Origin of the sequence: Streptomyces sp. NPDC049627 (assembly GCF_044465645.1) — a bacterium.
Taxonomy (GTDB): Bacteria; Actinomycetota; Actinomycetes; order Streptomycetales; family Streptomycetaceae; genus Streptomyces.
The window spans coordinates 261,332-303,809 of the sequence record NZ_JBITLW010000014.1; the positions used below are offsets into that span (position 1 = coordinate 261,332).

A 42,478-nucleotide genomic window follows, 5' to 3' on the forward strand; every position below is an offset into this window, starting at 1 on the left:
TTGGGGCCCCCCGGCGGGGGGGGGGGGGGGGGGGGCGGCGGGGGGGGGGTGGGGGGGGGGGGGGGGGGGGCCCCCGCCCGCCCCCCCCACCCCGCTGTCCGTCCGGCCACGCGCCCGTTGCGGCTCAGCCGAGTGCCGCCGCCATCCGCCGTACGGCTTCCGTGATCAGCTCGGGTGACGTGGCCAGGTTCAGCCGTACGTGCCCCTGTCCACCGCTGCCGAACGGGATCCCGGAGTTGAGCGCGACCCGGCCGTGCTCCAGGAAGACGTCCGCCGGGTCGACGCCGTCGCCGAGGCCCAGGGCGCGGCAGTCGAGCCAGGCGAGGTAGGTGGCCTCGCCCGGGCGGTAGGTGATCGCCGGGAGGTGCTCGGCCAGCAGGTCCGCGAGCAGGCGCCGGTTGTCGTCGAGGCCGGCGAGCAGGGCGTCGAGCCAGCCGGTGCCGTCGCGCAGGGCGGCGGTGTGGGCGATGACGCCGAGGTGGCTGGGACCGTGACTGACCTCCTCGGGCAGCCGGGCCAGGTCGGCGGCGGCCGAGGGTCCGGCGATGGCGAGGGCGGCCTTGAGGCCGGCCAGGTTCCAGGCCTTCGACGCCGACATCAGCGACAGCCCGCTCTCGCCGCCCGGCACGCTCAGGTACGGCACGAAGGTGACGCCGCCCGCGGTGAGCGGCGCGTGGATCTCGTCGGCGACCACGCGCACGCCGTGCCGGTCGGCGAGGGCGGCCACGGCGGACAGTTCCTCGGCGGTGTGCACGGTGCCGGTCGGGTTGTGCGGGCTGCACAGCAGGAAGGCGGCGCGACGGCCTGCGGCCGTCACCCGCCCAAAGGTCTCGTCCAGGGTGTCGAGGTCGATACGCAGGTCCACGCCCAGCGGAGCCTCCACCACCCGCCGGTCCATGTGCTCGACGAACTGGTAGAACGGCGGATACACGGGTGAGTTCACGACGACCGGATCGCCCGGCCCGGTGACCAGTTTGAGCATTTCGACCACACCGAGCATCACGTCCGGAACGATCGCCGTCCGCTCGACGGCGAGCCCGTCCCAGCCCCACCGCTTGTCGGCGAAGCCGGCCAGCGCCTCGGCGTACCCGGTGCCCGCCGGGTAGCCGGTGTCGCCGAGGGCGAGGGCGTCGGTGAGCGCGCGGACGATCGGTTCGGCGAGCGGCACGTCCATCTCGGCCACCCACAGCGGAAGGACGTCGTCGGGGTACGTGCGCCACTTCATGCTCGTACGACATCGCAGGCGGTCGAGGGTCAGGGCGCGAAAAGGATTTGGTTCACCGGACGTTTCGTGCGGGATCCTGGTCATGGGCACAAGATAGGGGGCTGTGCGGTGGCCGGGAACGGCGAGGACGGGGAGCAGGCAGTGACGGGCGGCGGATTCCTCGAAGTGGCCTGTGACGAGTCGGGGTCGGACGGTGAGAATCTCACCGGCGGGAACACCGATGTGTTCGCGCATGCCAGCGTGCGGCTGCCCGTGGAAACGGCCGCGGCCTATGTGCAGGAGATCCGGAACCGTATTCGTTCGCCCGCGGAGGAGTACAAGGCGAACCATCTGCTGCGGGAGAAACACCGGGCGGTGCTGGAATGGCTGCTTGCGCCCGCGGGACCGATCCATGGCCATGCCAAGGTGCATCTGATCGAGAAGGCGTACTTCGTCGTCGACCGGGCCGTCGACCTGCTGCTCGGCGACCGGACCGAGGCGCTCGGCCTGTACCGTGCGGGGCGCGGCGATTTCGGCGACGCGCTCTGGCGGGAATTCCTGGGAGCCGCCAACCAATTGCTCCGGGTGAGGAACGGGGGCGGGCCCGAGGAACCCGTCGAGGCGTTCTTCCGTGCCGTGAAGGCGCTGCGGGGCGCGGATTGCCGTACGGAAGTGGCCGAAACACTGGACCGGATTGCGGCCTCCCGGTCGCGCGCCGATTCCTATCGGGCGCGGCTGCTGGACGGGCCGCCCCTCGTTCCCGTCCTCAATCCCCTTCTGCCCGCCATCGTGAGAACGGCCGCGCACTGGAGTGCCCCGGGCCGGTCCGTGCGTCTCGTCCACGACCGGCAGAACATGCTGACGCCGGAACGCATCGCATGGATCGAGGAGACGGCCCGGCGGGCCGGGATCGGCTTCGCCGGGCTGCGGCTCGTGCACTCACGGCTCGACCCGCGGGTGCAGGTCGCCGACTTCCTCGCCGGGATCGCCCGCAAGATCGCCTCCGACGAGCTGAACGGACAGGGCGACCCGGCGCTCACCACGCTGCTGCGTCCGTACGTGGATTTGGCGTCCGTGTGGGGCGACGAGCGCAGCTGGACACTGCTCGGACAGGAGCCGGTGCAAGAACGATCACCTGTGCGGTGAACACGGGCGGCCCCGGCCACGTATGGAGAGAGGGTGCTCAACTCCGGGAGGGCCCCGCGGCGTTCACGCCGCGCTGTACTGGTTCGGGAGCCATGCATGAGGCACGCACGACGACGTCTCGTCCGGCGAGTGACACGGCTGGCGGCCGTCGGCGGACTCCTCCTCGGGGGAACGATGGTCACACGCGCCGTGGCGAGCGAACCTCCCGACGCCCCCGCCGTCCCGCGCACCTACGCCGCTTCGACGGCCGGCACCGGCAGCGATCTCGTCGCACGCCTGGGCACGTCCCGTACGGCGGGCAGCTGGATCGGTTCCGACGGGAAGCCGGTCGTCGCGGTCACCGACGCGGAGGCGGCCGCCGAAGTACGCAGGACCGGTGCCGAGGCGAAGATGGTCGACCACAGCATGGACGAGCTGAAGTCGGCCACGTCGACGCTGCGTTCGGCACCGCGGGTGCCCGGTACGGCGTGGGTCATGGACTACCGGTCCAACGAGGTGGTCGTACGGGGCGACAGCACCGTCTCGGCCGCCGACTGGTCCCGGATGACGCGGGTCGCGGACGGCATCGGCGGCTTCGTCCGCATGGAGCGCACCGAGGGCACGTTCACGACGCGGCTCAACGGCGCGCTGCCGCTGCTGTCGACCGCCGGGCGCTGTTCGGCCGGTTTCAACGTCACCGACGGCCGGCGCGACTTCATCCTCACGGCCGGGCACTGCGGGCCGAACGGTTCCGTGTGGTTCGCCGACAACCGAGGCACCCGGCAGATCGGCCAGACCGTTCAGCAGAGCTTTCCCGGCGGAGACTTCTCCCTGGTGGAGTACGCGAGCGGGGACGCGGGCGCCGGGGCCGACGTCGTGTCCATCGGGGACGGCAAGGGGGTGCGGATCACCGGTGTCGCGGATCCCGCCGTCGGCCAGCGGGTGTTCCGCAGCGGCAGCACGAGCGGGCTGCGCGACGGCGAGGTGACGGCGCTCAACGCCACGGTCAACTACCCCGAGGGCACGGTCACGGGGCTCATCGAGACGAACGTGTGCGCCGAACCCGGGGACAGCGGCGGTCCGATGTTCTCCGAGGGGATCGCGCTGGGCGTGACATCGGGCGGCAGCGGTGACTGCAGCGCGGGCGGGACGACGTTCTTCCAGCCCGTGTCCAAGGCGCTGGCCGCGCTCAACGTCAAGCTGCTCGTGGCGGCGCAGAACGGCTCGGGTCAGCAGGGCGCCGCCCCGTCCGCATCCGCCACCCAGAGCGCGATCGCGCCCGGCGACGCCTCGCCCGGTTCGTCGGCCCCGATCACGGGGGTGACCGCCTCGACGCTGCTGTCCCGGCTCGCGGATCCGAAGAACGTGGGCCCTGGTCTGCTGGTCATCGCGGGCAGCATGGTCGCGCTGGTGGCGGCCCGGTACATCCGCGCGGAGCAGGACCGCAAGGCGTACCGGCGCTACTACTCGGCGACGTGGGGCTGACCGGGCCCGGCTCGTCAGCCCCCGTCACCCCAGGGTCAGGAGCACGGTGGCCACCGCCGCGCCGGTCAGCCCGATGGCCCGGCGCCCGGTGAGGTGTTCGTGGAGGAGGACGAACCCCAGGACCACGGGCAGCGCCGGGTACAGGGAGGCGAGGACGACGGCGACCGCGAGCAACTGCCGCTGGGCGGCCAGCAGATAGAGGACGAGTCCGAGCGCCGCTCCCGCTCCGATCAGCAGCGCCTGCGCGTGGCGCCGCGTCGGCAGCCGTATCTCCCGTCGGTGCCGGACGGCGACCGGCAGCAGGACCACTACGGCGGCGACGCGGCCCGCCGCGACCGGCCACAGCCCGCTCGACGCCGCGGCCTGGCCGAGCGCGAGGTACTGCACGGCCACACCCGCACTGGCCAGCAGCCCGTCGGTCACACCGCCGACCGGCCCGGTCGGCCCGGTCGGCCCGGTCGGCCCTCCGCGGTCGTCCGCCACGAGCCAGAGCGCCGGCACCGTGACCGCAAAGCCGGCCCAAGCCGGCACCCCGGGCCGGTCACCGAGCAGGACCACCCCGCACAACACGGACAACGCGACGGAGGTGACGGCGCTCACAGGAACGACGGTGCTCATGGCACCCCGGCTCAGGCCCCGGTTGAGGAAGTGCATCGCCGCGCCGCTGCCGACGCCGGACAGCGCACCCCACAGCAGATCGGTGGGGCGCACGGATTCGGCGGGGACGAGGAGGGCGGCCGCGGTGGCGAGGAGCAGGCCGCCGAGCTGGCCGAGGAGGGTGACGGCGGCGAAATGGGCACGTCTGGAGAGCATCCCGCCGGTGAAGTCGACGATGCCGTAGACGACGGCCGAGGTCAGCGCGAGAAAGGCACCCATCGGGACAGGAGTGCCCCGGCAGGGTGTTCCGATGCACGGACAGGCGGGCCGAGGAAGATGCTCGGGCGGCCTTCGTCGAGCCTAGTGCTCAGGCCGCCTTCTCCTGCTGCGGGGCCGCGGCGGCCCACTCCAGGACGAGGCGCTGGTACTCCTCGCGCTGCTCGACGCTCAGTGTCCCGCCCGACCGGCGCCACAGCGCCCGGATCTCCTCGTTGACCTCGTCAGCCGAGCGATCGGAGGCGAATTCAACAGTGGTGGACATGCTGTGAAGCATACGGTTCCAGAGGTGAAGGCGCTGTGAGTAAGCACACCCAATGCGGACATATCGGACCGTGTTGCTGATCACGTCCATCTGTCCGCGGAGGTCGCCGAGTTCAGACGTCCGCCGCCCCCAGGACCAGCACCTGGATCGCCAGGACGGCGGCACCGCGGGCCCAGTCGTGAAAGTCGGACACCTTGGTCTCCAGGTCGATCGGCGCCGCCAGCGGGTGCCGGTGGGCCCGGACGGTCTCGGCCACGGTCTTGCCGGCGACGTCCATCAGCCCCACCCCCTCGCCGGCGAGCAGGATCTTCTGCGGGAGCACGAAGTTGCCGATCTGGGCCACCAGGATGCCGAGGGCCCGGGCCGCCTCCTCGACGACCCGGGCGGGCATCGGCTCCCCCGCCGCGGCGAGCTCCAGGATCTCCTCGTAGGTGCGGTCACGGCCCGTGGCAGCCTGCACCTGGTACCGGATGCTGGGGACGGTCAACAGGGAGACGGCACTGCCGCGCGCCCCGTCGGGGGTGAGCGGGCCGTTGGGGTTCACGATCCAGTGGCGGCCGAAGCCGCGGTCCTCCTCGGCGTACGGCACCCGCTTGCCGCCCAGGACCAGGCCGTACCCGATACCGGCACCGATGGTGAGCACCACGAAACGGTCGAGGCCACGGCCGGCGCCGAACCAGGCCTCGGCCTCGACGAGGGCGGCCACGTCGTTCTCCACGACGACCGGCAACCCGGTGCGCCCCTCGACGAGGCCGGCGAGCGGGACGTCGCTCCACTGCAGGAACGGGGACTCCGCGACCACGGCACGGTCCTCGACGAGACCGCCCACACCGATGCCGATGCCGGCCAGCCGGGGGTGGGCGCCGGCGAGTTCCTCGGCCATCTCCCCCAGCACGTCCACGACTTCGGCGGGGTCATGGGTGGCGAGGGGGCGGTCGTAACGGGCGACGATCTCGCTCCTGAGGGTGGTCACGACGCCGTAGACCATGTCCTCGGTGATCTTGAAGCCGGCGAAGGCGAGGGATTCGGCGACGACGTCCAGCGGCTGGGACGGACGGCCCTGACGCACCTCGGCCGGGGTGCCCGCTTCGGGGACCTCGACGAGGAGACCCGACTCGATCAGCGGCTTGGTCAGCCGGGTGAGGCTGCCCGCGGACAGGTTGAGCCGCCGGGCGAGTTCGGTGCGCGACAGGGGGCCACCGAGGAGCACCTCGATCGCCACGGAGCGCTCACCGGAACTGAGCGGAAGCCAGCTGGCGGCTACTGGGGTCATGGTCGACAGACTCCCACATCATTTTTTTTCAGCACAGAAACAACCAGGCCAGCATACGGCGATCAGGACCAGCTTCAGGAGATGTCCTCGCACCTCTTGACGCGGAGATTGTTTCGCATCAAAAGTAAATGCCGCCCGAGGACGAGCCGCCGCATGCGAGGGAGTCTCCCGATGACCATCGCCTCCAGCAGCCCTCCGTCGCGCCTGCCACTGAACGGCCCGACGGGGGCGAAGACCGAACCGAGGACACGTCGGAGCGCGGCCGGAGAGATGTCCAACGTCGTGGCAGGTGCAACTTCGCCGCCTCCGCGGGCTGGACCTACACCGACAAGAAGGGGTACATGGCGCCCTCCTCCAGGGCGGCGGCCGCGTTCGACGTGGCGGAAGGCCTCCAGGAACAAGGAGGGCGCCCGGAAGTGGGTGGAGTACCTGGCCTCGGACGCGTGCAGGACATCTACGACAACGGCAATCCCGTGACCAGCCTCAACGAGACCAACAAGCAGATCGACCTCGTCCTCGGCCAGTGAAAGGCACCCACTCCATGACGTTCTCCCTCGGCATCGTCGGCGCCGGCCAGTTCTCCGGCCAGTTCGCCACGCTGTTCCAGGCCCACCCCGGTGTCAGCGACGTGTACGTCACCGATCTGCTGCCCGAGCGGGCCGAGCAGCTCGCCGGTGCACAGGGACTGGCCGGTACCTTCCCGTCGTACGAGGCCATGCTGGAGTCGAAGGCCGTCGACGCGGTCGCGATCTTCACCCAGCGCTGGACCCACGGACCGCTGGTCCTCCAGGGCCTGAACGCGGGCAAGCACGTCTACTCCGCCGTCCCCATGGCGATCACCACGGAGGAGATCGCTGCGATCATCGACGCGGTCAAGGCGACCGGGCTGACGTACATGATGGGCGAGACCAGCCAGTACAACCCCGCGACCGTGCACGCCCGCAACCAGATCGCCGAGGGCGCCTTCGGGCGGCTCTTCTACGCCGAGGGCGACTACGTCCACGACATGGACCTCGGCTTCTACGAGGCGTACCAGTACAGCGGCGGCGAGAACTGGAAGGCGACCGCCAGCTATCCCCCGCTGCTGTACCCGACGCACGCGGTGGGCGGTGTGCTCGGTGCCTGGCGGACGCACGCGGTGAGCGTGTCCGCGATCGGCGTCGTGGACGGGCGGGGCGACGGTGTCTTCGACAAGGAGGTCAGCCAGTTCGGCAACGACTTCTCCAACGCCACCGCGCTGTTCGAGGTGGCCGGCGGCGGCTCGTTCCGTACGAACGAGTTCCGGCGGGTGGGCTATCCGTCCCACATACGGGAGTCCCGTTTCCGCTTCTTCGGCACCGAGGCGAGCATGGAGCAGCTCGCCACCGTGGCCCTGTGGCAGGACAAGAAGGGGGTCAAGGACATCAGCGAGCTCCTCGAACCCAAGCCGACGATGTCCCCCGACGACCCGTCCCTGCAGCACATCGCGCCGGAGCTGCGGGCCGCCTTCACCTCGGGTTCGGCGCCGGTGCACGACCGCGCCCGGCTGCCCCGGGAGTTCGACCACCTGCACAACGGCCACGAGGGCAGCCACCACTTCCTGGTGGACGACTTCGTGACCGCGGTGAACACCCGCACCCTGCCGTCGGTGAACGCCTGGGTCGCGGCCCGTTACACCCTGCCGGGCATCATCGCGCACGACTCGGCGCGGCAGGGCGGGGTCAGGCTGGAGATCCCGGACTTCGGGGACGCCCCCGAGGCGTGACGTTTCCCCGTGAGCCGGGTTCCTGCGCTGCGTCAGGTGCCCGGCTTACGGCCGTACACGAAGACGTCGTCGCCGGTCTTCAGCAGCGACCAGTACTTCTTCGCGACGGTCTTGGTCATGTTGACGCAGCCGTGCGAGCCGGGCGGGTTCCACATGCTGACGCCGACCGAGTGGAAGGCCTGGCCGCCGTCGAAGAACTGGCTGTAGGGCATCGGCACGTTGTAGATGTTCGAGACGTGGTCGATGTCCCGCCAGTAGATCTTCTTCAGGCCGGTGCGCGTCTCGTAGCCGTTGCGGCCGGTGCGGACCGGAACCGGGCCGTAGACGAGCCGGCTGCCGTCCTGGATCCAGCTCAGCTGGAGCGTGAGGTTCACGCAGGCGATGCGGCCCTTGTTCGTCGGGCACTTGCCGTCCTTGTTGGGGTTGTCGCCGACGGCCTTCTGCTTGTTCATCAGGTCCATCACGCCCCAGGTGACCGGGCCCGCGTAGCCGGCGTTCGGGGTGATGCCGTGCTTGGTCTGGAAGGCCTGGATGGCCTTGCAGTCGGCGGCGGACTGCTTGCCGTCGACCGGCCGGCCGAGGAACTTCTCCACCTGCTTCTGATACGGGCCGGCCTGGGTCGTACAGCTCGGGGCCGCCTGCGCCGGTGCGGCGGCGAGCGTGAGTGTGAGCGGTGCGACGAGTCCGCCGGTGATGCCGAGTGCGACGGCGCGCCGTCTGCGTATGTCCCCCATGGCCGGGCCCTTCCCTTGCGTGGTCGTGTGGACTTCTGCCAGGTAGACCCGTGTACGGGGGTGTCGGTTGTGGCCCGGACCGGGCTGTGACCGAACGGTGAAGTTTCGACGGGCGGCGGGCCGCGGGCTGCTGGGAGAGGGCGGGCGCCTCAGACGTCGCCGGAGGGCCGGACCGCGGCCCGGAAGCCGGTGTTGACCGCGGTGAGGCCGCCGTCGACGGTGAGGGTCGTGCCGGTGATCCAGGCCGCGTCACGGGAGGCCAGGAAGGCGACCGCGGCGGCGATGTCCTCGGGTTCGCCGACCCGGCCCAGGGGATAGAGCGGGCGGACCGCGTCGAGCTCCGCGTCCCGTCCCTCCCAGGCCGAGGTGCGCACCGTGCCCGGCGCCACCAGGTTGACGCGGACCCCGCGGGCGGCGGCGTGCCCGGCGAGGGTGCGGGTGAGGGAGCCGAGGCCGGCCTTGGCGGCGCTGTAGGCGTGGTTGCCGAAGTCCTGGAGGCCGTTGACGGAGCCGATGTTCACGATGGCGCCGCGCCCGGTGGCGGCCAGGTGGGGAAGAGCGGCACGGCAGCAGCGGTAGGGGCCGGTGAGGGTGATGTCGAGGTCGCGGGCCCACTCCTCGTCCGGGCCGTCCTCGAAGAGCGGGGTGTCGGGTGTGCAGGAGGCCGCGCTGTTGACCAGGACGTCGAGCGAGCCGAGGACGTCGACGGCGTGGGCGACGGCCGCCTCGACGGACGCGCGGTCGGCGACGTCACAGGCCGATGCCTCCGCCGCGAGCCCCAGGTCCCGCAGCTTCGACGCGGTCCTCTCGGCCTCGGGCCCGTCCCTGTCGGTCACCAGGACGCGCGCCCCTTCCTCGGCGAGGCGGCGTGCGGTGGCCGCGCCGATGCCGCGGGCCGCACCGGTGATCAGGACGCCGTGACCTGCGAAGCGCGTTGTGTCCGTCATGGACCGAACCGTAGTGCGGGGACGATCACTCCGGCAGATACCGTGCGTCCATGTCCGCGTTCATTCAGCAACTCCCCGCGCTCCTCGGTGTCGTGATCGGCGCGCTCGGTTCGTATGTGGTGGTCGTGCGGGGCGACCGGATGAGGTTTCGGCGCGAGCAGGCGGCGCGGTGGGAGGAGCGCCGGCTGACGGTGTACGCCGACTACGCACAGTCGGTGAAGAAGACGGTCACGGTCACGTACCGTGTCGCCGCCGCGGCCGGTGTCGATCCGCACCCGGATCCCCTGCCCCTCGCGGAAGCGCAGCCGCTGCTGGCCGAGGCGACCACCGGCCGGGACCCCTCGGGCGAAGCCCTGATCATGCTGGGCAGCCGCGCGGTGGTCGAGAAGGCCCGGGCCTGGGTCGTGGCGGCGATGGAGATGGAGCGGTTCGTGCGCGAGGGCCGGGACGACCGCGAGGCCTGGCAGGCCCTGCTGGAACGGCAGCGCGCCGGACGCGAGGCCTACTACGCCGCCGTACGCGACGACCTGGGTCTGCCGCCGGGCCATTCGGCACGCTGGCCGCTCCCGGCGGCGAACCCGGTGCCGCCTCAGCGGTAACCCGTCGTGTCCGCCGGCTTCCCCGCGTCCTGGACCTCGACGACGTACCGCCAGGCGTCGGGGCGGCTGCCGTCGAGGTCCGTGAAGCCGTAGACCTGCGCGAGCTGCCCGCTGGAGAGGGAGGCCCCGTTCCAGCGGGCCACGTCGGGGTCGGCGGCGAGGGCGGCGACGGCGCGGCCCACATAGCGCGGGGTCTCGGAGATGGCGAAGTGCGGGACCTGGGCGAGGGCGTCGCGCCAGTTGTCCTCCCGCACGCCGAAGCCGTCGAGCATCATCTCCGAGCGCAGCCAGCCCGGGGTCAGCGCGACGGCGGTGGCGCCGCGGGGTCCGAGTTCGTGGCCCAGGGCGAAGGCCATGCGCAGCACGGACGCCTTGGCGAGGTCGTAGAAGAAGGAGGAGCGGTAGTGGTCGCGGTTGTACTCCGCGGTGCCGTCGGTCATCTCGATCACCAGTCCGCCGGGGTGGCGCAGGAGCAGGGGCAGCGCGTGGTGGTTGGTGATCGCGTGGGTCTCGACCGCGAGGCGGAGCAGCCTGAGGCCGTCGTCGAGGTCGTGCTCCCAGACGGGGCTGTCCCAGGCGAAGAGCTTCTCGCCGCCCCAGATGTCGTTGACGAGAATGTCGAGACGGCCCTGTTCCTCCGCGATGCGGTCGACGAGCGCGCGGACCTGCGCCGGGTCGAGGTGGTCGGCGGGTACGGCGATGCCGTGGCCGCCGGCCTCGGTGACCAGGTCGGCGGTGTCCTCGATCGTCTCGGGGCGGTCGTACTCGGAGCGACGGCCGCGCGTGCTGCGTCCCGTGACGTAGACGGTGGCGCCGGCCGCGCCGAGTTCCACGGCGATGCCGCGTCCGGCTCCCCGTGTCGCCCCGGCGACGAGCGCGATCTTGTCCTTCAGCGGCTGTGACATGTCCGGCCTCCCGACCCTCTGCGAGCGATGTCGTGATCGAGGGTGCCGGGTAAGCCGGACATCTTCTGTCGTCTTTCTGTCGTCTCTTACGGGTCTTTCGGGCGGGTCACCCGGCCGGGCGCAGTTTCGCGTCGAGGTCGTCGTAGGTCGGCAGGAACCAGATGTGGCCGCCGTTGTTGGTCTCGTGGACGAAGTCGCGCAGGGCGGTGCTCTCGGCGATGTGCTGAGAGACGTCGCCGACGACGGCGAGGCGCAGCCGGTAGTTCACGAACTTCTGCATGACCGCCCCCGCGACACCCGACCGCAGCCGGAAGAACTCGTCGGCGACCCGCTCCACCGGCACCGCGACCAGCTCGGCGTCCTGCCCGAACGCGTCGCCGATCAGATCGAGCGCCGCGCGCTCGCCGTCCAGGGGCGGGCCGTCGGGGGCGCAGCGCAGGACGCGCACGTCATGCAGGGTCACGAGCGTGTTGGTGGTCATGGGGCGCGATCGTACGGCCGCGCCCCACGCCCGACCACGGGTTTTCCGGTCTCAGTGGCCGCGGGCGATCCAGTCCTCCAGGTGCGGCGCCTCGGCTCCGATGGTGGTCGGGTCGCCGTGGCCGGTGAGGACCTTGGTCTCGGGCGGGAGGGTGAGCAGGTGGGTGCGCAGGGAGTCGATGATCGTCGGGAAGTGGGAGTAGGAGCGTCCGGTGGCGCCGGGGCCGCCCTGAAAGAGGGTGTCGCCGGTGAAGACGACGCCCAGGCCGGGGTCGTGCAGGCACACCGCGCCCGGCGCGTGGCCCGGGGTGTGCAGGACCGTGAGGTCGGCGCCCGCGGCCTCGATGATCTGGCCGTCCACGAGATGGGCGTCGGGGTCGCGGTCCGGATGGGTCTGCTTCCACAGCGGCAGGTCGTCGGGGTGGAGCCAGATCGTGGCGCCGGTGCGGTCGGCGAGTTCGGGTGCGGCGTCGATGTGGTCGTTGTGGGCGTGGGTGCACACGATCGCGGTGAGGCGCCGGTCGCCGACGGCCTCGGCGATGGCGTCGGCGTCATGGGCGGCGTCGATGACGATCACTTCGTGGTCGTCGCCGACGAGCCACACGTTGTTGTCGACGTCCCAGGTGCCGCCGTCGAGGGTGAACTGCCCGGAGGTGACGAGGCGTTCGATGCGGGCGGCCATCAGAGCATCACCACCGAGCGCAGGACGTCGCCGTGGTGCATGCGCTCGAATGCCTTCTCCACGTCGGTGAGTTGGATGGTCTCGGTGACGAACGCCTCCAGGTCCAGGCGGCCCTGCAGATGCAGGTCGATCAGCATGGGGAAGTCGCGGGAGGGCAGGCAGTCGCCGTACCAGCTCGACTTGAGCGCGCCGCCGCGGCCGAAGACGTCCAGCAGGGGCAGTTCCAGCTTCATCTGAGGGGTCGGCACGCCGACCAGGACGACCGTGCCGGCGAGATCTCGGGCGTAGAAGGCCTGCTTGTACGTCTCCGGGCGGCCGACGGCCTCGATGACGACGTCGGCGCCGAAGCCGCCGGTCAGCTCGCGGATCGCCTCGACGGGGTCGGTCTCGCGGGAGTTGACCGTGTGGGTGGCGCCCATGGTGCGGGCCGTGGCCAGCTTGCGGTCGTCGATGTCCACGGCGATGATCCGCGCCGCCCCGGCCAGGCGTGACCCGGCGATCGCCGCGTCGCCGACGCCGCCGCAGCCGATGACCGCGACGGTGTCACCGCGGCCGACGTTGCCCGTGTTGATGGCCGCGCCGATCCCGGCCATCACCCCGCACCCCAGCAGACCCGCGACCTGCGGGGCCACCGAAGCGTCCACCTTGGTGCACTGTCCGGCCGCCACCAGGGTCTTCTCCGCGAACGCGCCGATTCCCAGTGCGGGCGACAGCTCCTGCCCGGTGGAGGCGAGGGTCATCTTCTGCCGGGCGTTGTGGGTGTCGAAGCAGTACCAGGGCCGCCCGCGCAGACAGGCCCGGCACTGACCGCACACCGCACGCCAGTTGAGGATCACGAAGTCCCCGGGGGCGACATCGGTGACCCCCTCCCCCACCGACTCCACGACACCCGCGGCCTCGTGCCCGAGGAGGAAGGGGAAGTCGTCGCTGATGCCGCCCTGCTTGTAGTGCAGGTCGGTGTGGCACACACCGCAGGCCTGCACCTTCACCACGGCCTCACCCGGCCCCGGATCGGGCACCACGATGGTCTCCACCCGCACCGGCTCGTCCTTGCCCGGTGCGATCACGCCGCGAACTTCCTGCGCCATGGTGCTCCACCCTTCCCTCGGCGGCTCTCGGTCCACTCCCGACCCTAGAGGTGACTGATCGGTAAAGGGCTGGGGCACCGCTCATGACCTCACCTTCCGGCCACCGTCCCGACCCATCCGGCCACGGCCGCCGAAACACTCCCGTAGATACCCCCAGGGGTACCTCTGCTATGTTTGCCATATACCCCCGGGGGTAATCCGCCGAGGGTTCACGAGGTGACCAGGAGAGGAGCACTGCCGTGTACTTCGTCGACACCATCGACGTGCCGGGGCTCGGGAACCGCAGCTATCTGGCGGGCGACGAACACAGCGCCGTGGTGGTCGATCCGCCCAGGGACATCGACCGGGTCATCGCGGCCGCCGCGCGGCGGGGTGTGCGCATCACCCATGTCGCCGAGACCCATGTGCACAACGACTATGTGACCGGCGGTCTGGAGCTGGCCCGGATCACCGGCGCCGCCTATCTCGTACCGGCCGCGGCGCGGGTCGGGTACGAGCGGGTCCCGGTCGCCGACGGGGACCGTACGCGGATCGCCGACCGTCTGGTGCTGCGCGCCCTGGCCACTCCCGGGCACACCCCGCACCACACGTCGTACGTGCTGGAGGACACCGGCCGCGCGGTGGCCGTCTTCACCGGTGGTTCCCTGCTGATCGGCACGGTCGGGCGGCCCGATCTGGTGGAGCCCCGGCTGACGGGGCGGCTGGCGCGGGCGCAGTACGACTCCGCGCACCGGCTGGCCGCCGAGCTGCCGGACGAGACGGCGGTGCTGCCGACGCACGGTTTCGGCAGCTTCTGCTCGGCGACCCGGGCGGCGGGCGGGGCGGCGACGACCATCGGGCATGAGCGTGCCGTCAACGAGGCCCTGGTGAAGGATGTCGACGCGTTCGTCGCCGACCTGCTCGCCGGGCTGGACGACGTGCCCGCGTACTACGCCCACATGGGCCCGGCGAACGCGCGGGGCCCGGCGCCGGTGGACCTGACCCCGCCGCGCCCCGCCGACGCCGAGGACATCGCGGCGCGGCTCGCCGCCGGGGAGTGGGTGGTGGATCTGCGCAACCGTGTCGCGTTCGCCGAGGGCCATGTCGCCGGCTCGCTGAACTTCGAGGCGGAGGGGCAGCTCGCCACGTATCTGGCCTGGCTGCTCCCGTGGGGCAAGCCGGTCACCCTGCTCGCCGAGACCCCGGCCCAACTGGCCGACGCCCAGCGGGAACTGGTCCGGGTCGGCATCGACCGGCCGGCCGCCGCGGCGACCGGTTCCCCCGCCGACTGGACACGTCAGGGCGAGCGGCCGCGCTCCTTCCCGCGCGGCACCTTCGCCGAACTGGCCGCGCAGGACGGCGTCGTGGTCCTGGACGTGCGGCGCGACTCCGAGCGCGTCGCCGGTCACATCAAGGGCTCGGTGCACATTCCGCTGCACCGGCTGCGCGACCGTCTCGGGGAGATACCGGACGGCACCGTGTGGGTGCACTGCGCCGGCGGCATGCGGGCCGCCATCGCCGCCTCGCTGCTCGACGCGGCAGGACGTGACGTCGTCGCCGTCGACGACGCCTTCGCGGCGGCACACGACGCCGGCCTCCCCATGGCGCGGATCAGCGCGGCCGAGGCCCATGAGCGGACGGGCACGGACGCCGTACTGGTGGACGTGCGGGAGCCCGGCGAATGGGCCACGGGGCACGCTCCGGGCGCCGTGCTCGCGCCCCTGTCGTCGCTGACGTCGGGTGAGCCGCTCCCGCCGGCCGCGCAGGGACGCCCGGTCGTCGCGATCTGCCGCTCCGGCAAGCGTTCCCGCGAGGCCGCCGCCCTGCTCTCGGCGCGCGGAACCGAAGTCGTGGACGTCATCGGCGGGATGCGGGCCTGGGCCGAGGCGGGGCTCCCGGTGGTCGCGGAGCCGGAGGCATCCTGCGGCACCCCCGGCCACCCCCGGTGAGCGCCCTGGTCCTCGGTCTGCTCGCCGGTGCCGCCACCGGGCTCGCGCTCGGGGCACTGGGAGGTGGCGGCAGTGTGCTGGCCGTGCCCGCGCTGATGTACCTGCTCGGCTTCACACCCGCCGCGGCCGCCACCGCGAGCCTGGTCGTCGTCACCGTCACCTCTGTGGCCGCGCTCGGCGTGCACGCCCGTGAGGGCACGGTGCGATGGCGCGCCGGGGCGCTGTTCGCGGCGGCGGGCCTGGTGCCCGCGGCGGTCGGCGGGGCCGTGTCCGGGCGGCTGCCTCCCGGGGTGCTCACGGGGGCGTTCGCGCTGATCGCCGCTGTCGCCGCGCTGCGCATGCTCCGGCCGTCGGCCGCCGTACGGCACGACGAGGTGCCGGTGCGTCCCGGCCGGGTCGTTCAGGCCGGAGCGGGCCTCGGTGCGGTGACCGGGCTGCTCGGGGTCGGCGGCGGCTTCCTCGCCGTACCCGCGCTGGTGAACGTGGTCGGGCTGCGCATGCGGGCCGCCGTCGGCACGAGCCTGCTGGTCATCACCGTCAACTCACTGGTCGCGCTGGCGGCCCGGGCGGGTTCGGCGGCGCCGGTCGACTGGGGACACGTCGCGCCGTTCGCGGCGGCCGCGGTGCTCGGCGCGTGGGACGGCAAGCGGCTCGCCGGGAAGGTCTCCGGAGGCACGCTTCAGCGGATCTTCGCGTACGTCCTGCTGGCGGTGGCCGTGTTCATGCTGGCCGACGCCGTCGTATGAACCGCAGGGACGTGACATCTACGCCCGTGGCCCGTACCCGTGGCACCTGTGCCGGCCAACCGCGGCACCTATGCCAACGACAGGAACAGCTTCTCCAGCCGTGCCTTCATCTGCTCCGTCGTCTCACCGTTGCGATCGCCCTTCTCGGCGTCGGTGAGGCACTGCTGGAGCCCGGTCGCGATGATCGCGAAGCCGGCCCGGTCGAGAGCCCGGGAGGCGGCGGCGAGCTGCGTGACGACGTCCTCGCAGTCGCGGCCCTCCTCGATCATCTTGATCACTCCGGAGATCTGACCCTGCGCCCGGCGCAGGCGGTTCAGCACCGACTTGAGGTCATCGCCCTCGAACTGCAGCTCCACGATCACTCCTCTGCATACCCTTGGGGGTATTTTACCTCCTTCCCCTCGAAAGGATCTCGCTTCCCGTGAACTCACCGCTCGAGCCCCCCGCCCTCGACGCCGACGAGGCCCGCACCCGCCTGCCCGGCCTGACCGTCATCGACGTGCGCACCCCGGGTGAGTACGCCGCCGGGCATCTGCCCGACGCCCTCAACATCCCCATGGACCGGCTCGACTCAGCCCTGCCCGCGCTGCGGCGGCTTCCCGGCGAGCTGCTGGTGGTCTGCGCCTCCGGCGCCCGCTCGGAGCGAGCCTGCCGCCTCCTCGCCGGGCACGGCATACCGGCCATGACCCTGTCAGGCGGCACCCAGGGCTGGGCAGGGCGCGGGCACGAACTGCGGCGGCCGGCGCCGGGCCGGCGCACCGTCTGGGCGATGGAGCGCCAGGTGCGTTTCACCGCGGGCGCGATCGTCCTGCTCGGACTGGCCCTCGGACTGCTGCACCCGGCCTGGCAGCTGCTCTCCGCGGGGATCGCGGCCGGGCTGGTGTTCTCGGCCCTCACCGACACCTGCGGCATGGCCGTCCTGCTGTCGAAGCTGCCGCACAACCGCCCGCGCCCCGCCGACCTCGAAGCGACCCTGGCCACTCTGGCCGAGCGAGGACGGTCCGCCGCCGGCTGAGGAACGTCCGGATCACCTCAGGAAGTCCCGGACGGCCCGGGCGAGGGCCGCCTCGTCCAGGCCGTCCGCACCGCCCAGGGCCAGCAGCCGGTGCGGTACGTGGACCAGCGTCTCGGCGACGTGCCGGGCCGACAGGCCGGGCTGTCCGGGCTCGACCAGCACCACGTCGGCGTGGTCGGCGGCCAGGACAGCGGTGCGCAGGCCGACCTGGTCGAAGGGGCGGACGGTGGCCGCATACAGCACGGTCAGGTCGAGGCCGGACGTGGCGCGCAGGACGGGGTCGAGGGTGGCGCCGACCGCGGCGACCACGCCGTCCAGCCCTTCACGGACGAGTTCGAAGCCCTCGCTCACGCCGCGCGGTTCGGCGTTGGAGTCGCCGGACACATGGACGTACGCCCGGTCGCCGCGCCGTACGGCGCGCTGGATCGCGCGGCGCACCTCGTCGGGGTGTCCGGGCGCGTGCACGGTCCAGCGGGAGTCGGCGGCGAGCCTGGTCAGTTCGTCGACCGCGCCGTAGCCGACGAGGACGGCGGCGGGCGCCGCGGGCACATCGGCGCGGGACCGGGGAAGGGCCTCGGCGGCGGCCAGCAGCATGTCGGAGTTCATGGGAAATCCTTCCGGGGGCGGGTTCATTACGGCACGTCAGGAATTCGTTAAGAAAACGCCCCGACACACCGTCACATGACCCTGAATTACCCGAAGTTATCGACTCCAGCGCGACCTTCTTGAAACTTTAACAAACCCACAGGAATGTGGCTGTCTCTTTGCCCGATCGGGGCATAACGCTGGGCCAGTACGCGGGTTCGGGTGCGTAGCTTGAAGGGAGTTCTTTCCCGCAGACCAAGCCGAGGGGGAGTCCCGTCATGGCCGACACCGCACCACCTCCCGTGACCCGCCCGCGCGTCCATCTGATCGCGGGGCCGACCGGAGTCGGCAAGAGCGCGGCGGCCACCGAGCTGGCCCGGGCCACCGGTGCCCCGATCGTCGTCGCGGACCGGCTTCAGTGCTTCACCGACCTGGCCACCGCCAGCGCCCGCGCCGGAGCCGACGTACCGGGCGTGCGCCGGCACTGGCTGGGCGACCGGACCTTCGCCGACGGCGACCTGTCCGCGACCGAGGCGACGAACGCGCTGGTCGCGCTGGTGGAGCGGCTCGCCTGGACGCACCCGCTCGTGATCGTCGAGGGCGGATCGATCTCCCTGCTGCGGGAGCTGTGCGACCGCCGGTCCGCCCTGGCCTGGCAGCTGACGGTCCGTCTCCTCCCGCTGCCCACACGCGACGAGTACCTGGCCGCCCTGACCCGCCGGGCGCACGAGATGCTGATCCCCGGCGCCTGCGGTCCCGGCCTGCTGAAGGAACTGGCCGCGCTGTGGCGCGATCCCCGCCGGCGGTTGCTCGCGGCCTCCGTCAACGGATTCGAGGCCGTACTCGAATGCTGCGCAAAATATTCACTCGACGTCGCGAACATCGACCGACAGGACATCCCCGAGCGCGTCCTGAACCGGATCGCCGCGCTCATCGCAGAACGGCACGCGGAGCACGGCTTTCTCCAGCATCGTGTGTTCACCGAAATTTTCGGAAGTCCGGTGACGGAATCCGGGTTCGCCCTCGGCGGCCTGGAGCGTGCGGCATGAACGGAACTCCGGATGTGAAGGACGTGGCCGTCGATTTCGGCCACATCATCGACTCCTGTCCGCTCGGCGTCGTCGCGGCGCCGTCCGTCGCCGCCGTACGGGAACTCCTCTGTTTCGCCGCTCCGCACGGACTGCCGGTCTCCGCCCGCGGGGGCGGACAGGCGCTGTACGGGCAGGGTCAGGCGCACGGCGGCTACGTCGTCGACATGGCCCCGCTGAACGAGGTGCGCTGCGCTCCGGACCGGCGGACGCTCACGGCCGGGGCGGGCGCCTCCTGGCGGGATGTCGTACGGGCCGCGCTCGCCGAAGGGCTCACGCCCCCGGTGCTGCCCGACCACCTCGGCGGCAGCGTCGGCGGTGTGCTGAGCACCGGCGGCTTCGGCGGCTCCAGCCACCGGTACGGTCTGGTCGCCGACCGGGTACGGGAGGTGGAGGTCGTCACGGGCACCGGAGAGCACCTGACCTGCTCACCCGACCGTCGCCCGGACCTCTTCCGGGCCGTCCTCGCCGGGCTGGGCCAGTGCGCGCTGATCGTCGGCGCCACGCTCGCCCTCGTGCCCGCCCCCACGCATGTGCGCCGCTACCGCCTGTACTACGACTCGCCCGGCACCTACGTCACCGACCAGCGGCGGCTGGCCCGCGACCCCCGCTTCAGCCATGTCACGGGGCAGGCACGGCCGGCGCTCGACGGCGGCTGGCAGTACATGATCGAGGCGGTGGCACCGCACGCCGCCCCACCGTGCCCCGGCCGGCCACCCGCCGACGACGAGCTGCTCATCGGCGACCTGGACCACGACCGCGACACCGAGGAGATCGCGGACCTGTCGTACGCCGAGTACCTGCACCGCCTCGACCGCGACGAACGTCTCCTGCGCGCCACGGGCGAGTGGCACCGCCCGCACCCCTGGCTCACCCTGCTGCTCCCCGAACAGGCCGTGACCTCCTTCGTTCCGGCCCTGCTGGCCGAGGACGCCCAGCGAGGCCTGCGCGCCTGCGGCACGGTCCAGCTGCGCCCCCTGACCGGCCGGGCCCTGCACGCCCCGCTGATGCCCAGGCCCGCGGGTGAACTCCTCTGCCTCCTGTCCCTGATGCGCACGGCACCACCCGACCGGCCCGGCGTCGTACGCCGTCTGGTGGCGGCCAACCGGGCGCTGTACGAGCGCGCCAGGGCCGTCGGCGGGGTCCTGCACCCGGTCGCGGCGCTGCCCATGGCGCCGGACGACTGGCGTTCCCACTTCGGCCCGGTCTGGCCGGAACTCGCCGGCGCCAAGGACCGGTACGACCCGCACCACATCCTGACCAGGGGGTACGGGCTGTGGGCGTGACGACGGTGACCGTCTTCTGCGGCTCCTCCCCCGGCAGCCGGCCGGGCCATGTGGGGATCGCCGCCGAACTCGGCCGTGCCCTGGCCGGAGCGGGTCTGCGGCTGGTCTACGGCGGCGCCCGCATCGGCCTGATGGGGGCGGTCGCGGACGCGGCTCTGGCCGCCGGGGGCTCGGTCACGGGAGTGGTGCCGAGCCGCATGCTGCCGTACGAGATCACACACCCCGGGCTCACCGAGCTGGAGGTGGTCGCGGACATCCATCAGCGCAAGGCGCGCATGGCCCAGGCGTGCCACGCCTTCGTGGCGCTGCCGGGGGGCCTGGGCACGGCGGAGGAGCTTCTGGAGGTGCTGTCCTGGGCCCAGTTGAGGGTCCACGGCAAGCCGTGCCTGCTTCTCGACCCGTTCGGTTTCTACCGTCCTTTGCTGTCGTTCCTGGAGCACGCGCGGGACGAGGGCTTTCTCCACCCCGGGGACCTGGAGCGGATCGTCGTGTGCGAGTCGGCCGAGGAGGTGGTCGCCCGCCTGACGGGCACGGCCCCGGCCGTCCCGCGCCGCACGGACGAGGTGCGGAAGCCGACGGGCCGGACCGCCTTCCTGTTCTCCGCGGCAGGGTCCCAGCAGCCGGAGATGGGGCGTGAACTCCACGGCGCCGCACCCGCGTTCGCCGACGCGCTGGACGAGGTCTGCTCACTTCTCGATCCGTACCTCGACCTCCCTCTGCGGGAGGTGATGTTCGCTCCGGCCGGGACGCCCACGTCCGGGCTGCTCGACCGCATCGTGTACGGCTATCCGGCGATCTTCGCGCTGCAGGTCGCGCAGTACCGGCTGCTGGAGAGCCAGGGACTCGAACCGGACGTGCTGTTCGGCTACTCGGCCGGGCACATGGCGGCCGCGCACGTGGCGGGTGTCTTCTCACTGGCGGACGCCTGCCACGCGGTCGGCACGTTGTCGCACCTCATGGGGAAGATGCCGGAGGGGGGACGCATGGCCGCCGTGGAGGCCTCCCCCGAGGAACTGCGCCTGGGGCCGACGGCGGTGATCGCCGCGGTCAACGGACCCCGGTCGGTGGTGGTGTCGGGGGACCGCGCGACGGTCACCGAGATCTGCGGGGAGTGGTCGGCCCGTGGTCGCCGCACCCGTCTCCTGCGGGCCGACGTGGCGCCGCACTCCCCGTACTTCGACCCGCTGTTGGCGGACTACCGCCGGGCACTGGAGACGCTGGACCTGCGTGCCCCGCGCATCCCGCTGATCTCCGACACGACTGCCCGGCCGGTGGGCCGCGAGGCCGCCGGGCCGGACCACTGGGTGCGGGCCCTGCGTGATCCGGTCCGCTTCCCGGACGCGGTAGCCCGTATGCGGCGCGACGGGGCGAGCGTCTTCCTCGAGCTGGGGCCGGGCGAGGTACTGACCGGCATGGTCGGTGCCTGTCTCCCGGACGGGGGCGATAGGCCGATCGTGCTGTCGGTCGCCCGGAACTGGCGCGCCGCGCACGGACGGGCCGACGTAGCCTGAAGGCTCCGACCGACTCCGAAGGAGCGCCGTGAGCACTGACCGGACGCCGACCGACCAGCCCGCGTGGCGGCTCCTCCTCGGATACGTACGGCCGCATCGGTGGACCCTGTTGGCCGGAGCCGTGCTGTCGCTGGTCACCGGGGCCACCGGGCTCCTCCTTCCGCTGGTGGCACGGGGGTTGATCGACGACCTGTCCCACGACCGGGCCATCACCGGGGCACTGCTGCTCATGTCCGGCCTGGTCGTGGCCAACGCGGCGGTGGGCGCGTTGGGTTCGTACGTGCTGCGGCGCACCGCGGAGTCGGTGGTGCTCGGCGCGCGGCGCGCCCTGTCGTCGTATCTGCTGCGGCTGCGCATCACGGCGGTGGACCGCAGTGAGCCGGGCGATCTGATGGCCCGCATCACCTCGGACACGACGCTGTTGCGCGAGGTCACGACCGACTCGCTCGTGGGCCTCGGCACGGGCGGCCTCACCCTGCTGGCGACGGTGGTGATGATGGGTCTAGTGGATCCGGTGCTGCTGACGGTCACACTCGCCGTGGTCCTGGGCGCCGGCACGGTCCTCGGCGTGATCGTGCCGCGCATCAACCGGGCCAGCCGGCAGGCGCAGAACGCGGTCGGTGTGATGGGAGCCTCGCTGGAACGGATCCTCGGCGCGCTGCGCACGGTGAAGGCGTCCGGCGCCGAGCACCGGGAGGAGCGGACGCTGCACGAGGCCGCCGAGGAGTCGTGGCGGCAGAGCGTGCGGGCCGCCAAGTGGTCGGCGGCGGCGGGCAACACGGCCGGGCTCGCCATGCAGATCGCCTTCATCACGGTGCTCGCGGTGGGCGGCGCACGGGTGGCGACGGGGGCGATCGACATCGGCACGCTGGTCGCGTTCCTGCTCTACGTCTTCTATCTGATGTCGCCGATCCAGCAGGTCGTCGGCGCGATCACTCAGTACCAGACGGGCGCGGCGGCCCTCGCCCGCATCCAGGAGGCGCTACGGCTGCCCGCCGAACCGGCCGCCGCCCCCGCGCCGTTGCCCGCAGCCGGGGAGCAGCCCGCCGCGCTGGCCTTCGAGGACGTGCGCTTCCGCTACGCCGACGATCTGCCGTACGTGCATCACGGGGTGACGTTCGCCGTGCCCGCGCAGGGCATGACGGCGTTCGTCGGACCGTCGGGCGCGGGCAAGACCACCGTCTTCTCCCTCATCGAGCGGTTCTACGACCCCGAGGCCGGGACCATCACCCTCGACGGACGGGACCTCGCGGACTGGGAGCTGTCCCGCCTGCGCTCCGCCATCGGCTATGTGGAGCAGGACGCCCCGGTCCTGTCGGGTTCGCTGCGGGACAATCTGCTGCTGGGCAACCCGGACGCGGAGGACGACGCCCTCACCCGGGTGCTCAAGACGACCCGCCTCGACGGTCTGGTCGCCCGGCTGCCCGGCGGTCTGGACACACTCGTCGGACATCGCGGCACCAAGCTGTCCGGCGGCGAGCGGCAGCGCGTGGCCATCGCCCGCGCCCTGCTGCGCCGCCCGCGTCTGCTGCTGCTCGACGAGGCCACCTCGCAGCTGGACGCGGTGAACGAGGCGGCGCTGCGCGACACCGTCGCCGACGTCGCCCGGACGACCACGGTGCTGGTCGTAGCGCACCGGCTGTCGACGGTGACGATGGCCGACCGGATCGTGGTGATGGACGCGGGCCGGGTGCGTGCGGTGGGGACGCATCGCGAACTCGTCGCGGGGGATCCGCTCTACGCCGAGCTGGCGGCGACGCAGTTCCTGGCGACCGCCGAGTGAGCCCGTCTCAGCTCTGCAGCCGGCGCAGCCGTTCCGCGTCGCCGGTGCGGGGGCAGGTGACACACGCCTCGTCGGGACGGATCGTGTAGTACATGCAGCAGCCGGTACGGGTGCGGGTCGGGTGCCGGTGACCGTCATCGGTCGTCAGGTACCGGAAGTCGGCGCCGGCCGGGTACGGGGCCAGGCTCTTCGGCAGCAGCTCGCCCGCCGCGCGGACGGCGTCGTCCTCGCGGCCGAGCGTACGGCCGAGGTACCAGATGCCGGAGACCAGGTCGTCGGCGACCATGCCCCACAGGGCGCGTGAGCCACGCCGTGCGGTGGGACCGAGCGCGGTCAGCAGCGGCTCCAGATGCTCGGCGACCGCGCCCCTCAACTCGGAGCGCAGCGCCTCCTCATGAGGGGCCGTCAGCACACCCGGCAGCGCTTCCAGGGGGTCGCCGGCCAGACAGGTGAGATCACTCCCGGGCACGAGCGTGAACTCGGCCGTGGCGAGGTCCAGCCACAGGTCCTCGGGCCGGATCCGGGGAACCCGGCGCTCCAGGTACCAGACCCCGCTCATCAAGAGCGAGACGGACCAGGCGTAGTCGTGCAGCGCGCGGGAGGCGGCCACGTCACGGCGCGGCACCGTCCCGTGGCGCTGCTGGATGCGTGCCGCTTCCGCCTCGACGAAGGCGTCCAGCAGGGACTCGTCCTTCGTCAGGTCCGCCGCACTCACGCCTGCTCGGACCACCTCGGCGCCAGGCTCCGCGACGCGCACGGACAGGACTTCACACAGGTCCGTCAAGCTCCGATAGACGCCACCGAGCGTGCGCGCGACGGCGCCGACCGGCGGGGTCTTCAGGGCCATGGGCATGGGAGCTCCTGTGCAGGGTTCAACGCAAGGACCAACGGAAGTCAGCTAGGTTAGGCTTACCTTACATCCATGATCACACGAGAACGGCGAGGTGAGGCAAGGCGTGGAGATCATCTATTGCGCATGTCACAGCGAGCCCACAGCGGTTGAATTCTAAAGCAAGGCTAACCTAATCTCACCGCTTGTGACTGCGACTCAACAGGGCGCACCCCCCACAGGTGTGCCCTTCCGTGCCCTGAGGCACATACCGCTCTTCCTCATCGGCATCGCCGCCCTCGGCCTGTGCACCGCCCTGAGTCTCGCCCTCGGCGCCCGTCCGGTGCCCCTGTCCACCGTGACCGACGCCCTGTTCGGCGACGCCCAGGGACGGGACGCGCTCGTCGTGACCGGCCTGCGGCTCCCCCGTACCGTCATCGGCCTCGCGGTCGGAGCCGCGCTCGGGGTCGCGGGGGCCGTCGCGCAGGGCATCACCCGCAATCCGCTCGCCGAGCCGGCGACGCTGGGCATCAACGCGGGCGCCGGTTTCGCGGTCGTCGTCGCCATCTTCGCGCTGAAGCTCAACAGCCCCGCCCAGTACGTGTGGTTCGCGTTCGCGGGCGCGGCCGGCGCCGCCCTCTTCGCGCAGGCGCTGGCCCGGCGCGCCGGGGACATCGACGCCGTACGGCTGGCGCTCGGCGGCACCATCCTCCAACTGGTGCTGCTGTCCTGGACGTCGGCGGTGATGCTGATGAACCAGCGCACGCTGGACGAGGCCCGCTTCTGGCTGGTCGGTTCGCTGGCCGGCCGGACCTTCGACGTGCTGTGGCCGGTGCTGCCGACCCTGCTGCTCGGCCTCGTTCTCGCCCTGGTGGTCTCCCCCGCCCTCAACGCCCTTGCCCTGGGCGACGATTCGGCCCAGGCGCTCGGCGTTCCGGTGGCCCGGATCCGGCTTGCCGGCGGTGTCGCGGTCGTGCTGCTCGCCGGGTCGGCGGTGGCGGTGGCCGGTCCGGTGGCCTTCATCGGGCTCGCCGCGCCCCATCTCGTACGGCCGCTGCTCGGCGGCGACCACCGGCTGCTGGTGCCCGGCTGCCTCATCGCCGGTCCCTTGCTGCTGCTCGCGGCCGATGTGCTCGGCCGGCTGGTGATCCGTCCCTCGGAACTGGAGGTCGGCATCGTGACCGCGTTCCTGGGCGCGCCGCTGCTGGCGCTGCTGGCGCGCAGGGTGGCCCGATGAGCGCCGCGGTCGTCTCCGTGCGGACGAAGTCCACGTCCCGTGCCCGGGTCCGGCGCCGCGTCCTGCTGTACGCCGCGACCTCTCTGGCCCTGCTGTTCGTGCTGCTCACCGTCTCCCTGACGACGGGTGAGATCCCGATGCCGGCCGGTACCGCCCTGCGCGGGCTGATCGGCCTCGGGGATCCGGGCGACGTGCTGGTCGTGCAGCAGTTCCGCGCGCCCCGGTCGGTGGCGGCGATCGTCGCCGGTGCGGGGCTGGGCACGGCGGGCTGTGTGCTGCAGCGGCTGTTCCGCAATCCGCTGGCCTCCCCGGACGTCATGGGCGTGACGGGCGGGGCGTCGCTGGGCGCGGTGGCGCTGATCGCCGCCGGGGCCTCACAGGCGCTGATCCCGGTCGGGGCCCTGGGCGGCGGGCTGCTCGCGGCGCTGCTGCTGGGCGTGTTCGCCTGGCGCTCGGGCCTCGCGGTCACCCGGCTGGTGCTCACCGGGCTCGCCGTGCAGGCCGGTCTCGCCGCCGCCGTGAACCTGATGATCGTGCGCTTCCCGGCCGAGCTCGCCGGATCCGCGCTGCAGTGGACCACCGGTTCGGTGTACGGGCGGACCTGGACGGAGGTGTGGGGAGCGGGCGGCACGATGGTGCTCGCGCTCGCCGCCGCGCTGGTGATGCACCGTCGGCTGGCGGTGCTCGACCTCGGCGACGACTCGGCGGGCGCGCTCGGTCTGCGCACCTCCCGCGCGCGGCTCCAACTCCTCTTCGTCGCGGTCGCGTTGGCGTCGCTGGCGGCCGCGCTCGCCGGTCCGGTGACGTTCGTGGCGCTCGCCGTACCGCACATCGTGCGGTACGTCACCGGGCCGCCGACCGCCGCGTCCCTGGCGCTGGCCGGGCTCACCGGGGCGGTCCTGCTGCTCGCCTCCGACCTGGTCGTGCAGCACCTGCTGCCGATCGAGGGGCTGCCGGTCGGCGCGGTCACCGCGACGCTGGGCGCGCCCTGGCTGCTGGTGCTGATGCTGCGGCAGAGCTCGCCGGTGCGCAGGAGCCACGGATGACCGAGCACGCCTCCGGGGGTGCCGCCTTGTGCCGTCTGGCGTCTGCTGCGCCGTCATGGCTGGTCGCGCCCGCGCGGCGGAAGCCGCATGTTCGACACAGCCCCGCGCCCCTATGGGGCACTGCCGAACCGACGTCGACTTCGTCCGACTTGTTTACCGCCCCGCACAAACACTCCACCGGCCCCCAGGAGCCGCACATGCCCCCCACCCCCAACCAGCTCTCCACCCAAGGCCTCGATCTGCGCTACGGCGACCGGCTCGTCGTCGGCGGGCTCGACCTCACGCTGCCGGGCGGGGCCGTCACGGCCATCGTCGGTCCCAACGCCTGTGGGAAGTCGACCCTGTTGAGGGGCCTGAGTCGGCTGCTCGCCCCGGCCGCGGGCACCGTCACGCTCGACGGCGCCGACATCCACCGGATGTCCGCCCGGGCCCTGGCCCGCCGCATGGGACTGCTCCCGCAGCAGCCGGTCACCCCGGAGGCGATCACCGTCGAGGCGCTCGTACGCCTGGGCCGGTATCCCCATCAGCGGCTGCTGAGCCCCTGGTCCGCCGGCGACCAGAAGGCCGTGGACGAGGCCCTGGAGCGGACCGGCACCACGGCCCTGCGCGACCACCCCGTCGACCGGCTCTCCGGCGGCCAGCGGCAACGCGCCTGGATCGCGCTGGCGTTGGCCCAGGACACCGAGCTGCTGCTGCTCGACGAGCCCACGACCTTCCTCGATCTGCGGCACCAGCTCGACGTCCTCGATCTGGTGGCCGCCCTGCACGCCGAGGCGGGCCGCACCGTGGTGATGGTGCTGCACGACCTCGGTCAGGCCGCCCGCTACGCGGACCACATGGTGGTCCTCAAGGACGGCCGCCTCGCCGCAGCCGGCGCCCCGGCCGACGTCCTCGACGCGGAGCTGGTCCGGTCCGTGTTCGACGTGGACTGTCGGGTGATCCCCGATCCCGAGACCGGCACCCCGCTGGTCATCCCCAAGAGCAGCGCGGTGCGGCACACCGCCGCGACCGCCTGATCAGTCCCCACTCACAGAAAGACCCCCCATGCCCAAGCGATCTCCCCTGCGCGCAATCGGCCGGCTCATCGCCGTGCTGCTCGCCGTCGTCCTCGGTACGGCCGTCCTGGCGGCGTGCGGCAGCGAGGACTCCGGCAAGGACAGCGACACCGCCAAGGCCGCCGATGACAGCTCCGCCTTCCCCCGCACCCTCAAGACGGTGATGGGCGAGGTGAAGATCCCGTCCCAGCCGAAGCGGGTCGTCGTGCTCGACACCGGTGAGCTGGACGACGTCACCCTGCTCGGCATCGACCCGGTCGGCGCGGTCGCCCCCCACTTCAAGACTTCAGGCGGGTTCCCGACGTACCTGAAGGGCGAGTTGAAGGACACCGTGGACGTCGGCCCGCTCCTGGAGCCGAACCTGGAGAAGATCGCCTCGCTCAAGCCCGATCTGATCCTGTCCTCCAAGGTGCGCCACGAGAAGGTCTACGACAAGCTCAGCGCCATCGCCCCGACCGTGTTCACCGAGACCACCGGCGGTGTGTGGAAGGAGAACCTCAAGGTCCACGCCGAGGCGCTGGGCCTGGAGAAGGAGGCCGCGGCCAAGCTGAAGGAGTACGAGACGCAGGCCAAGGCGCTCGGTGAGGCCATCAAGAAGAAGGACGGCGGCACCATGCCGACCGCGTCCGTGGTCCGCTTCATCGCCGGTCCGACCCGGCTGTACCAGTCCAACTCCTACAGCGGTGTCGTCCTGAACGACATCGGTCTGCAGCGCCCGAAGTCGCAGATCTCCAGCGACCCCGAGGTCACGATGAAGGACGTCAGCCCCGAGGAGATCGACCAGGCCGACGCCGACCTGATCTTCGTCACCGCCGCCGACGCCGAGGACAAGACCCAGAAGAAGCAGGTCGTCTCCAACCCCGTCTGGAAGAGCCTCCCGGCGGTGAAGGACGGCAAGGTCTTCGAGGTCCCGGACGAGACCTGGATGTCCGGCATCGGCGTCCAGGCCGCCGAGGAGATGCTCAAGGACGTGGCCAAGGCCACCGGTGTGGAGCTCCCGGCGAAGTAACGGCCGCTGTTCTCGCAGGGCGGGCCGTGCCAGACGGCCGGCATCCGTGGCCGACCGGCCCGGCCCGCCCCGACCCCCCACCCGCTAGCGGAAGTTGTCCGTCTGCCATGCGCCTGTATCTGCTCGCCCTCAACCCGACCGACTCCGTCACCGAGGGCTTCCTGCCCGCCGCCGCCCGTCTCGGCCTGGACGTCACCCTCCTCACCGACCAGCCCGACGCCCACCGCCGCACCTACCCGGACATCGAGGTCCTGGAGTGCGACGTCCGTGACTTCCGGGCCGTCGTCACCCGCATCTCGACGCACCACGCCCCCGGCGCCGTCTTCACCAACAGCGACCACCTCCAGACCCAGGCCGCCCTGGCCGCCGCCTACTTCGGCCTCCCCAGCAAGGACTGGCGTGCCACCCTGCGCTGCAAGGACAAGGCCGAGATGCGCCGCCGCCTCGCCGCGGCCGGCGTGGACACCGTGTGGTCCGCCGAGCTGACGGAACCGGTCGCGCCCGGCGACGCGCCGTACCCCTGTGTCGTCAAGCCGCGCGAGGGCGTGGCCAGCGAGGACGTCGTCCTCGTCGACGGCCCCGAGGAACTGGTGAGCCGCTCCAAGGAGATCCTGCAGCGCCGCCCGGACACCGTCCTGGTCGTCGAGGAGTACCTGCCCGGCGACCTGTTCACCCTGGAGACCCTCGGCGACGGGAACGTCCGCCATGTGCTGGGGGGCTTCCACACCGAGCTGTCGCCGCCGCCGTACTTCATCGAGGAACGCCTCACCTTCGTCCCCGCCCACCCCGAGCCGGTCGTCGAGCAGGTCCTGGCGCAACTGGACGCGCTGGGCGTGGGGTTCGGCGCCTGCCACACCGAGTTCGTGGTGCACCAGGGGCGGGCGCGGATCATCGAGGTCAACTACCGTGCCATCGGCGACCAGTGCGACCTGCTGCTGGCCCGGCTCCTGGACATACCGCTGTTCGAGCACATCCTGCGCACCCACCTCGGCGAGGCCCTCCCGGCCGACCTGGGCGCCCGCCGCGACGGCGCGGCCCGCCTGGAGTACCCGTGCGCCGACCGCGCCGGCACCCTGGTCGGCGCGCCCGCCGCGGCCGACGTGGACATCGACGGCGTGCATCTGACGTACCGTCCGCTGCGGGCGGTGGGCGAGCGCCACGAGCTGTACATGACCAACCGGGACTACCTCGGGGTGCTGCGCGCCACCGGGCCCGACCAGGGTGCGGTGGACCGGGTGGTGGCCGAGTTCCTGGACGGACGGCAGTGGGAGATCCAGCCGTGACCGCCGCCGCGGTGCGGGACACCTCCGAGGCGGAGCTGCTCACGCGGGTGCTCAGCGCGCTCCTGCGCGAGGACGTGGTCGGGCTGCGCACCGGCAGCACGATCGTCCACAAGGAGGACGGTCCCTGGCTACGGCTCCCCACGGCACAGGACGCCCTGCTGATGCCTGTCGTGGAGGACGGCTACCAGTGCGCGTACGCCGCCCGGCTGCCGCTTCTCGTACGCGAGTCGGACGGCTCGCAGTTGATGTCGTGCGACACCGTGCTCGGCGCGCTGCGCGAGCTCGCCGATCCCGAGGACCGGGGCGGCTTCGACGCGTTCGCCGAGGAGTGCCGTCAGACGCTGGCGACCATGCGGCTGCACACGGCGACACGGAGGGAGATCATGGCCCGGCTCACGGCCGAGGAGGGCCTCGCGGGCAGCCTGGCGTACGACACGCTCGCCGCCCGCCACGACCACCCCGTGTACCCGACGGCACGCGGCCGCTCCGGGCTGACGGAGGAGCAACTGCGGGCGTACGCCCCCGAGTTCGGACCGCGCTTCGCACTGCGGTGGGCCGCCGTGCCCCGGGACGAGGTCACCCGGACGGGCAAGCTGCCGGAGTTCTGGCCGACGCCCGACACGCTCGGCCTGGCCGAACTGCAGGACACGCATGTGACGCTTCCCGTCCATCCGCTGACCGTCGACGCCCTGCCCGGCGGCACGGTACTGGCCGACCGCGCCCACCTGGACGTCGTACCGACCCTCTCCATGCGGACCGTGGCCACGGTCGCCGATCCGTCCGTGCACCTCAAACTCCCCCTCGCCACCGCTACCTTGGGCCTGCGCAACAAGCGGACCATCAAGCCCGGAACGCTGGTCGACGGCGCGGTGGGCCAGCGGCTGCTGGAAGCGGTGATCGTGCGCGAGCCCCGCTTCCAGGAGACGGTCCTGCACGCCGACGAGACGACCTACGCCCACGCCGGGCACGAGTTGCTGGCCGTCCTGTGCCGCCGCTACCCCGCCGGACTCGACGACTGTGCGGTGGTGCCGATGGCGGCGCTCCTGGCCGAGGCGCCGGACGGACGCCCGGTGATCGACGGGCTCGCCGACCGCTTTTACGGCGGTGACCCGCTCGCCCTGCTGGACGCGGCCCTCACCCTGCTGTTCGACTGGCAGACCACCCTGTTCGGCTACGGCATCGCCCTGGAGTCGCACCAGCAGAACATCTCCCTGGTGCTGCGCCCCGGCAGTCTGCGGCTGCTGTTCAAGGACAACGACGGGCCGCGGATCAACACCGGGCGGCTCGCCGCCGCCCTGCCCGGGCCATGGGACTTCGACGACGCCCGGATCTTCACCACGGACGACGGGCCGATCGCCGACGTGTTCGCGACGATCACCCTCCATCTGTGCGCGGGGGCCTACGCGTTCGGGCTCCCCGGGCACCGCCGGGCGCTGCTGGACCTCGTGCGCAGGCGGCTGACCGAGGCGCTGGACCGGCTCGGCGGGGACGCGGCCGACGTGCTGCGCGCCCGCGTCCTGGACGCGCCGCGGCTGCCGGTGAAGGCGATGGTGACCGCCGGGACGCTGCTGTCCAAGGAACGCTCGGGCGCGGCCGACATCAACAAGCACTACACGACCGGCCCCAACTACCTGCTGACCGGCGGTGGTCGGGCATGAGCGCACAGGCTCTGCGCATGCCGCGGTCCGGGTTCGGGCGCGGGCAGGTACAGGCGGTGGCCGGCTGCTACTTCGTCGCGTCGTTCGCGGCGCTGGGGCTGCCGCCGTATCTCACCGAGATCCTGCCGGAGCTGGGCGACCGCCAGGCCCGCTGGGCGGGCGTGCTCTATGTCGTGCCGACCGTGTTCGGCGCGCTCGGCGCCCCGCTGTGGGGGCGGCTCGCGGACCGGTTCGGCCGCAAACGGCTGCTGCTGCGCGCCCAGCTGGGGCTCGCCGTGTCCTTCCTGCTGGCAGGCTGGGCGGACTCGCTGACCGCCTTCACGGTGGCGCTGGTGCTGCAGGGCATCCTGGGCGGCACGTTCGCCGCCTCCAACGGATACCTGGGCGCCGCACTCGAAGGCCCGGCGCTGTCCAAGGCACTCACCCTGATGCAGGGCAGCGCGCGGGCGGCCCTGGTCGTCGCGCCGATCGTGGTCGGTGCGCTGTCCGGCTGGCTCTCCCCGCACCGGCAGTACGCGCTGCTCGCCGTACTGCCGCTGACGGCCGCCCTGCTGCTCGCGGCGCTGCCCGAACCGGAGCCGGTAGAGCGGTCGCAGAAGACGTCGAAGCCGGTGGACGAGGCGGTCCCGGCGGTCTCACTGAAGGTGCTGTACGCGCTGGAGTTCGCCTTCGTCTTCTCCACGGTCATCTCCTTCCCCTACCTGATCGCGCTCGTGGACGACCGGATCCCGGGCACGTCACCGGCGCTGTCCGGGGCGCTCTTCGCCCTGCCCCACCTGGTCTATCTGGTGTCGGCGCTCGCGGTGCACGCCGCGTTCCGGGACCGTCCGCGGGCCGGGATCGCGCTCGGCTTCACCTGTATCGCGCTCGGGCTCGCCGGGCACGGGGCCGCCGGTTCACTGGCGTCGCTGATCGCCGTACGACTGCTGCTGGGCGCGGGACTCACCCTCGGCCTCGTGTCCTTGTCGGTGCTGGCCGCCGACTGCGCCAAGGGCCGGGCGCCGGGCGGCATGTTCGGTTCGCTCGAGTTCTTCTCCAAGGCCGGCGCGGTCGCCGCCGGCGTGGCCGCGGCGGCGGGCAGTGCCCGCTTCGGACCGGCCGCACCCGTGCTGATCGGCGGCGCCGCTGCCGCCGTCACCGTCGTCGCGATCCTCCTGCCCACCCCGAACCACCGCACCCGCCGGAGCCGCTGATGCCTTCCCTGACCGTCCCCCAGACTCCGTCCGGGGGTACCCCCATCTCGCTTCGCTCGCCCGGCAGCACCGCCGCCCCCGCCCACCTGCCCACCGCCGACGACGCGGTCGCCCACACCCTGCTCAACTGCCTGCTGCGCGAGGTCTCGGGCCCCGAGCACCAGACCGTGGTCACCGACGGCCGCCTGCTGCTGCGCCTGCCCCGGCGCGGGGTCCTGCTGCGCGTCGCCCTGCGCCGTACCTCGCTGATCGGTGCGCACCGGTTCACCGGCCCGGTGAGCGAGCAGCGCGACGGCGACTGGACCGAGGTGGACTGGCGGCGCCTCGCCGAGTACACGCACGACGAGCTGTCGCTGCGGACGGGCGTGCGCAACGAGGAGTTCCTGGAGCAGATCGTCTCCAGCCACGCGGCTGTGGCGAGCGCGCTCGCCGCCCCACGGGCGGATGCGGCCCCGGACTCGGCCTCCAACGACCGGCTCGCCCCTCTCCCGGCCTACCTCGCCTCCGAACAGTCCCTCCTGTTCGGCCACCGCTTCCACCCCACGCCCAAGGCCCGCACCGGCGACCCCCGCGCCTGGTCCGCGTACGCCCCGGAGGCCGGGGCCTCCTTCCCGCTGCGGCACCTCGCCGTACGCTCCGGCCTGATCGCCGAGGAGTACGCCGACGCCGCGGCCGTCGCCCCGCTCGACCGGCAGCGCACGGACGTCCCCGAGGGCTACCGGCTGCTCCCCGTCCACCCCTGGCAGTACGAGACGCTCCGCGAACACCCGCTGCTCCGGGCCGCCCTGGACCGCGGAGACGTCATCGACCTGGGCCCGGGCGGGCAGCCGTTCGCGGCCACCGCGTCGGTGCGCACCCTGTACGACGGTGAGACCTTCCTGAAGTTCAGCCTGAACGTGCGCATCACCAACTGCCTGCGCAAGAACAGCAGTTACGAGCTGTCCGGCGCCGTCGCGCTCACCCGCGTCCTGGCCCCTGCCCTCGCCGACCTGGCCGACCGCTTCCCCGGCAGCGCGGTGCTGCGCGAGCCCGCCTACCGCACCCTGGCCCTGCCCGGCCCGGACGGGACACCGGACCGCGCGCTGTTCGAGGGCTTCGGCGTCATCGTCCGCGAGGGCCTGCCGAAGCGGCTCGCGCCGGGCACCACTCCCCTGCTGGCGGCGGCCGTCGCCGACGAGTACCCGACCGGCCCCGCGCACATCTCCCGGCTCCTCGACGGCGCCGACGAGCGGGCGGCCCTCGACTGGTGGTCGGCGTATCTCGACCTCCTCGTCCCGCCCGTCCTCGCCGCGTACTTCGATCACGGCCTGGTCCTGGAACCCCATCTGCAGAACGTCCTGATCTGCGTGGACGGCGACGGCAGACCGGCCCAGGTACTCTTCCGCGACCTGGAGGGCACCAAGCTGGTCCCCGACCACCACGCCGACACGCTCGCCGCGCTGCCGCCCGAGGTCGCGGGCCCGATGACGTACGACGCGCAGCGCGGCTGGGACCGCGTGGTCTACTGCCTGCTGGTCAACCACGTGGCCGAGCTGCTCGCCGCCCTCGCCGACCTGCACCCCGGTGCGGAGGCAGCACTGTGGGCACGGGTGCGCGCCACGCTCCAGTCGTACACCGACAGGTTCGGCTGCCCGCCCCGCATGGCGGCTCTGCTCGCGGGCGTGCCGCTGCCCGCCAAGGCCAACCTGCTCACCCGCTGGGAGCGCAAGGCCGACCGCGAGGCCGGTTACGTCCGGCTGCCGTCCCCGCTCGCCGAGGCCGTCCTCGGCGGCGCGACCGGAGCCCGGGTCCTGCGCGGCACGACCGGAGGTGCCCGGTGACCCAGCCGACGCCCGCGGTCCGCGACCGCGCCCTGTCCCTGCAGTCCGCCGAACTGCCCGCCTACCTCTACGACTTGGCGGCACTGCGCGACCACGCCGCCGCCGTGCGGGACGCCCTCCCCGAGCGGGTCGAGCTGTACTACGCCGCGAAGGCCAACCCGGAGCCGGAGATCCTCACCGCGCTCGGGCCGTACGTCGACGGGTACGAGGTCTCTTCGGGCGGCGAACTCGCCCACGTCGCCAAGGCGGTGCCGGGCCGCCCGCTCGCCTTCGGCGGTCCCGGCAAGACGCCGGACGAGGTGACGGCCGCACTGGAGACGGGAGTCGAGCGCTTCCACGTGGAGAGCGGCTACGAGCTGCGCATGCTGGCCGAGTCGGCGCGGAGGTTCGCGCCGGGCCGACGGGTGGCGGTGCTGCCCCGGGTCAACCTGCCGGTGGCCGACGGGTCGCTGGCGGGCAGCTCACTGGCGATGGGAGGGCGTCCGACGCCCTTCGGCATGGACCCGGAGGGGGCCGCCGAGGTCGTCCGCGCTCTCACGGACGGGACGTATCCGCATCTCGAACTGCGCGGCATCCACGCCCACTTGGCCAGTGGCCTGGAGGCGGCCGAGCAGGTCGCGGTGGCGGAGTCGATCGTGACCTGGGCGACCGGCCTGGGCGTGCGCCTCGCCGAGGTGAACGTCGGCGGCGGCATGCACGTCGACTACGGCGCCCCCGAGCGCCGCTTCGACTGGGGGGCGTACGGCCGCGGGCTCGCCCGCCTGACCGAGCGCCACCCGGGGCTGACCCTGCGCATCGAGCCGGGCCGGGCGCTCACGGCGTACTGCGGCTGGTACGCCACCGAGGTGCTGGACGTGAAGCGCAGCCACGGCGAGGAGTTCGCCGTCGTGCGCGGCGGCACACACCATCTGCGGACACCGGCGACCAAGGGCCACGACCAGCCCTGTTGCGTGCTGCCGGTCGACGCCTGGCCCCACCCGTGGCCGCGGCCGGCCGCCGACGGCGAGCGAAGCGAGATGGGGGTCCCCCCGGACGAAGTCCGGGGGAGGGTCACCCTGGCCGGTCAGCTGTGCACGCCGAAGGACGTGCTGGCCCGCCGGGTGCCCGCGGCCGGGCTCAGGGCCGGGGACCGGGTCGTGTTCGCACTAACCGGTGCCTATGCGTGGAACATCTCCCACCACGACTTCCTGATGCACCCGAAGCCGGGTTTCCACTTCCTGCCGGCGCCGGCCGACGCCGCTGGGTAGAGGGCACGTCACTCTCGGCGCACGCGAAGGGCCGCCCGGAGCATGCTCCGGGCGGCCCTTCCTGCGGGTCAGTGGCTTAGCGGCGACCGAGTTGTGCCGCGCGCAGCTCGCCGAGCTGGTTGAGGTGGCCCAGCTGCTGGGAGACCCGCGGGACCCGGTGCCTCTGCTGCTCGGGAATGCCGCTCTGGGCGAGCGCGTCGAGGGTGGCGATCGGGTTCAGCTGCGGGCCGGCGTTCCGGGTGTCCGCGGGGTGCGCGTTCGCCAGCGGAGCGGCGAGACCCGTGAGACCGGCGGCCAGGCCAACGGCGGCTGCGATACGTCGTGTTGACATCATGCTTTCAGCAACGCGGGCGGCCCGCCACCGGACACGGCCACCCCGCGGCTCTCACCCGTCAGGCCCAGCGCCCGCCCCGCGCTTGCCGAGTGCGGCGGGGCGGAGGAGGCTCTTCAGGAGAGGTCCTCGCGGCCGTCCCTCGCCTTGCCGCGGGCCTTGAGGAGGTCACCATGGGCACTGCCACAAGCCCCTCGTTCGACACCGAAACCCTGCGCCGGGGCATAGAAGGACAGACCCCGGACACGCTTCTGTCGCTGTACGCGGACGACGCCGAGATCCGCGTCGTGAACCGCAACGCCCAGCCCAGCCACCCCAGGGTGGTGCACGGCCGGAACGAGATCGCCGAGATGCTCACCGATGTCTACAGCCGCGACATGTCGCACAAACTGGAGGGATGCGTCGTCCAGGGCAATCACGCCGCCTACTGCGAGTCCTGCGAGTACACGGACGGGCTGCGCGTCCTGTCCGAGTCGATGATCACGCTGCGGGACGGCAAGATCTCCCAGCAGATCATGATCGAGGCGTGGGACGAGTAGGAGGGATCGGCGAAGATCCGGAAGGTCCGGGTCGCCTCGCGGCCGACCCGGACCTGCTCGGCCGTCACGAGGTCGCCCGGCCGTCAAGGGGTTCGCAGCGTCGTGACGAGGTCGCGGGGCAGACCGTGGGTGTCGTGGAGGTAGCGGTAGTCCTCCTCGCTCAGCGGGCCCTCGAACCGCTGCCCGCCCAGCACGCGGCGGCCTCGCTCCAGGAGCCTGCCGAAGCGCCGTTCCTCGTCCAGGAGCACCTCGCGCACCGGGCTCGTTCCGCGCGGTTGGCGGAAGTGGTCCAGTGTGTGCCCGACGACGTCCCCGGGCAGGTCGGAGAGCGTGCGCGAGGGGTCGTCTCGCCACAGTGTGGTGAGGGCGCGGCGGATCAGTCGGCGCAGGACGTAGCCGCGTCCGGTGGGGGACGGCCGTACGCCGTCGCCGATGACGGCGATGCCGGAGCGCAGGTGATCGCAGACGAGCCGGGTCGACGTGCCGTCCAGGTCCCACAGGGGCGGCAGCACCCGCATCCACGGTTCGAACAGGTCGCTGTCGTAGACGGAGTCGTGTCCCTGGAGGACCGTTACGAGTCGCTCCAGCCCCATGCCCGTGTCGACACAGGGCCGTTGGAGGGGCTGGAGGCTGCCGTCCTCGTGCCGGCGGTAGCGCATGCTCACGTGGTTCCAGACCTCGACCCACCGTGGGTCGGTGGTGGGGCTGCCCTGGGGTGGGACGCCGAGGCCGCCGGTCCAGACGAAGATCTCCGAGTCGGGGCCGCACAGGCCGACGGGGTCGTGGGACCACCAGTTCTCGTCCCGGGTGGACTCCACGGGCAGCCCCAACTCCCGCCAGGTGTCCAGCGATTCACTGTCGGGGCCGACCCTGCCGTCGCCGCCGAAGACGGTGACGTACATCCGCTCCGGCGGGATGCCGAACCCGTCGTGCAGCAGCTCGTAGCCCCAACGCAGGCTCTGTGAGTGCCCGTAGTCGCCCAGGGACCACGAACCGAGCATCTCGAACACCGTGAGGTGGGTCCGGTCGCCGACCTCGTCGAGGTCGGTGGTGCGCAGACAGCGCTGGACGCTGCTCAGGCGCGTTCCCTGTGGATGCGGTCGGCCTTGCAGGTAGGGGGTGAGCGGGTGCATCCCCGAGGTGGTGAACAGCACCCGGTCGCAGGGCGGCGGCAGGAGGGTGCCGCCGGTGAGGTGCTGGTGTCCGCGCTCGCTGAAGAAGTCGGTGAAGGTGCCGACGATCCGGTCGGTGCTCATGGTCGTGTTCATCGCGGTGTTCCTTCGGGTCAGGGGGACCGGAAAGAGCCGCGGGAGAGAGTGCGACCAGGGGAGGCAACACACCGGCGGTCCGTTTCCGGCCGCCGGGGAGGGGTGGGATCAGGCGTCGGCAGCCGAGGAGCTGGTCGCTCGCGCGGCTGCGGTGCGGGTGTGCCTGATGACCTTCATGGAATCGACGCTAACAGTCGGCCCCGGGGGGTGTCGCGGGATTTCCCGGCAGCCGCGTCCCGCGCGTGAGCTGCGCAAGGCCGGATACCCGGGGACCATGACTCGACTTCTCAAATCCAGGCACAAGGATCACCGGGCACGGCACAGTCCGCCTTCGCAGGAGGCCGCGCAGGCGTCGCAGGAGCGGTTCGGTCCGGATCCGCAGGTGGAGCAGCGGGCGCCCGACACGCCCACCGACCTGCCCAAACGGTCGTGGCGGGAGGCGCTGAAGGGCACGCTGCGGGAGTTCAAGGACGACGAGCTGACCGATCGCGCGGCGGCCCTGACGTACTACGGCGTGCTGTCGCTCTTCCCGGCCCTGCTCGTGCTGGTGTCCCTGCTCGGGCTGGCCGGCAAGTCCGCCACCGAGGAGGTCCTGGACAACATCAAGCAACTGTCGCCGGGCGAGGCCCGGGACATCCTCACGCGCGCGGTCGAGCAGTTGCAGGGCAACGGCGGTCTCGGCTCCGTCATGGCCGTCGTCGGTCTCGCGCTGGCGGTGTGGTCGGCCTCGGGCTATGTCGCGGCCTTCATCCGCACCGCCAACGCCGTGTACGACATGCCCGAGGGGCGCCCGGTGTGGAAGGTCCTCCCGGTGCGGCTCGGCGTGACCGTCGCGCTGATGGTGCTGGCGGTGCTCAGCGCGCTGATCGTCGTCTTCACCGGCGAGGTGGCCCGCCAGGTCGGCAACTCGCTGGGCATCGGCGACACGGCCCTGACCGTCTGGGCCATCGCCAAGTGGCCCCTGCTGGCCGTCCTGGTGACCACCATGATCGCGATCCTGTACTGGGCGACCCCGAACGCCAGGATCCGCGGCTTCCGGTGGATCACTCCGGGCAGCTTCCTCGCCCTGGTGATCTGGATGATCGCCTCCGCGGGGTTCGCGCTCTACGTCGCCAACTTCGCCTCGTACAACAAGACGTACGGCACCATGGCCGGCGTCATCGTCTTCCTGATCTGGCTGTGGGTCGGCAATCTGGCCATCCTGCTGGGCCTGGAGTTCGACGCGGAGGCGGCACGCCAGCGCGCCATCGCGGGCGGGCATCCGCCTGAGGAGGAGCCCTACGTCGCCCCGCGCGACACCCGCACCTGGGACGAGCAGGACCGGCGCCGCCTGCGCGGCCCGTAGGGCGCCGGGCGGTACGGGAGGGCGGCGCCCGGGTACCCGGCAGGAGCCCGCTCCCCGGGGAACGGACCGATCGCGGCCGGCGGACCGCAGAGGAGCCCACCGATGAAAGCCTCCAAGATCGCCTACAAGCCCGTGGGCCTGGCCCTCGGCGCCGTCAGCGGCATGCTGGCCGGCGCGGCCTTCAAGCAGACCTGGAAGATGCTCGGCCATGAGCGGGACGCTCCGGACGCCACCGACGAGGACCGCGACTGGCGGGAGGTCCTGACGGCCGCGACCCTCCAGGGCGCCATCTTCGCGGGCGTCAAAGCCGCCGTGGACCGCGCCGGAGCCACCGCCACCCGGCGTCTGACGGGCACCTGGCCCGGCTAGGGGCCGACGTGCGGGGCCTGCGATCCGCAGGTCCGGGCCTCGCATGCCTCCGTTAGGGTGGGGCCCGGGCCGTGACTGGCGCTGAGGTGGAGCACCACCGGGGAGCGGCCTCGTAGAGTCGATGCCGTGCGCCTGGGCGAACCGGATGATCAGCCCAGGAGTGGATCATGACTCAGGCACGGCTCATGGACGGCACCGCGCTCGCCCGGAGGATCGTCGAGGAGAGCGCCAAGCGCGCGGCCGACATCACCGAGCGCACCGGCACCGCGCCCTGTCTCGCGACGGTACTGGTCGGCGAGGACCCCGCGTCCGTGACGTACGTCCGCATGAAGCGGAACCGGTGCCGCGCCGCGGGCATCACCTCGCGCCATGTGCCGCTGCCCGCCGACACCACCACCGAGCAACTGGTGGGCACCCTCCGCGACTTGTCCGCCGATGCCGGCGTGCACGGCATCCTGCTCCAGCACCCGATGGGCCCGCACATCGACGAGCGGGCCGCGTTCGAGGCCATCGCGCCGCAGAAGGACGTCGACGGTGTCACCTTCGCCTCCTTCGCGGCGATGAGCTTCGGACTGCCGGGATTCGTGTCCTGCACGCCCGGCGGCATCATGCGCCTCCTCGACGAGTACGACGTCGACCCGGCCGGCAAGCGTGCCGTGGTCGTCGGCCGCAGCGCGATCCTCGGCAAGCCGGCGGGCATGCTGCTGCTCGCCCGCGACGCGACGGTGACGTACTGCCATTCGCGGACGACGGATCTGTCGGCGGCCGTCCGGGAGGCGGACATCGTCGTCGCCGCCGTGGGGCGACCGCGGCTGATCCGGGGGCAGGACATCAAGCCCGGCGCCGTGGTGATCGACGCCGGGTACAACCCCGGGAACATCGGCGACGTCGACTTCGACTCCGCCGTGGAGCGTGCCTCGCTCATCACCCCGGTGCCGGGCGGCGTCGGTCCGATGACGATCGCCACGCTGCTGGAGCAGACCGTGGACGCGGCGGCCCGGCAGCTCGGGGTGTGAGCCCGCGGGAGGTCAGCGCATCCAGGCGCTGTACTCCATGACGTCCCCCGCCCGCACGCCGTACTCGGGCCGGCCCATGGTGAAGGTGGTCTCCAGGCCGAGGACCGTTCCGGTGGCGGGATCCAGGATCAACATGCGGCGGGTGGCGGAGGCGTCGTACACGTAGGCCTGTCCGCGCCTGCCCAGCCGGTCCGTCACCCGGCCGGCGGGCCGCAACCCCTCGGCGTCCGCCAGGAGTCGCGCCAGCGCGGCACTCTCGCGGGCGCCGAGGGTCCAGTGGTCGAGCAGGATCTTCGTGGCGTCGAGGAGTTCGGCGGTGGTCAGCGGCTTGCCGTGGTCCGACAGGTAGGGGCGCTCCGCTTCCTCCAGGTAGGCGTGCAGGCGTACGGCGTCGTGCGGCGGCCGGGACTCGGGCGGGGCGTCGCTCCAACTCGGCGGATAGGTCTGCCGGCTGATGACGTGCCCGTCTTCGACGAGGCGCGGCTCGCCGTCCGTCTCCCTGAGGACCGGCCGGCCCGGATGGCGCGGGTCGGTCGCCACCACGAGCTCCGTGTGGCTGTCGTCGGCGTTCCAGCGCACGATGCGTTCCTCGGGGAGGGTGATCGGCGGCCTGCCGTCGCTCATGCCGAGGCTCCACGACTGCACGTGGGTGCCCTTGCGCAGGGCGGGCGAGCCGTCCGCCGCGGCCGCCCGGGCGCGCTCGGCCAACGTCCGCAGGGACACCGGGGTGGAGTCGGCCTGCACGACGAGCGGGCGGGGTGCGGCGACGGCGGGTGCGGTGGTCTGGCCGGTGAACAGCAGTGCCGACACGAGCGCGGCGACCACGGCCGAGGCCGCGAGGCCCCATGCCCGTCGGGTACGGCGGCGGGGCGTGACAGGGCGCTGGTGCAGCAGCCGGTCGAGGCCGCGCTCGGCGGTGCGGTCCAGCGGACCGTCGCCGAAGTGGGGGCCGTCGGCCGGCACGGGGTTGGCGCGGCGCAGGAGGTCGAGTTCGTCAGCCATGGCCGTGTTCCTTCGATGCGGTCGCTGTGCTCATACGGTCGATCTCCGCTCTCAGCCGGCGGCGCGCCCGGTGCAGCCGCATCGACGCGGCCCGGCTGCCGCAGCCGAGGACGACGGCGATCTCGTCGACGCCGAGCTCCTCCCATGCCGTCAGGCGCAGCACCTCCTGGTCCGCCGGGGCGAGCCGCGCGAGCGCCTCGTGCACCCAGGCCCCCGGTGCCTCGGCGTCCGGACCGGCCTCGATGTGCCGGCCGTGGGCCGTGTCGTCGTGGCCGAGGCGGTCGACCAGCCGTCGCCGGCGCCCGTAGCCGCGTACCGCGTTCGCCAGGCAGTTGCGTGCCACGCCGTACAGCCAGGGCAGCGGGGCGGCCGGGAGGTCGTCCCGACGCCGCCAGGCGACGGTGAACACCTCCGCCACCACTTCCTCGACCTCACTCATGCGCCCGTCCAGTCGCCGCGCGACATAGCGGCTGACCGCCCAGTAGTGCTCGCGATAGGCAGCGGCGAAGATCTCGTCGTTGCTCATGTTCCGTTCGTGTCCGGCACCCGCTGGATCGTCACACCCGTTTCCGTGATTCTTGTCGCGTCACCCGAGTGTGACGTCCCGGCCGGGCGCGGACACAGGCGGGGCGTGAAGAGGATCAGAGACATCAGGAGCGTCAGAGCCGTCCAGTGGCTGACCACCACCGACCACAAGACGATCGGAACGCTCTACTTGGTCACGTCGTTCGCGTTCTTCGTGATCGGTGGCGTGATGGCGCTGCTGATGCGCGCCGAGCTGGCCCGGCCCGGTCTGCAGATCATGTCGAACGAGCAGTTCAACCAGGCGTTCACGATGCACGGCACGATCATGCTGCTGATGTTCGCGACGCCGCTGTTCGCCGG

General features: G+C 72.2%; 42 protein-coding genes and 1 riboswitch. Of the genes, 25 read left to right on the plus strand and 17 right to left on the minus strand.

Going from position 1 to position 42,478, the window contains the following annotated elements; all coding sequences use genetic code 11:
- Positions 1 to 124: 124 nt before the first annotated feature.
- On the minus strand, positions 125 to 1,309 hold the full coding sequence (locus ACIBU0_RS34485) for a MalY/PatB family protein (protein ID WP_398826558.1): 1,185 nt from the start codon (positions 1,307 to 1,309) through the stop codon (positions 125 to 127).
- 24 nt (positions 1,310 to 1,333) lie between these two features.
- On the opposite strand from ACIBU0_RS34485, the gene ACIBU0_RS34490 reads away from it, so the two are divergent.
- Positions 1,334 to 2,350 carry a hypothetical protein gene (locus tag ACIBU0_RS34490; protein ID WP_398826560.1) on the plus strand — a complete coding sequence of 339 codons (1,017 nt, stop codon included), beginning with the start codon at positions 1,334 to 1,336 and terminating at the stop codon, positions 2,348 to 2,350.
- A 96-nt stretch (positions 2,351 to 2,446) separates the two neighbouring features.
- Positions 2,447 to 3,814: a S1 family peptidase gene (locus ACIBU0_RS34495; RefSeq protein WP_398826562.1), complete on the plus strand. Its 1,368-nt coding sequence runs from the start codon at positions 2,447 to 2,449 to the stop codon at positions 3,812 to 3,814.
- Between the two features lie 24 nt (positions 3,815 to 3,838).
- On the opposite strand, the gene ACIBU0_RS34500 is transcribed toward ACIBU0_RS34495, so the two are convergent.
- The 3 genes from ACIBU0_RS34500 to ACIBU0_RS34510 all read right to left on the minus strand — a co-directional run bounded on the left by ACIBU0_RS34500 (position 3,839) and on the right by ACIBU0_RS34510 (position 6,225).
- Positions 3,839 to 4,690, minus strand: a complete 852-nt coding sequence (locus ACIBU0_RS34500; protein WP_398826564.1) for an EamA family transporter — start codon at positions 4,688 to 4,690, stop codon at positions 3,839 to 3,841.
- An 88-nt stretch (positions 4,691 to 4,778) separates the two neighbouring features.
- Complete coding sequence (locus ACIBU0_RS34505) at positions 4,779 to 4,964, minus strand: hypothetical protein (RefSeq protein ID WP_398826566.1); 186 nt, start codon at positions 4,962 to 4,964, stop codon at positions 4,779 to 4,781.
- Between the two features lie 100 nt (positions 4,965 to 5,064).
- A complete protein-coding gene (locus ACIBU0_RS34510) occupies positions 5,065 to 6,225 on the minus strand; it encodes an ROK family protein (protein WP_398826568.1) in 1,161 nt (386 codons plus the stop codon).
- Between the two features lie 541 nt (positions 6,226 to 6,766).
- On the opposite strand from ACIBU0_RS34510, the gene ACIBU0_RS34515 reads away from it, so the two are divergent.
- Entirely contained in the window at positions 6,767 to 7,969 is a 1,203-nt protein-coding gene (locus tag ACIBU0_RS34515; protein WP_398826570.1) for a Gfo/Idh/MocA family protein, read from the plus strand.
- A gap of 32 nt (positions 7,970 to 8,001) precedes the next feature.
- Here ACIBU0_RS34515 and ACIBU0_RS34520 read toward each other — a convergent pair whose 3' ends face one another.
- Together ACIBU0_RS34520 and ACIBU0_RS34525 are read right to left on the minus strand one after the other, a co-directional pair.
- Complete coding sequence (locus ACIBU0_RS34520; RefSeq protein ID WP_398826572.1) at positions 8,002 to 8,703, minus strand: L,D-transpeptidase family protein; 702 nt, start codon at positions 8,701 to 8,703, stop codon at positions 8,002 to 8,004.
- Between the two features lie 149 nt (positions 8,704 to 8,852).
- The gene (locus ACIBU0_RS34525) at positions 8,853 to 9,650 is read right to left on the minus strand and encodes an SDR family NAD(P)-dependent oxidoreductase (protein WP_398826574.1); all 798 of its coding nucleotides are present in this window, start codon (positions 9,648 to 9,650) and stop codon (positions 8,853 to 8,855) included.
- Between the two features lie 50 nt (positions 9,651 to 9,700).
- On the opposite strand from ACIBU0_RS34525, the gene ACIBU0_RS34530 reads away from it, so the two are divergent.
- A complete protein-coding gene (locus ACIBU0_RS34530; protein ID WP_398826577.1) occupies positions 9,701 to 10,249 on the plus strand; it encodes a hypothetical protein in 549 nt (182 codons plus the stop codon).
- On the opposite strand, the gene ACIBU0_RS34535 is transcribed toward ACIBU0_RS34530, so the two are convergent.
- The 4 genes from ACIBU0_RS34535 to ACIBU0_RS34550 form a co-directional block, all read right to left on the minus strand.
- Positions 10,240 to 11,154 carry an SDR family oxidoreductase gene (locus tag ACIBU0_RS34535; protein WP_398826579.1) on the minus strand — a complete coding sequence of 305 codons (915 nt, stop codon included), beginning with the start codon at positions 11,152 to 11,154 and terminating at the stop codon, positions 10,240 to 10,242. The two genes, ACIBU0_RS34530 and ACIBU0_RS34535, sit on opposite strands and share 10 nt — an antisense overlap.
- A gap of 106 nt (positions 11,155 to 11,260) precedes the next feature.
- Positions 11,261 to 11,635 (minus strand): DUF4180 domain-containing protein, encoded by a 375-nt coding sequence (locus tag ACIBU0_RS34540; protein WP_398826581.1) that lies wholly within the window; start codon positions 11,633 to 11,635, stop codon positions 11,261 to 11,263.
- Between the two features lie 51 nt (positions 11,636 to 11,686).
- Positions 11,687 to 12,316 (minus strand): MBL fold metallo-hydrolase, encoded by a 630-nt coding sequence (locus ACIBU0_RS34545; RefSeq protein ID WP_398826583.1) that lies wholly within the window; start codon positions 12,314 to 12,316, stop codon positions 11,687 to 11,689.
- A complete protein-coding gene (locus tag ACIBU0_RS34550; protein ID WP_398826584.1) occupies positions 12,316 to 13,404 on the minus strand; it encodes an S-(hydroxymethyl)mycothiol dehydrogenase in 1,089 nt (362 codons plus the stop codon). The genes ACIBU0_RS34545 and ACIBU0_RS34550 overlap by 1 nt, the downstream gene beginning before the upstream one ends.
- 239 nt (positions 13,405 to 13,643) lie before the next feature.
- Between ACIBU0_RS34550 and ACIBU0_RS34555 the strand changes: the two genes are divergently transcribed.
- Together ACIBU0_RS34555 and ACIBU0_RS34560 are read left to right on the plus strand one after the other, a co-directional pair.
- Positions 13,644 to 15,332: a rhodanese-like domain-containing protein gene (locus ACIBU0_RS34555; RefSeq protein WP_398826586.1), complete on the plus strand. Its 1,689-nt coding sequence runs from the start codon at positions 13,644 to 13,646 to the stop codon at positions 15,330 to 15,332.
- Positions 15,329 to 16,078, plus strand: coding sequence for a sulfite exporter TauE/SafE family protein (locus tag ACIBU0_RS34560; RefSeq protein ID WP_398826588.1), 750 nt, complete (start codon positions 15,329 to 15,331; stop codon positions 16,076 to 16,078). The genes ACIBU0_RS34555 and ACIBU0_RS34560 overlap by 4 nt, the downstream gene beginning before the upstream one ends.
- A 68-nt stretch (positions 16,079 to 16,146) precedes the next feature.
- Here the strand turns inward: ACIBU0_RS34560 and ACIBU0_RS34565 are convergent, their stop codons facing one another.
- Entirely contained in the window at positions 16,147 to 16,434 is a 288-nt protein-coding gene (locus ACIBU0_RS34565) for a metal-sensitive transcriptional regulator (RefSeq protein ID WP_398826590.1), read from the minus strand.
- A gap of 65 nt (positions 16,435 to 16,499) precedes the next feature.
- Between ACIBU0_RS34565 and ACIBU0_RS34570 the strand changes: the two genes are divergently transcribed.
- Positions 16,500 to 17,093 (plus strand): rhodanese-like domain-containing protein, encoded by a 594-nt coding sequence (locus ACIBU0_RS34570; protein ID WP_398826592.1) that lies wholly within the window; start codon positions 16,500 to 16,502, stop codon positions 17,091 to 17,093.
- A gap of 12 nt (positions 17,094 to 17,105) precedes the next feature.
- Here ACIBU0_RS34570 and ACIBU0_RS34575 read toward each other — a convergent pair whose 3' ends face one another.
- Positions 17,106 to 17,699 (minus strand): transketolase, encoded by a 594-nt coding sequence (locus tag ACIBU0_RS34575; protein WP_398826594.1) that lies wholly within the window; start codon positions 17,697 to 17,699, stop codon positions 17,106 to 17,108.
- A 257-nt stretch (positions 17,700 to 17,956) separates the two neighbouring features.
- Here ACIBU0_RS34575 and ACIBU0_RS34580 point away from each other — a divergent pair, with 257 nt between their 5' ends.
- Genes ACIBU0_RS34580 through ACIBU0_RS34595 form a run of 4 tightly spaced genes read left to right on the plus strand, consistent with a single transcriptional unit; the run spans position 17,957 to position 23,346 of the window.
- Entirely contained in the window at positions 17,957 to 18,727 is a 771-nt protein-coding gene (locus ACIBU0_RS34580) for an isopentenyl transferase family protein (RefSeq protein WP_398826596.1), read from the plus strand.
- Positions 18,724 to 20,052 carry an FAD-binding protein gene (locus tag ACIBU0_RS34585; RefSeq protein WP_398826598.1) on the plus strand — a complete coding sequence of 443 codons (1,329 nt, stop codon included), beginning with the start codon at positions 18,724 to 18,726 and terminating at the stop codon, positions 20,050 to 20,052. The genes ACIBU0_RS34580 and ACIBU0_RS34585 overlap by 4 nt, the downstream gene beginning before the upstream one ends.
- Positions 20,049 to 21,563 carry a TIGR00730 family Rossman fold protein gene (locus tag ACIBU0_RS34590; RefSeq protein WP_398826600.1) on the plus strand — a complete coding sequence of 505 codons (1,515 nt, stop codon included), beginning with the start codon at positions 20,049 to 20,051 and terminating at the stop codon, positions 21,561 to 21,563. The genes ACIBU0_RS34585 and ACIBU0_RS34590 overlap by 4 nt, the downstream gene beginning before the upstream one ends.
- A gap of 28 nt (positions 21,564 to 21,591) precedes the next feature.
- A complete protein-coding gene (locus ACIBU0_RS34595) occupies positions 21,592 to 23,346 on the plus strand; it encodes an ABC transporter ATP-binding protein (protein ID WP_398826602.1) in 1,755 nt (584 codons plus the stop codon).
- Positions 23,347 to 23,353: 7 nt separating this feature from the next.
- Here ACIBU0_RS34595 and ACIBU0_RS34600 read toward each other — a convergent pair whose 3' ends face one another.
- Positions 23,354 to 24,199: a (2Fe-2S)-binding protein gene (locus ACIBU0_RS34600; protein WP_398826604.1), complete on the minus strand. Its 846-nt coding sequence runs from the start codon at positions 24,197 to 24,199 to the stop codon at positions 23,354 to 23,356.
- 184 nt (positions 24,200 to 24,383) lie between these two features.
- On the opposite strand from ACIBU0_RS34600, the gene ACIBU0_RS34605 reads away from it, so the two are divergent.
- The 9 genes from ACIBU0_RS34605 (at position 24,384) to ACIBU0_RS34645 (ending at position 35,723) form a co-directional block, all read left to right on the plus strand.
- Positions 24,384 to 25,412 carry a FecCD family ABC transporter permease gene (locus ACIBU0_RS34605; protein ID WP_398826606.1) on the plus strand — a complete coding sequence of 343 codons (1,029 nt, stop codon included), beginning with the start codon at positions 24,384 to 24,386 and terminating at the stop codon, positions 25,410 to 25,412.
- Positions 25,409 to 26,458: a FecCD family ABC transporter permease gene (locus ACIBU0_RS34610; protein ID WP_398826608.1), complete on the plus strand. Its 1,050-nt coding sequence runs from the start codon at positions 25,409 to 25,411 to the stop codon at positions 26,456 to 26,458. Before ACIBU0_RS34605 ends, ACIBU0_RS34610 begins: the two co-directional genes overlap by 4 nt.
- A gap of 197 nt (positions 26,459 to 26,655) precedes the next feature.
- A complete protein-coding gene (locus ACIBU0_RS34615) occupies positions 26,656 to 27,474 on the plus strand; it encodes an ABC transporter ATP-binding protein (RefSeq protein WP_398826610.1) in 819 nt (272 codons plus the stop codon).
- 28 nt (positions 27,475 to 27,502) lie between these two features.
- On the plus strand, positions 27,503 to 28,522 hold the full coding sequence (locus tag ACIBU0_RS34620) for an ABC transporter substrate-binding protein (RefSeq protein WP_398826612.1): 1,020 nt from the start codon (positions 27,503 to 27,505) through the stop codon (positions 28,520 to 28,522).
- Between the two features lie 107 nt (positions 28,523 to 28,629).
- The gene (locus ACIBU0_RS34625) at positions 28,630 to 29,805 is read left to right on the plus strand and encodes an acetyl-CoA carboxylase biotin carboxylase subunit family protein (RefSeq protein ID WP_398826614.1); all 1,176 of its coding nucleotides are present in this window, start codon (positions 28,630 to 28,632) and stop codon (positions 29,803 to 29,805) included.
- Positions 29,802 to 31,463 (plus strand): IucA/IucC family protein, encoded by a 1,662-nt coding sequence (locus ACIBU0_RS34630; RefSeq protein ID WP_398826616.1) that lies wholly within the window; start codon positions 29,802 to 29,804, stop codon positions 31,461 to 31,463. The genes ACIBU0_RS34625 and ACIBU0_RS34630 overlap by 4 nt, the downstream gene beginning before the upstream one ends.
- Positions 31,460 to 32,656: an MFS transporter gene (locus tag ACIBU0_RS34635; protein WP_398826618.1), complete on the plus strand. Its 1,197-nt coding sequence runs from the start codon at positions 31,460 to 31,462 to the stop codon at positions 32,654 to 32,656. Before ACIBU0_RS34630 ends, ACIBU0_RS34635 begins: the two co-directional genes overlap by 4 nt.
- Entirely contained in the window at positions 32,656 to 34,476 is a 1,821-nt protein-coding gene (locus ACIBU0_RS34640; protein ID WP_398826620.1) for an IucA/IucC family protein, read from the plus strand. Before ACIBU0_RS34635 ends, ACIBU0_RS34640 begins: the two co-directional genes overlap by 1 nt.
- Positions 34,473 to 35,723 carry a type III PLP-dependent enzyme gene (locus ACIBU0_RS34645; RefSeq protein ID WP_398826622.1) on the plus strand — a complete coding sequence of 417 codons (1,251 nt, stop codon included), beginning with the start codon at positions 34,473 to 34,475 and terminating at the stop codon, positions 35,721 to 35,723. The genes ACIBU0_RS34640 and ACIBU0_RS34645 overlap by 4 nt, the downstream gene beginning before the upstream one ends.
- A gap of 76 nt (positions 35,724 to 35,799) precedes the next feature.
- Here ACIBU0_RS34645 and ACIBU0_RS34650 read toward each other — a convergent pair whose 3' ends face one another.
- Positions 35,800 to 36,057: a hypothetical protein gene (locus ACIBU0_RS34650; protein ID WP_398826624.1), complete on the minus strand. Its 258-nt coding sequence runs from the start codon at positions 36,055 to 36,057 to the stop codon at positions 35,800 to 35,802.
- Between the two features lie 170 nt (positions 36,058 to 36,227).
- Between ACIBU0_RS34650 and ACIBU0_RS34655 the strand changes: the two genes are divergently transcribed.
- A complete protein-coding gene (locus ACIBU0_RS34655; RefSeq protein WP_398826626.1) occupies positions 36,228 to 36,593 on the plus strand; it encodes a nuclear transport factor 2 family protein in 366 nt (121 codons plus the stop codon).
- Positions 36,594 to 36,676: 83 nt separating this feature from the next.
- Here ACIBU0_RS34655 and ACIBU0_RS34660 read toward each other — a convergent pair whose 3' ends face one another.
- A complete protein-coding gene (locus ACIBU0_RS34660) occupies positions 36,677 to 37,849 on the minus strand; it encodes an alanine--tRNA ligase-related protein (protein WP_398826670.1) in 1,173 nt (390 codons plus the stop codon).
- Between the two features lie 286 nt (positions 37,850 to 38,135).
- Between ACIBU0_RS34660 and ACIBU0_RS34665 the strand changes: the two genes are divergently transcribed.
- From ACIBU0_RS34665 to ACIBU0_RS34675, 3 genes are all read left to right on the plus strand, one after another.
- Entirely contained in the window at positions 38,136 to 39,206 is a 1,071-nt protein-coding gene (locus ACIBU0_RS34665; protein ID WP_398826627.1) for a YihY/virulence factor BrkB family protein, read from the plus strand.
- Positions 39,207 to 39,308: 102 nt separating this feature from the next.
- Positions 39,309 to 39,575, plus strand: coding sequence for a DUF4235 domain-containing protein (locus tag ACIBU0_RS34670; RefSeq protein ID WP_398826629.1), 267 nt, complete (start codon positions 39,309 to 39,311; stop codon positions 39,573 to 39,575).
- Between the two features lie 61 nt (positions 39,576 to 39,636).
- A riboswitch (ZMP/ZTP riboswitch) is annotated at positions 39,637 to 39,720 on the plus strand.
- 22 nt (positions 39,721 to 39,742) lie between these two features.
- A complete protein-coding gene (locus ACIBU0_RS34675) occupies positions 39,743 to 40,591 on the plus strand; it encodes a bifunctional 5,10-methylenetetrahydrofolate dehydrogenase/5,10-methenyltetrahydrofolate cyclohydrolase (RefSeq protein WP_398826631.1) in 849 nt (282 codons plus the stop codon).
- A 12-nt stretch (positions 40,592 to 40,603) separates the two neighbouring features.
- Here ACIBU0_RS34675 and ACIBU0_RS34680 read toward each other — a convergent pair whose 3' ends face one another.
- Positions 40,604 to 41,593 carry a CU044_5270 family protein gene (locus tag ACIBU0_RS34680; protein WP_398826633.1) on the minus strand — a complete coding sequence of 330 codons (990 nt, stop codon included), beginning with the start codon at positions 41,591 to 41,593 and terminating at the stop codon, positions 40,604 to 40,606.
- The gene (locus ACIBU0_RS34685; protein ID WP_398826635.1) at positions 41,586 to 42,119 is read right to left on the minus strand and encodes an RNA polymerase sigma factor; all 534 of its coding nucleotides are present in this window, start codon (positions 42,117 to 42,119) and stop codon (positions 41,586 to 41,588) included. The genes ACIBU0_RS34680 and ACIBU0_RS34685 overlap by 8 nt, the downstream gene beginning before the upstream one ends.
- A 105-nt stretch (positions 42,120 to 42,224) precedes the next feature.
- On the opposite strand from ACIBU0_RS34685, the gene ACIBU0_RS34690 reads away from it, so the two are divergent.
- The coding region (locus ACIBU0_RS34690) for a cbb3-type cytochrome c oxidase subunit I (RefSeq protein WP_398826637.1) at positions 42,225 to 42,478 on the plus strand (254 nt) is incomplete at its 3' end.

What these genes read in the sequence shown, in the direction of transcription:
- ACIBU0_RS34585 (WP_398826598.1), top strand. Translation starts at nt 18,724, where the DNA reads ATGAACGGAACTCCGGATGTGAAGGACGTGGCCGTCGATTTCGGCCAC.
- ACIBU0_RS34530 (WP_398826577.1), top strand. Translation starts at nt 9,701, where the DNA reads ATGTCCGCGTTCATTCAGCAACTCCCCGCGCTCCTCGGTGTCGTGATC.
- ACIBU0_RS34505 (WP_398826566.1), bottom strand. Translation starts at nt 4,964, where the DNA reads ATGCTTCACAGCATGTCCACCACTGTTGAATTCGCCTCCGATCGCTCG.
- ACIBU0_RS34685 (WP_398826635.1), bottom strand. Translation starts at nt 42,119, where the DNA reads ATGAGCAACGACGAGATCTTCGCCGCTGCCTATCGCGAGCACTACTGG.
- ACIBU0_RS34615 (WP_398826610.1), top strand. Translation starts at nt 26,656, where the DNA reads ATGCCCCCCACCCCCAACCAGCTCTCCACCCAAGGCCTCGATCTGCGC.
- ACIBU0_RS34510 (WP_398826568.1), bottom strand. Translation starts at nt 6,225, where the DNA reads ATGACCCCAGTAGCCGCCAGCTGGCTTCCGCTCAGTTCCGGTGAGCGC.
- ACIBU0_RS34500 (WP_398826564.1), bottom strand. Translation starts at nt 4,690, where the DNA reads ATGGGTGCCTTTCTCGCGCTGACCTCGGCCGTCGTCTACGGCATCGTC.
- ACIBU0_RS34675 (WP_398826631.1), top strand. Translation starts at nt 39,743, where the DNA reads ATGACTCAGGCACGGCTCATGGACGGCACCGCGCTCGCCCGGAGGATC.
- ACIBU0_RS34520 (WP_398826572.1), bottom strand. Translation starts at nt 8,703, where the DNA reads ATGGGGGACATACGCAGACGGCGCGCCGTCGCACTCGGCATCACCGGC.
- ACIBU0_RS34580 (WP_398826596.1), top strand. Translation starts at nt 17,957, where the DNA reads ATGGCCGACACCGCACCACCTCCCGTGACCCGCCCGCGCGTCCATCTG.
- ACIBU0_RS34600 (WP_398826604.1), bottom strand. Translation starts at nt 24,199, where the DNA reads ATGCCCATGGCCCTGAAGACCCCGCCGGTCGGCGCCGTCGCGCGCACG.
- ACIBU0_RS34540 (WP_398826581.1), bottom strand. Translation starts at nt 11,635, where the DNA reads ATGACCACCAACACGCTCGTGACCCTGCATGACGTGCGCGTCCTGCGC.
- ACIBU0_RS34610 (WP_398826608.1), top strand. Translation starts at nt 25,409, where the DNA reads ATGAGCGCCGCGGTCGTCTCCGTGCGGACGAAGTCCACGTCCCGTGCC.
- ACIBU0_RS34515 (WP_398826570.1), top strand. Translation starts at nt 6,767, where the DNA reads ATGACGTTCTCCCTCGGCATCGTCGGCGCCGGCCAGTTCTCCGGCCAG.
- ACIBU0_RS34485 (WP_398826558.1), bottom strand. Translation starts at nt 1,309, where the DNA reads ATGACCAGGATCCCGCACGAAACGTCCGGTGAACCAAATCCTTTTCGC.
- ACIBU0_RS34620 (WP_398826612.1), top strand. Translation starts at nt 27,503, where the DNA reads ATGCCCAAGCGATCTCCCCTGCGCGCAATCGGCCGGCTCATCGCCGTG.
- ACIBU0_RS34640 (WP_398826620.1), top strand. Translation starts at nt 32,656, where the DNA reads ATGCCTTCCCTGACCGTCCCCCAGACTCCGTCCGGGGGTACCCCCATC.
- ACIBU0_RS34680 (WP_398826633.1), bottom strand. Translation starts at nt 41,593, where the DNA reads ATGGCTGACGAACTCGACCTCCTGCGCCGCGCCAACCCCGTGCCGGCC.
- ACIBU0_RS34670 (WP_398826629.1), top strand. Translation starts at nt 39,309, where the DNA reads ATGAAAGCCTCCAAGATCGCCTACAAGCCCGTGGGCCTGGCCCTCGGC.
- ACIBU0_RS34575 (WP_398826594.1), bottom strand. Translation starts at nt 17,699, where the DNA reads ATGAACTCCGACATGCTGCTGGCCGCCGCCGAGGCCCTTCCCCGGTCC.
- ACIBU0_RS34660 (WP_398826670.1), bottom strand. Translation starts at nt 37,849, where the DNA reads ATGAGCACCGACCGGATCGTCGGCACCTTCACCGACTTCTTCAGCGAG.
- ACIBU0_RS34550 (WP_398826584.1), bottom strand. Translation starts at nt 13,404, where the DNA reads ATGGCGCAGGAAGTTCGCGGCGTGATCGCACCGGGCAAGGACGAGCCG.
- ACIBU0_RS34650 (WP_398826624.1), bottom strand. Translation starts at nt 36,057, where the DNA reads ATGATGTCAACACGACGTATCGCAGCCGCCGTTGGCCTGGCCGCCGGT.
- ACIBU0_RS34625 (WP_398826614.1), top strand. Translation starts at nt 28,630, where the DNA reads ATGCGCCTGTATCTGCTCGCCCTCAACCCGACCGACTCCGTCACCGAG.
- ACIBU0_RS34545 (WP_398826583.1), bottom strand. Translation starts at nt 12,316, where the DNA reads ATGGCCGCCCGCATCGAACGCCTCGTCACCTCCGGGCAGTTCACCCTC.
- ACIBU0_RS34535 (WP_398826579.1), bottom strand. Translation starts at nt 11,154, where the DNA reads ATGTCACAGCCGCTGAAGGACAAGATCGCGCTCGTCGCCGGGGCGACA.
- ACIBU0_RS34655 (WP_398826626.1), top strand. Translation starts at nt 36,228, where the DNA reads ATGGGCACTGCCACAAGCCCCTCGTTCGACACCGAAACCCTGCGCCGG.
- ACIBU0_RS34635 (WP_398826618.1), top strand. Translation starts at nt 31,460, where the DNA reads ATGAGCGCACAGGCTCTGCGCATGCCGCGGTCCGGGTTCGGGCGCGGG.
- ACIBU0_RS34525 (WP_398826574.1), bottom strand. Translation starts at nt 9,650, where the DNA reads ATGACGGACACAACGCGCTTCGCAGGTCACGGCGTCCTGATCACCGGT.
- ACIBU0_RS34495 (WP_398826562.1), top strand. Translation starts at nt 2,447, where the DNA reads ATGAGGCACGCACGACGACGTCTCGTCCGGCGAGTGACACGGCTGGCG.
- ACIBU0_RS34665 (WP_398826627.1), top strand. Translation starts at nt 38,136, where the DNA reads ATGACTCGACTTCTCAAATCCAGGCACAAGGATCACCGGGCACGGCAC.